Genomic DNA, 57,671 nt, shown 5'->3' on the forward strand with positions numbered 1-57,671 from the left:
GATTGTAACGGATCGGATGTCGGCCGAGGCTTTCAGGTATTGCCCGATGTCACCGGCCGTTGCTCGCCTATCCGGGACGTCTCTGAACTGCCGCGCGACCCCGCGGTCCACATGAACATCCGGCGCAGGAGTCGCGGGCACGCGATTCCGCCACACCCGTTGAGAGCGCTTTCGATGACCGAGCCGGCCCATTCCGACGACCCCGCTTACGACTCCGGCGCCTCGCCTGCGTCCGCCGACGAGCGGCCTCGCGCGCCCAGGCCGCGCCGGATTCCGCGCAGCCGCGCGCAACAGGCGCGGCTCGATGCGCGCGAACCGGCTTTCGAGCCGCTACCGTTCCCTTCGTATTCAGCCGACGAAGCGCGCCGCCCGTTCGCGGACAAACTCGATACATGGTTCGCCGCGCGCCGCTGGCAACCGTTCGAATTTCAGCGCGAGGTGTGGCGCAATATCGACAGCGGCGCGAGCGGGGTGCTGCACGCGAGCACCGGAGCCGGCAAAACCTGGGCCGTATGGTTCGGCGCGCTCGCCGCGTTCGCGAGCGCAGCGTCGATGCCGCGCAAGCATCCCGAACCGTTGACGGTACTTTGGATCACGCCGATGCGCGCGCTCGCGGCCGACACCGCGCGCGCATTGCAAAGCTCCGCGGCCGAACTCGCCGTACCTTGGAGCGTCGGTCTGCGCACCGGCGATACGTCGGCCGCCGAGCGCGAGCGGCAGAACCGGCGCATGCCGTCCGCGCTCGTCACGACGCCCGAGAGTCTGACGCTGATCCTGACACGCGCCGATGCGCGCGAAGTACTGGCTCAGGTACGGCTCGTGATCGTCGACGAATGGCACGAACTGCTCGGCAATAAGCGCGGCACGCAGACGCAGCTCGCGCTCGCCCGTCTCACGCATTGGCGGCCCCGCTTGCAGGTGTGGGGGTTGTCGGCGACGCTCGGCAATCTGTCGTTCGCGACCGAGGTACTGCTCGCGCCGGTCGCGACGCCGCACGTCACCGTACACGGCGCTCTGCCCAAAGCACTGATCGTCGATACGATCATTCCCGACACGATCGAGCGCTTTCCGTGGGGCGGTCATATGGGCATGCGCCAGGTCGATGCGGTCGCGCGCGCGATCGACGAAGCGCGCACGTCGCTCGTCTTCACGAACACGCGCTCGCAATGCGAGGTCTGGTATCAGGCACTACTCGACGCGCGGCCCGAATGGGCCGGAGCGATCGCCTTGCATCACGGCTCGCTCGATCAGCAGGTGCGCGAGTGGGTCGAACGCGGGTTGAAGAAAGGCTTGCTGAAAGTCGTCGTGTGTACGTCGAGCCTCGATCTCGGCGTCGATTTTCTGCCGGTGGAACGGGTGTTCCAGATCGGCTCGCCGAAAGGTGTCGCGCGTTTGATGCAGCGCGCGGGCCGCTCGGGACATGCGCCCGGTTTGCCGTCGCGGGCGACGATCGTGCCGACGCATGCGCTCGAATTGATCGAGGCGGCGGCCGCTCGCGAAGCCGTCGACAAGCGGCAGATCGAAAGCCGCGATACGCCGCAAAAGCCGTTCGACGTGCTGGTGCAGCACCTCGTCACCGTCGCGATCGGCGGCGGCTTCGACGCGGTCGAGTTGTACGATGAACTTCTGCACACCTATGCATATCGCGATCTGACGCAGCAGGAGTTCGACTGGGCGCTGGGTTTCGTCGAAGGCGGCGGCGCGACGCTGCGCGCGTATCCCGACTACCATCGCGTCGCGCGCGATAGCGACGGTCTGTACCGAGTCCCGCGCCACGATCTCGTGCGCCGGCATCGCAACAACATCGGCACGATCGTCGCAAACGGCACGCTCAACGTTGCGTATCTGTCGGGCGGACGCATTGGCGCAATCGAGGAGTCGTTCATTTCGCGGCTCAAGCCCGGCGATGTGTTTACGTTCGGCGGCCGTGCACTCGAACTGATCCGCGTGCAGGACATGACGGCGTGGGTGCGGCGCGCGACCTCGTCTCGCGGCGCGATGCCGCAATGGGCCGGCAGTCGGATGCCGCTGTCGTCCGAACTCGCCGACGCGACGCTGACGATGCTGGCGCGCGCCGCCGACGGCATTTACGACGAACCGGAGATGCGCGCGGTACGGCCGCTACTCGAATTGCAGCAGAAGTGGTCGGCATTGCCCGAGCCGGGCGAACTCGTCGTCGAACTGCTCAAATCGCGCGAGGGGCACCACTTCTTCTGCTATCCGTTCGCGGGGCGCACCGCGCATATCGGACTCGGCGCGTTGCTCGCGTGGCGAGTCGCGCGCGAGAAGCCCGGCACGTTTTCGATTTCGATGAACGACTACGGGTTCGAACTGCTGTGCGCGCAGGCATTCGATTGGGACGCGCAATTGCGCAATGGCCTGCTTTCACCTGAAGAACTCGATCACGACATTCTCGCGAGCCTCAATTCGTCCGAGCTCTCGTTGCGACGCTTTCGCGAGATTGCGCGAGTGTCGGGACTGGTATTCCAGGCGCATCCGGGACAGCAGAAAAGCGCGCGGCAATTGCAGGCATCGAGCGGACTTTTCTACGAGATCTTTCGCCAGCACGATCGCGGCAATCTGCTGCTCGGTCAGGCCGATACCGAAGTACTGCTGCAGGAACTCGACGTGCGGCGCATTCGTATTGCGCTCGAACGAATGAACGCGAGCCGCGTCGTGCTCACGCGGCCGAAGAAACCGACGCCGTTCGCGTTTCCGATGATCGTCGGACGCCTGCGCGAAAAAGTCAGCACGGAGAAGCTCGCCGATCGCGTCGAGCGGATGCTCGCCGAACTCGAAAGGGCCGCGCAACGATGAAGCCTACCTCGCTTGCGATCGACGTCGGCGGACGCCCTCTCGTACTGTCGAGCTTGCGCGCCAGTTTCGATCCTGTGCTGCGTGCGCTTTTTATCGCCGATGCGCATTTCGGCAAGGATGCGGTGTTTCGCGCGCGCGGCATTCCGGTGCCGACCGGTTCGACCGTCGACAATTTGCTGCGGATCGATCGTCTGATCGCCGAGTTCGAGCCGGCGACGCTGGTGTTTCTCGGCGATCTGCTGCATGCGCGCGAGTCGCTGTCGACGCTCACGCTCGATGCGTTGCATGCCTGGCGCGCACGGCATGCGTCGATGCGGGTGGTGCTCGTCGAGGGCAATCACGATCGGCAGGCAGGTACGTTGCCGCGTCGGATGGATGTCGAGTCTGTGCGCGAGCCGTGGCACATCGGGGCGTGGGCGCTGTGCCATCACCCGCATGCGGTCGATCACGCGTATGTGCTCGCAGGGCATGTGCATCCGGTCTATCGGATCACGACGCGGACCGATTCGGTGCGCGTGCCGTGCTTTCGCTTTGGGATCGATCGGGGGGTGCTGCCGGCGTTCGGGAGTTTTACTGGAGGCGCTCGTGAGACGGGGCGCGTTTTGGGAGAGAGAGTTTTTCTTGTCGTGCAGGAGAGGGTGATCGAGTTGCGGAGTTGAGCGGACGGTGGGAGCCGTCCACGTTGTTGTTTGGTTGGGTTTTTGTTTGCTGGATCGCTAAGGGGGACTTTCGCCGGCTTTTTGGCTGCAAGTTCCCCATGGCGCTCGCGCGCGGTCGGTGTGGAGGCCGGGTGGCGCCGGCCTCCATTCCCGGAGGGAGCCCCGCGAGGTTCGAGGGACTCCTGCCACGGGTTAGTGGTTGCCGCCGCCGTGGCCCCCGTTGCCGGAGCCACCGCCGCCGTAGCCGCCACCGTGGCCGCCGTTGCCGCCGTTGCCGCCATGGCCACCGTGGCCTCCGTTGCCGGAGCCGCCGTTGCCTTGACCACCGCCTTCACCGCCATGGCCGCCATGGCCGGAGCCACCGTTACCCTGGCCGCCACCGCCTTCACCACCATGGCCGCCGTTTCCGGAGCCACCGTTACCCTGGCCACCACCGCCGTCACCACCATGACCGCCGTGTCCGGAGCCGCCGTTGCCCTGGCCGCCACCGCCTTCACCACCATGGCCGCCGTTTCCGGAGCCGCCTTTGCCTTCGCCACCACTGTTGCCCGCGCTGCCGTTGCCGCCGTGGCCGCCGTCGCCATGACCGCTCTGGCCGTGACCACCATCGCCGTGGCCACCATCACCTTGGCCACCATCGCCATGACCGCTGGCACCATGACCACTATCGCCATGGCCGCCGTCACCGTGGCCACCATCGCCATGACCGCCGTCACCGTGGCCACCATCGCCGTGACCGCCGTCACCGTGGCCACCATCGCCATGACCGCCGTCACCGTGGCCACCATCGCCGTGACCGCCGTCACCATGACCGCTGGCGCCGTGACCGCCGTCACCATCTCCACCATGGCCATGACCGCCATTGCCATCGCCGTCACCGCTGTGACCATGACCGTGACCGCCATCGCCGTCACCATCACCACCATGACCATGACCGCCATCGCCGTCACCATCCCCGCCGTGGCCGTGACCATGACCGCCATCGCCGTCACCATCCCCACCGTGGCCATGACCATGACCGCCATCGCCGTCACCATCGCCACCGTGGCCATGACCGTGACCGCCGTCGCCGTCACCGTCACCACCGTGGCCGTGACCATGACCGTGCCCATGGCCATGCCCACCATCCCCGCCACCGTCTCCACCATCCCCGCCGCCGGTATCCCCGCCGCCGGTCCCGCCAGTTCCGCCAGTTCCGCCAGTTCCGCCAGTTCCGCCAGTTCCGCCATTCCCCGATCCATCCCCGCCACCACCGCTACCAGCGCCGCCGCTACCGTTGTTGCCGCCGGTATTTCCCGAGCCCACTCCGCCCGGGCCAGAATTCGCCGAACTATTTCCGCCGCTGCTGCCCGCGCTCGCGCCCGTCGACGACGTCCCGGTGCCCACCGACGAGCCGGTGGACGACGTCGAGCCGAGCCCCGCCGCCGCGACGCCGAAGGCGCCCGACCCGACTTGCCCGCCCCCCTGCGACGTGCAGCCCGGCCCACCGCCCGCCGGACATCCGCCGTGCAAGCTCGCCTCGGCGAGCACCATCAGTCCGGGATCCGTGGCCAGCGCGGCGGTGCTCGCGGAATTCGTCTGCGCACCCGCCATCGCGGCATAGAGGCTAACCGCGACTGCCAAAGCCGCCCGTCGCGTGCCCAATATCCACGCGTCCCCGTTTTGCTTTTTCATTTCACCCTCCTAATTATTTCCCCAGAACGACCGGCCCGATTAACGAGTGAATCTCCTCTCGTCAAGACAACGTAAATCCAAAGTCTCCGCGCAGCTTCGCTTTACGCGAATTAAAATGCGCCCGATCTAAACACTTCTCTCACGGAAAATCCCCGGTCCGATTTGGCGTGTTTCGAGAGAATCGGCTGGCCGTGCGCGCACGTGATAGTGAGAGCCGCACAGCGAGGCTTGATGGACGTTGAAGTTATTCGCAGCGCAATCGCGCGACCGTGCGCTAGACCACGCAATGCGATATTGCCGATACGGCCTGCCAGGCAGCGTCAAGCGACGATTCGCCCGACCCATCAACTAATCCAGATTCTTCAGACAGGAAATTAAAACTATTGCCTCCGACTAAATCGGATCGGCAAAAAGAAAATCAACCATGGGTTTTATCTGACGAATTAGGCTTTTTACACATCGGCCGTTTTATTCATGTGGCCGTCCACACATAAAAATGAAAAATGGAAAAGGCGAATGAGAGCAATCCAATAGACAACGCAATAAAAATCATCGCAAAGCGCACGCGAAACATTACGCGTCGTTGCGCAATGCGCGTGCGCCGAGAAAATCGGTGTCGCGATGTGCGCTACCTCGCACAGTCGTCGACCGTGCGCTTCAGCCGCACGCGATCACGACCCTCGTCATCTGCAAAGTGTCGTGGCACAACCACCAGCGCGTCAGATAACCAACACATCGGCGCGCACGTTATTTCCGAAGCATTCCCACCATCTTCGGCGCTTAGGCTGCGAAGCGTCGTCGTCGCGCCCGCAAAAGCCTGTCCCACGAGCGACCGCGGGGAATTGCGCACCGACGCGGGTAAACCTTTGTTTGACTTCGACGCGCCGCCCCGTTTACTGCACGCAGCCGAATCTCTCAATCCGCTTTCATTCACCGCCCGCGTTTAGTTTGGTCTGCTGAGCAGTGTTCTGCGAGCGCCTTTCCCTGTCCGACGAGGTACAACATGGTTACTATCTCCAGCAGCGCGGTCGACGAATTCAAATCCGGACTACGCGGCCAGCTTCTGCTGCCCGACACGCCGGGCTTCGACACGGCGCGCAGCATCTGGAACGCGATGATCGACCGTTCTCCCGCGATGATCCTGCGCTGCGCGGGCGTCGCCGACGTGCGCCGCGGCGTCGCCTTCGCGCGCGACAACGGCTTGCCGCTCGCAATTCGCGGCGGCGGCCACAACATCGGCGGCAGCGCTGTGTGCGACGACGGCCTCGTGCTCGATCTGTCCACGATGAAATCGGTGCGAATCGACCCGGACGCGCGGCGCGCGCATGTCGAACCTGGCGCGACGCTGCACGATCTCGACCACGAAGCGCAGGCATTCGGACTCGCGACGCCGCTCGGCATCAATTCGACGACCGGCGTGGCAGGTCTGACGCTCGGCGGCGGCTTCGGCTGGTTGAGCCGCCGCCTCGGCATGACGATCGACAACCTCGTCGCGGCCGACATCGTCACCGCGGACGGCGAACTGCGCCACCTGAACGCCTCCACGAATGAGGATCTGTTCTGGGCGATTCGCGGCGGCGGCGGCAATTTCGGCGTGGTGACGCGATTCGAGTTCGCGCTGCATGAGGTCGGCCCGCTGGTCTACGGTGGCCTCGTCGTGTTGCCGTTCGCCGAGGCGAAGGAAGCACTGATCAAATACCGCGATGCCGTGCCCGCGATGCCCGACGAACTGGCCGTATGGGCCGTCGCCCGGCTCGCGCCACCGCTGCCGTTCCTGTCGCCCGATGTGCACGGCAAGCCCGTGCTGGTGTTCGCGATGTGCTACAACGGGCCGGTCGAAAACGGCCCAGCCGCGGTGGAAGCCGCGCGCGGCTTTGGCAAGCCGCTCGGCGAACATCTTGGTCCCATGCCCTATGAAATGTGGCAACAGGCCTTCGATCCGCTGCTCACGCCGGGCGCGCGCAACTACTGGAAGTCGCACAACCTCGCCACCATCGACGATGGTCTGATCGACGCGCTGATCCGCGCGATCGACACGCTGCCGTCCGAGCAATGCGAAATTTTCTTCGGGCTGATCGGCGCGCAAACGCAGCGCGTGGCGGTCGACGCGACCGCCTACCCGGCCCGCGAAACGCAATACGCGATGAACGTGCACGGCCGCTGGGACGATGCGCGCGATGACGAGCGCTGCGTCGCGTGGGCGCGCGACTTTTTCGACGCGTCGCGTCCCTTTGCGCTAGGCAGCGTGTACGTGAACTTCATGACGCAGGAAGAAGGCGGCCGTATCGCGGATGCTTATGGGCCGAACTATGACCGGCTCGTTGCCGTGAAGAACCGCTACGACCCGCGCAATCTGTTCCGCCATAACCAGAACATTCGCCCGACGGAGTAGCGTCGACGCGCGACGCAGATCGACGAAAGCGCCCAACTCCAATGGCCGCACCGCCCTCGCACAGGGCGGCGCGGCCATTGGGCACACTACCTGCTACTCCACTGACGGACGCCCGCGATGCGCGGCGTCGCGGCATGCCTGCTGAACGACGATACCCGCGCGCACGGAACCTCTCGCGTGCAAATGAGAACAAAGCAAAGCAGGCGGCTCGCCGCACTCTTCCATAACGTACAAAACGCGTGAGAAACGCAAAGGAAAACAGTCATGCGCAGACGACAATTCATCATGACCGGCAGCGCTGCATTGGCCGTCGCAGGCCTGAGCCTCACCGGTTGCACGACGACTTCGCCGTCCTCGAACGCATCGCCTTCGGCCAACGCCGGCAAGCGCGACACGATCAACGCGGGCGTCGACGCGACGCTCGCGCGTCTTTACGAAAACGTCGACGGTTCGCGCGAGCTCGTCGGCAAAGCGCGCGGCGTGCTGGTGTTTCCGTCGGTGATCTCGGCCGGCTTCTGGGTCGGTGGACAGTATGGTGAAGGGGCGATGCGCATCGATGGCCGCACGGTCGGCTACTACAGCACGGTCGCGGGCTCGTTCGGCTTGCAGATCGGCGCGCAGTCGAAGGCGCTCGTGTTCCTGTTCATGACGCAGGAGGCACTCGACGAATTCATGCACAGCCAGGGCTGGGCCGTCGGCGCGAATGCGACCGTTGCCGTGCTGAAGGTCGGCGCGAACGGTGCGGTCGATTCGTCGACCGCGACGAGCCCGGTGCAGGCTTTCGTGCTGACCAACGGCGGCTTGATGGCCGGCGTGTCGCTCGAAGGCACGAAGGTGTCGCGGCTGATCATCTAAAGAAACCGGCGATTGTTGAGCCGCGCGGGGATCGGCTTCGCGCGTGCGGTGAACTCGCGCGCATCGACAACGCGGTCTCGCGCTTTAGCGCTGCTGCGGCAACCTGAACACCGCAATCGCTGCCGACAATTGCCCGGTCTGCGTCCTCAGCACATCGGCCGCGGCGCTCGCTTCCTCGACGAGCGCTGCATTCTGCTGCGTCGTCTGATCCATGCTCGCGACCGCGATGTTGACCTGCTCGATGCCCGAAGTCTGCTCGGCCGACGCCGCGCTGATCTCGCCCATGATGTCGTTGACACGACGCACCGCCTGCACGACTTCCTGCATGGTGTCGCCCGCGCGCCCGACATGCTCCGAGCCGCCCGCGATCTGCGCGGCCGATTCCTCGATCAGCGCCTTGATCTCCTTCGCGGCCGCCGCGCTGCGTTGCGCGAGCGTGCGCACTTCGCCCGCGACCACCGCGAAACCGCGGCCTTCCTCGCCCGCGCGCGCCGCCTCGACGGCCGCGTTCAGCGCGAGAATATTGGTCTGAAAAGCAATCCCTTCGATCACGCCGATGATGTCGCCGATCCGGTGCGACGACTGCGAAATCCCGCGCATCGTGTCGATCACCTGACCGACCACCGCGCCGCCGCGCGCCGCGGTCTCCGACGCATTGTGCGCGAGCTGGCTCGCCTGCTTCGCGTTGTCGGCGTTCTGGCGCACGGTCGCGGTGATCTGCTCCATGCTCGACGCGGTCTCGCCGAGCGCGGCCGCCTGCTGCTCGGTGCGGCGCGACAGATCCGAATTACCCGCTGCGATCTCGTTCGATACCGACGAAATCAGCGTCGCGCCGCCGCGAATCTGCTCGATCGCCTGCGCGAGACGCTGCTGCATGCGTTTCATCGCTGCGAGCAGGCTCGTCCTGTCACCGCTCTTCGCGTCGACGACCACGTCGAGATCGCCGTCCGCGATACGCGACGCGATCTGCACCGCGTACGCCGGTTCGCCGCCAAGCTGACGCAGAATGCTGCGCAGAATCACGCCGATCACCACCGACACGAGCGCGCAAAGCACCAGCGCCGCGATCACGTATTGCACGAGGGTGCGGTAGAACACGGCGTCGATGTCGTCCGTGAAGACACCGGTGACGATGGTCCAGTCCCACGGCTTGTAAAGCCGCATGTAGTTGGTCTTGGGCCCGAGCTTGTCGGTGCCGGGTTTCGGGAACATCAGGTGGACGAAGGCCTCGCCTTCGCGCTGGGTTTGCTCGGAACCTTCCTTGAATACATGGCGGCCGTCCGGATCGGTGACGTTGGTCATGTCCTTGCCGACGAGGTCGGCGCGCGTCGCATGCATCAGCACGCGCGCGTGGCTGTCTTCGAGCACGAGATAGCCGCCGGCACCGTCGTAGCGCATGGCGCGCAGGTCGTCCATCGCGGCGCGCTGCGCGTCGGCGAGCGGCATCGTGCCGGCCGCGACGAGCCCGTTGTAGCGATCGAGCACGCTGTACGCGATGCTGACCACGTTTTTCAGCTCGGCCTCACGATCGGCGATCATCGTGTCGCGCGTCTTGAACGCCCCCCACAGGCCGATCGCCAGAATGCCCATGCACATCACCGCGAGCGCGAGCCAGAGCCGCACTTTCAGGCGAAACCGTTCCATCTTCCGTATCCCTTGTCGTGGTCGGCGGCTGTCCGCGCGAGCGGACGCCGCAAACGTTTCATGTCGTTGTCGGGATTAACGGCGCGACGGGGGAAAACTTCAGTGCGGCTTCAAGGTTGCGGGTTTCACTCCGGCGGCAGCGTCAGCGCCGCCACCTCGCAGCGCGGCCATTGCCGCAGCACGTCGGGCGCGAGCAGCAGCTTGGCCGCACGCATGCCCGCGCCCATCACGACCTGCGCGCGCTCCATCACCGCGGCGTCGACCAGAACCCGCCAGTCGGCCGGCAGACCGAACGCGGTAATGCCGCCGAACTCCATCTGGCTATGCTCGACCGCCGCCTCGCGCTTCGCGAACGACAACCGCTGTGCGCCGAGCGCGGCCTTCACCGCGCCGTTGATGTCGAGCCGCCGCGAGCCGAGCGACACCAGCGCCGCAAAGTGTTCGCCACCGTCTTTCTTGTACCGGACCACGATCGTGTTCGCGCAGTCTTCGAGACCGAAGCCGTAGCGCGCGCTGAATGCGGCGGTGTCGGAGGCGTCGTCGGTGACGGCGAACACCGTGATCCCGTGCGCCGGCAATTGTTCGATGACGTGCGCGGGCAGATGCGCGCTCCACTGGTCGCGCTCGATGACGTCCAGTTGCTGTACGAGTTCGTGCGAATGCATGATGAACGGAAAGGTGACATTAACCCGCTGCATTCTAGCGGTACGCGCGGACGGCCGCGAAACAGTGCTCGAAAGCAGCCCATGAAACGCACCACCTAACTTGTATAGTGACGTGACGGGCACGAGGTTTGCGCAAGGCAACGGAGCAAACACCGTGAAAGCGCCGTCACGATTCAGACACGATCATGGACATCGACACCCTTTCTCGCGAGAACCTCCAGCAGGCCGCGCGTCATCAGGCCAACTGGGCGATCGGCGCACTGCGGCAGTTCACGGAGAACCGCTGTCCGGCGATGGCGGCGAGCATCGCGTTCTATGCGGCGTTCTCGCTCGCGCCGACGCTCGTGATGGTGCTCGCGGTGGCCGGCTGGTTCTTCGGCCCGGCGGCCGCGCGCGGCGAGCTGTTCGGTCACATCAACGGCCTGATCGGCGACCAGGCCGCGGCCGGCGTGCAGACGATCGTCGAGAACGCGCATCACGCGGGCGCCAAAGGCGGCATCGCGACGATCATTTCATTCTCGCTGCTGGCGATCGGCGCGTCGGCGACGTTCTCGTCGCTGAACAGTGCGCTCAATTTAGTGTGGCCGTACAGCGGGCCCCGCACGGCCAGCTGGCTCGCGCTGGTGCGGGTGCGGCTGATTTCGTTCGGGCTCGTGCTCGGCGTCGCATTCCTGCTGATCGTGTCGCTGGTGCTCGATACGGTCATCGTTTTCATCGGCAACTGGTTGTGGGGCGACTCGCCGTATGTCGTGATCGGCAATCTGCTGCAGCTCGGCGTCGGGCTGCTCGTGCTGATCTTCGCGTTCGCCGGACTGCTCAAGTTCCTGCCCGACGCACAAGTGCTGTGGCGCGATGCGCTGGTGGGCGGCATCGTCGCGGCCGTTCTGTTTACCGCCGGCAAGAAGCTGTTCGCGCTCTATCTCGCGCATGCGGGAATGGCCAGCTCGTTCGGCGCGGCCGGCTCGCTCGCGGTGCTGCTGATGTGGCTGTACTTCTCGGCCGCGGTGCTGCTGCTCGGCGCGGAGTTTTCGGCGGCACGCGGCAGGCTGCACGATCCGCGCGGCGGCTGGGGCATGCAGGGCGATGCGCCGCCGGGCAACCGCGCGAAGCTCGCGTCGGTGCTGGCGGCATCGACCGTCGCGGGGCACGCCACGCCATCTGCTCACGCAACTGTAGGCATGGCCGGCGACACGGATGCGCCGCTGCTGGCGGCGAACGCGGCGGCGCAAAAGCGCTCCGCGCATGAGACCGCGGTGGACGTCACGCGCAAAGTGCTCGACGCCGAAGCACAAGCCACCCGTTTCGCCGCGTCGGCGCTCGTCGAAGCGCGCCGCCAGGCGACGGTCGCCGACCGCTACGTGCGACGCAACCCGTGGACCTCGGTGCTGCTCGCGGCCGCCGCGGGGCTCACGGCCGCGGCCGTGGCGCGCCGTGGCGGCGCGCGGCGCTGAAACGGGCGCTTCGATTGCCCTTGGACACAACGCGCCCCTTCTGTCCAGCCTGTCTAGTCATTTCATCGGCAATTTCTTTTATGTTTTCGCTACAAAGTCGAGCAGACGTGTAGACGACTAGATTACGTTCCGCATGCGAATAGGTGCGGATAGTGCTTACACTCAGGCGGTCATTGTCAACAAATCAACAATAATGCGCATTTGGACGACAAATATCGCGCAAACAGAAATAATCGTTGATGGGCTTTAAATACAAGGGTTTGCATCGATTGTCAGTTTTTGGCGACACTCTTTTTTTTCCGTTTCTACCCTGCGGAGCCGGTGAGCTATTCTGCAATCCGCAACAACGAACAATCATCTGCGTGGAGAAATGGATGAAACGAATCGCACTGTCTACCCTCTCGCTGGCGCTCCTGGGCGTCGCTGGTGTCGCTCACGCACAAAGCAGCGTGACCCTCTATGGCGTGCTGGATGAGTCGATCCAGTACGTGAACAACTCCACCCCTCACGGTGGCGCACTGTTTCAAATGTTTGGCGGCAACCTGCAAGGTAACCGTTTCGGCCTGAAGGGCACGGAAGACCTCGGCGGCGGCCTGAAGGCAATTTTCCAGTTGGAAAACGGCTTTGACATCAACACCGGCAAGCTCGGTCAGGGCGGCCGGATGTTCGGTCGTCAGGCCTACGTTGGCCTGACCCATGACGCGTACGGCACGTTCACCGCCGGCCGTCAGTATGACCCGCTCGTCGACATGGTTCAGCCGCTGACCGGCGACAACTACTTCGGTAGCACGTTCGCAACGCCGGGCGACGTCGACAACAACGACAATAGCTCGCGCACCAACAACGCTCTCAAGTACGTTTCGCCGGTTTTCGCGGGCTTCCAGTTCGAAGGTTTGTACGCACTGGGCGGCACCGCAGGTTCAACGGGTTCGGGCCAATCGTGGGGTGCTGCGGCAACGTATGCCACGGGTCCGTTCAGCGTCGCTGGTGGCTACTTCTCGATGAGCAACAATCGCGCGACGGCCGTCGTCCGCACGACGGGCTGGACCAGCACGTCGGATGGGATGTTTGACTCCAACTTCCCGACCGCAGCAGGCATCAACGCCGCCTACGCTACTGCGTCGCGAATCGGCATCGCTTCGGTGGCTGTTCAGTACGTTACCGGTCCGTGGACGGGTAACCTGAGCTACAGCAACGCGCAGTACTACCATGACGGTAGCTCGACCTTCGGTCAAACCCAGAAGTACAATGTCGGCCGCGCCTACCTCGGGTACCAGGTCACGCCGGCAGCACTGGTGGGTATTGGTTACGCCTACACGAAGGGTCACGGCGACTCGTCCGCTACGTATAACCAGGTTTCGCTGGGCGGCGACTACAACCTGTCGAAGCGTACTGACTTCTACCTGGTCGGCGCATGGCAGCATGCAAGCGGCGAGCAGCGTGTACCGGGCGTGGGCGGTACCCTCGAGTCGGCTACGGCTTCGATCGGTTCGTATGGCAACCAGTCGAGCACCAGCAACCAGGTTATGGTCAGCCTCGGTATCCGTCACAAGTTCTAATCGGACTTCGAGTCGGACCTGCTACGCAGCTGACGAGCTGCGTAGCCCCAAAAAACCAGCCAGAGGCGATGCCGATGGCTGGTTTTTTTTCGTCCTGAGGTTTGGGTGTGGGTGGGTCCGGGCGAGCCCGCCGACTGCTCCGAACCCGATGATGCAGCTAGCGCCGCTGCGCCTTGCCCTTGTCGGCCTGCGCGAGGATCTGCGCGGGCGACACATCGAGTTCATGCTCGAGGCCATCGGCGCCGACCGGCGCGCGATACAGCACCAGCGCCCGCTCCGACTGCAGCGATGGCGCCTCCAGCGACTGCTGCCAGTCCGGATTGGGAATCTCGGCGAACACCTGGCGCAGACGCTCACCCCACGTGCGATGAATCATGTCGAAGTACGCGTTGTCGCGATCGATCGACACGAACCGCGTGACGCGCAGCGCATCCTTCTCGTACACGAGCAAGTCGAGCGGCAAGCCCACTGACAGGTTCGAGCGCAGCGTCGAGTCCATCGAGATCAGCGCGGACTTCGCGGCCTCGTCGAGCGGGGTGGCCGGCGTCAGCACCCGGTCGATGATCGGCTTGCCATACTTCGCCTCGCCGATCTGGAAGTACGGATTTACGGCCGACGACTCGATGAAATTGCCCGCCGCGTAGATCATGAAAAGCCGCATCCGGTTGCCGGCGATCTGGCCGCCGAGAATGAAGCTGCAATTGAAGTCGACACCGAACTTGTGCAGCGCCTCGGCCTCGCGCTCATGCACGCGCCGCACCGCGCTGCCGACCACGCGCGCGGCGTCGGCCATCGTCGGCACGCTCCACAGCGTGGGCTCGCCGGCATCGGCGGGCTCGGACAGCTCGTGCAGCACCGCCTGCGTGATCGACAGATTGCCGGCCCCGAGCAGCACCAGCATGCGTTCGCCGGGCTGTTCGAACACCGACATCTTGCGCGCGGTACTGATGTGATCGACGCCCGCATTGGTACGCGTGTCGGACAGAAATACGAGGCCGTCGTTGACGGCCATCGCTACGCAGTAAGTCATAAGGAATCCGCAGGAGGCAAAGGAACCGGGCTATTGTAATGCGGCGCACAGGCGCCTTTTATCCGTGTTTACGGCCTTTTTGACGGCCTTTTTTGCAGCCTTTTGCCGGCTGATTCTGAACAATTGTCAGGAATGTTGAATGCCGGCGCGCGCGGACGGTACAGACCTGCCGCGCGCGCGCCGCGGCCAGCTACTGCGTCATCTGCGTGCTGACCGCCACCGCCACGTGAAGCTCCTCTTCGAGCCCGCCGATGCGCCGGCCGCGCACCGGTGCCGCCGCTTCATAGTCGCGCGCGACCGCGAGGCGGCAGTAGATCTCGCTGGCAAACGCGGCATGCGTGACGTCGATCGAAATCCAGCCTTTGCCTTCGAGCCACACGTCGACCCACGCATGACTCGCGCCATGCGGCACGTCGCCGGGTTCGATATAGCCGCTGACGTAGCGCGCCGGCACACCGCGCGCGCGGCAGCACGCGAGCATCAGATGCGCATGGTCCTGGCACACGCCGTTGCCGAGCGCGAGCGCCTCGGCGGCCGTGCTCGTGACCTCGGTCACGCCGGACCGGTATTGCACGCGCTGCACGATCTGCTCGGACAGCGCGAGCAGGCTTGCCGGGCTCGTCAGATTCGCCACCGACCCGGCCAGCTCGCGGATCGCGCCGTCGGCATCGGTCAGGCGCGTCGCGCAGGTGAAATGCTCGAGCGGAATCGGGCCGGGCGGGTCGCGCAGCACGCCGTCGACGAGCGGCAGCGTGTCCACCTCGCCCGACACGCGCAGATGAATCTCGTCGTGCGGCTTGTTGATGACGAGCGTATGCAGCACGTTGCCGTAGGCGTCGAGCGTGGCGTCGAGCTTGCCCGGCGCGTCGATGCTCCAGCGCCGCACGGTCTGCCCGGCGCCGCTCGCGGGCGTCAGGCGCAGCTGCTGGATCGAATAATGAACGGTCGCTTCGTAGCGGTAAGAGGTGTCGTGGCGGATGGTCAGGTACATGAGAAAACTCCGTCAGGCCACTGGCAGCATCAGATAAGTACGCGCCACCAGATTACCCAGTTCGAACACGCGAGCGAGGAACTGCGTCAGATAGGCATGCAATCCGCTTTCGAAAATCTGCCGGATGTCGGCATACAGCAGCTCGGCGCGCAGCTTGCCGGCGAAACGCTCACACTGGTTCGAGCCCGAGGTGCGCAGCATCTCGAGATTGGTGCAGACACCGTCGAGCGAGGCGAGCAGCGAGCGCGGCATCTGCTGGTTGAGGATCATCAGCTCGACCACGCGCGCGGGCGTCACGACGTCGCGATACACCTTGCGATAGATCTCGAGCGCCGACACCGAACTCAGGATCGAGGTCCAGTAATAGAAGTCCTCGAGCTGGCGCGCGGCGTCGCGCGAATTCGGCTCGACGTTCGCGAAACGCACATCGAGAATCCGCGCGGTGTTGTCGGCGCGCTCCAGATAGGTGCCTAGCCGCGTGAAGAAGAACGCGTCGTCCTGCAGCGCGGTGCCGATCGACACGCCGCGCGACAGATGCGAGCGGAACTTGACCCACTCGAACAGCGCCCCCGGATTGCTCACGGCCCGGTCGCGCGAGAGCTGCTCGTTGAATTCGAGCCACGTGTCGTTGATGGTTTCCCACCACTCGGTCGTCAGCGTGCCGCGCACCGCGCGGGCGTTTTCGCGCGCGGCCTGCAGGCACGAATGAATGCTCGACGGATTGCTCGCGTCGGCGACCATGAAGTCGAGCACGTGTTCGCGCGTCGGCTCGTCGTAGCGCTGCGCGAAGGCGCTTTCGAGCTCGGAGATGCGCAGCACCGAGCGCTGCGCGCGGGCCTCCTGCTCGGGCGTCTGTGGCAGCAGTTGCGCCTTCAGGTTGATGTCGAGCATGCGGGCGGTGTTCTCCGCGCGCTCCATATAGCGGGCCATCCAGAAGAGGTGATCGGCGGTTCGGCTAAGCATGACGGCGTTCCATGTCTGTGATCTGAACGCGCGAGGCCTTCGTCGGAAACGAAAGTCCGCGCTGGTTATCCGTTAAGCGCCAGCGGCGCATTACCTGCCGGCTGGGCGCATCAGGTTGCGAGCGTCGCGCCCCCGCTGGCTCATTGCGAGCGAAGCGAGAGACGCGCCAGCAACCGCGTCAGTCGACCATCCAGGTATCCTTGGTCCCGCCTCCCTGCGATGAATTGACGACCAGCGAGCCCTCCTGCAGGGCGACGCGCGTGAGGCCGCCCGCCACCATCGTGGTGGTCTTGCCCGACAGCACGAACGGCCGCAGGTCGATATGGCGCGGCGCGACGCCCGATTCGACGAAGGTCGGACAGGCGGACAGCGCCAGCGTGGGTTGCGCGATATAACCGGCCGGACGCGCGATCAGCCGTTCGCGGAAAGCTTCGACTTCGGCCTTCGTCGAGGCCGGGCCGACCAGCATCCCGTAGCCGCCCGCGCCGTGCACTTCCTTGACCACCAGCTCCGGCAGATGCGCGAGCGTATAGGCGAGATCCTCGGGCTTGCGGCACTGATAGGTCGGCACGTTGTTCAGAATCGGCTTTTCGCCGAGATAGAACTCGATCATGTCGGGCACGTACGGGTAGATCGATTTGTCGTCGGCGATGCCGGTGCCCATCGCGTTCGCGAGCGCGACGCGGCCGGCGCGATACGCGGTGAGCAGACCCGGTACGCCGAGCGCGGAGTCGGGACGAAACGCGAGCGGATCGAGAAAGTCGTCGTCGACGCGGCGGTAGATCACGTCGACGCGCTTCGGTCCCTGCGTGGTGCGCATGAACACGTAGTTGTCGTCGACGAACAGATCCTTGCCTTCGACGAGCTCGACACCCATCTGCTGCGCGAGGAACGTATGCTCGAAATACGCGGAGTTGTACATGCCCGGCGTCAGCACGACGACGACCGGATCGTCGACGCCCTCGGGCGCGACCGAGCGCAGCGTATCGAGCAGCAGATCGGGATAATGCGCGACCGGCGCGATCCGGTTCTGCACGAACAGCTCGGGGAAAAGCCGCATCATCATCTTGCGGTTTTCGAGCATGTACGACACGCCCGACGGCACGCGCAGATTGTCTTCGAGCACGTAGAACTCGCCTTCGTCGCCGGCGCGCACCACGTCGACACCCGCGATATGCGCGTAAACACCGAGCGGCACGTTGACGCCCTGCATCTCCGGACGATACTGCGCGTTGGTGTAGACCTGCTCGGCCGGCACGATGCCCGCGCGCACGATGTTGCGCTCGTGATAGACGTCGTGGATAAACAGATTGAGAGCCTGCACGCGCTGTCGCAAACCCGCTTCGAGCGTCTGCCATTCGCCGCGCGGGATGATGCGCGGAATCAGATCGAAGGGAATCAGCCGCTCGGTGCCGGACAGGTCGCCGTTCACCGCGAACGTGATGCCGACGCGGCGGAACAGCAGATCCGCTTCCGCGCGCTTGCGTGCGATCGCTTCATTACCCTGGCTGTCCAGCCATCGCTCAAAGCGCGCGTAATGCGGCCGTACGCCATCGTCGGGATGGCGCATCTCGTCATAGCATCGCATGTCAGCCCCAGTCTTGTTGTCAAATAGAAGGCGAATGCGCTGCGCATTCGGTACTCGACCTTCGATCAAGCAAGCGTTATGCCATTGAATATGCCGTGATAGAGCGCATTGACGTGCACGCTAACGGCGCATCCCCAGGGACTCGGAATACCTTGATCGTACTGTCGTGGATCATGATGCGCCAGTCAGGTGCGCGCGCGCCATCAGGGAGCACACTATGAGAGGCACGCTTGCCGTTTCGCCAATGGATTCGGCGAGCACTACGAAGCGTGCGCATAAAAAAAGTCCCCGTGGATTTTTCATCCACGGGGACTTCGATCACCTGCTTGCAGGTGCCATTTGAAGCACTCAAACGTCAGGCACGGTTAAACCCGACAGCGCCATGCCGACGCCTGAATCGTGCAAGCAACGTGCTTAAGCAGCCGCTGCGTCCTTCAGCTTCTTCAGCGCGCGTGCCTTGATGCGCACGCTAGCCGGCTTGGCCGGGAACCAGCGCTCTTCACCCGTGAACGGGTCTTTGCCGAAGCGCTTCTTCTTCGCCGGAACAGCCTGCACGACGATCTTCAGCAGACCCGACAGCGTGAATTCGCCAGCGCCCTTCTTGTGCACCGTGCCGAGGATCGTGTCTTCGAGCGCGGCCAGCACAGCCTTGGCGGTCTTCGGTTCCACTGCAGCACGCTCAGCGATGTGAGCTGCCAACGAGGCCTTCGTGAAGGTGTCCTTGATCGGCGCCGGTGCGCCAGACGCCTTCACGGCGACCTTCTTGGCTGCGACGGCTTTCTTCGCAGGAACTTTCTTTGCAGCAACCTTCTTGGTCGGTACCGGGGCAGCAGCCTTCTTGGCCACCTTTTTTGCGGAAGTCGGCATGTTTCTCCTACCTGTTGTGGTCAGTGAATTGCTCGAAGCGCACACCGTATGTGCACGCTTCAACGCCGGATTCTACAAGCGCTAAAGCGATTTGCGCGACTCTTTTATGTATTGCGACGAAGTTTTTTGCGCGGCTCCAACAGCGCAACACGTTTTAGTACCTGTTTTAGCGGCTAAAACGCGCGCGGCGAGATCTTTAACATGCAGGAGTAACGCACGTTACAGTTCGTTTCGGCTGCGGTTTCGAGGCGGTTGCGGCGGGGCGACCTGGCGTTTTCGCCCCTTGAATCAAGGCATATTCTTCGTTTGACGCGTCAAGCAACGCATGCCCTCGACGCTTGACGATGCCTACGCCTCGCTTGCGGCGAGCTTCATTTCAGCGTGCGATGCGCGGCAGGATGCCGGCGAGCGTCGTCAGCGCGGTGTCGATATGTTCGGCCGCGATACTGCCATAGCCGAACATCAGCCCCGGCTGCGGTGTCACACGATGGTGAAATGGCGCGAGTCCATAGAGACCGATCGACGCTTCACGCGCGGCGGCGACGAGCGCCTCTTCGCCGAGCGACGCCAACGACCCCTTCAGCCGCGCCGCCAGATGGATGCCGGCGGTCGGCACGATCGGTTCGAACCAGCGCGCAAGGCCGCCTTGCAGATGGTCGAGCAGTATCGCGCGACGCGCCGCGTACGCCTTGTGCATGCGCCGCAGATGGCGCGCGAAGTCGCCATTGAGCATGAACGACGCGAGCGCCGTTTGCGTCAGCGTGCAGCCGTGACAATCGGCGATCTGCCGCGCCTTCAGCAACGGGCCGTGCAACGATGCCGGCGGCACCAGATAGCCGATGCGCAGCTCGGGAAAGATCGTCTTCGAAAACGTGCCGACGTAGGCGACGAGACCGGCGCGATCGAGGCTCTTCAGCGGCTCCATCGGGCGGCCTTCGAAACGGTACTCGCAGTCGTAGTCGTCCTCGATGATGACCGCGCCGCGCTTTTGCGCCCATTCAAGCAGTTCGACGCGACGCTCGAGGCTCATCGGCATACCGAGTGGAAACTGATGCGAAGGCGTCACGTAGACGAGCCGCGCCTTGTCCGGCAGTTTGCTGACGATCAGGCCTTCGCGATCGACAGGGACCGGCGCCACGCGCGCGCCCGTCACCGTGAAGCATGCATGCGCGGGCGGGTAGCCGGGGTCTTCAATGGCCGCGATTTCGCCGGGCCGCAGCGTGATGCGCGCGATCAGATCGAGCGCGTGCTGCGCGCCCTGCGTGACGATCACGTCTTCCCAGTTGCTCGACACCGCGCGGTTGAATGCCAGATAGCGCGAGATCGCGAGCCGCAACTGCTGGTCGCCGGCGGCCTCGCGATAGGTGCCGGGGCTGCGCGCCTGGCTGCGCAGCGCTTGATTCACGCAGCGGCGCCAGACGTCGAACGGAAACAGCGTCTTGTCGGTCGCGCCGCCGATGAAGTCGAGCGGCGACGACACCGATGGCCGCGGCAACGGCAGGCTGTCGGGCATCCGCTCCCACAGCGGCTGCGCGCGCGCGGCGGCCTTCGCTTGCGCAGCCGCCCGCTCATGCGAACGAGCCGCCGCGCGCGCCTGTGCGGAGCGCTCGGCGGGCAGCCGTTCGAGCCCGTCGGCGACGAAGGTGCCCGAACCGGCGCGGGCGCTCAGATAGCCTTCGGACAGCAGCCGCTCGAATACGTCGAGCGTGGTTTTGCGCGACACGCCGAGCTGGGTCGCGAGGTCGCGCGTGGACGGCAAACGCGTGCCGCCGGCAAGGCGTCCTTCGACAATGCCCGCGCGCAACTGCCGATAAATCTGTCCGGACAGATCGTGATGGCCTTCGACCGCGATATGAATGTCCATTCGGGTGGTTACCTCAAATAACGGCGAAATGGTTACTTCGAACGACCAGTGGCGAACGTAAGCTTACCTCCGCGGACGCCCATTTGGGCTTCCCCGACACTCACCGCATCGCAGCTGAACGGCTGCGCGTTCTGCCTCGACATGCACGTAACCGACGTGCGCCAGCATGGCAAAACCGAGTGGCGTCTCGCGACGCTGGCCACGTCGCGCAAACGCGCGTGCCGGATAGGGGGTGGGAAGCGGTGAAGCCGCATTTCAGCGAGCAGGAAATCAGCGACCTGACGCTGCTGATCGTTGCGACCGACGGCTGGAACCGGATTGCGGTGTCGTTCAGGAAGATGCCGGAGTAAGCGGCGCGCGCTTTCGCAGCGGTGTCAGAAGATCACGGACGTCGCCACCGCGAGCCAGATCGCGCTCACGCCCGCGAGAAACAGATGCCGCGCGATGCGGATGCGTGTGTCGCTGCTCTCCGGCTCGACGGGACTCGTGGCCATCCACGGCACGAGGCCGAGGCACGCAAAGCCGGCCAGCGCCAGCACGACGACCACGACATGCGCCTTGAGCCAGACGGTCGGCTCGAACAACCCCCAGTAGCCGAGAAACAGGATGCCGATCGAGAACACGGTCGCGGAAGCGGCGCTGAGCGCAGGCACCGATCCAGTTGGAGTCGGCATGCTGGACCTCCGATCGTCAGGTTGCGGCGGCGCTCGCGCGCGGCCGCGGCGAGCGGTCAGGAAGTACGGGTTTGACGCGCTTCGTACGTCTTCAGATGACTATAGGCGATGCGCAGCAGCGACAAGCCGTGCTCGCCCTTTTGCGCGTCGCCGCCGCGCGCGATCAGGTCGCCGAGAATATGATCCGCCTCGGTGTGCGAGCGGTTTTCGACGTCGCGCAGCATCGACGCGGTCAACTGCGACGGTGTCAGCAGCACCTGGGTGGCGCGCGCGTCGAAATCCGCGGCCATCGTGAAGCCGTTGTGCTCGGCCACCGCGCGGCATTCGCCGAGCAGATTCTCGATTGCGCGCTTGCCGTCAGGCGCAGCCAGAATATCGCCGACCGAACCACGCATCAAGCAGGTACTCCCCGCCAATGTGGCCAGGAACACCCATTTCTCCCACATGCGCAGCAGGATATTGTCGCTGACCGCGACGTCGAAGCTCGCGCCGGACATCGCATCGGCGATCGCCTGGGTCCGCTCCGAGGTGCCGCCCACCAGTTCGCCGAACGTGATCGCGTGCATGTCGTTCAGATGCATGATGTGCTGCTCGGCATTGAGCGTCGCGGCGATCACGCACTGGCCGCCGAGCACGCGCTCCTTGCCGAAACGCGCGGTCAGCACGTCGATATGGCGCATGCCGTTGAGCATCGGCAGGATCAGCGTGTCTTCGCCGACGAATGGCGTGAACGAATCGATCGCGTCGTCGAGACTGTAGGCTTTGCAGCTCAGCAGCACGAGGTCGAACGGCTCGGCGGCGACCCCGGCCAGGATCGTCTTCACGTCGCGCAGCTGGAGATTGCCGCGCGGGCTGTTGATGACGAGGCCGTCGCGCCGCAGGTTTTCCGCGCGAGCGGCGCGCACGAGGAAGGTCACGTCCTGCCCCGCCGCCGCCAGCCGTCCGCCGAAATATCCGCCTACCGCGCCCGCCCCTACTACCAGAATTCGCATCTTGAGCCTCTTGAAAGATTTCGATTTGCCGATCATGCGCGTCGCTGGCCGCGCATCCCGATGGTGCCGCGTGTGGGGTTCTTGTGCAGGAATGTAGCAAAGATTGGGGATCGGTTCCGGGAAGGCGTTACTGCGGCGCGGGCGCTTGACGAAAGCGGGCGTTTTCGAAGTCCCGCGCATCCTGGCTGCAACTGCGGTATGGCGTGCGTTACTGCCGGGCCGCCACCGTTTCCCCCTGCTCCCACCCGCCGCCCAGCGACCGATACAGCGCGATCGCCGCAAGCGCATGCTCGCGCCGGGCCTGATTGAGCGACTCCGAGTCGCGCAGATAAGCTTGCTGCGCGTCGAGCACATCGAGGAAGCTCGATGCACCGCCCTTGTACAACTCGGTCGACAGACGCAGCGCCTGATTCGACGCATCGAGCGCACCGCCCAGGCGCTGCACCTGCACCGCGCCGCTGACGAGATCGCTGCGGTTGTCCTCGACTTCCTTCAGCGCCTGCAGCATGGTCTGCTGCAAGCCGAGCTGCGATTCGCGCATGCGGCTCTCGCTCGCGTCGATGTTCGCGGTGATGCGTCCGGCGTTGAAGATCGGGCTCGTCGCGTTCAACGCGGCACTGAACAGGTTGTCGGTGAGGGTCGGCAAGCCAAGGTACGACGATGCGAGCAGCCCATTCGTCAGATTGATCTTGAACTTCGGATAGCGCTCCGCCTTCGATACCCCCACTTCCGCCGCGCGCTGCTCGACGAGCGCGTAAGCGGTGCGCACGTCCGGCCGATGCAGCAACGCGTCCGACGACAATACCTCGGGCGCGCTTTGCGCAGGCACCGGAATCTCGCGCGCGTCGGTAAGCAGCGTATCGACGCTTTCCGGCGTACGCCCCGAATACACGGCGATCAGACTCAATTGATGCTGCACCGTCGATTGCATGCGCGGAATCTGCGCCTGCAGATCCTCCAGCTGATTCTGCGCGCGGGCGACATCGAGCTGCGTCGACAGTCCGTAATGCAGACGCGCCTGCGTGAGCTTCAGCGCACGGCTGCGAATCTGCTCGTTGTCGTCGAGGATCTGCAACTGCGCCTGCGCCCAGCGCAGATCGATATACGCAGCCGCCGTGTTCGCGGCGAGCGCGAGCCGCAACTGGCTCAGCGCCGCAACGCTGCCCGACACTTGCGCCTGCGACGCGAGCACCGCGAGACGTTCGCCGCCGAACACGTCCGGCGTCCAGCTCGCGGCCAGCCCGACGCCGGCCTGTCGCACATAGCCGAGCGGCGGCGGCGTGTTCTGCCGTTCGGTCGACGCGCCAGCGTTCGCATTCAGCTCCGGCAGCAACGCCGCGCGATTCTGCGTCACCAGGTCCTGCGCCTGTTTCACGCGCTCGGCCGCGGCCTGCACGTCGAGATTGCCGGTCAACACCGATTCGATCAGCTGATGCATGACCGGGTCGCCGAATTGCGCCCACCACGCATCGGTGTTCACGCTAGCTTGCGGTGCATCGACGCTCCAGGCGGTCGGCGCCAGCGTCTGCACCGCATGCGGCAAATCCGCGTGCGTGGCGGGTTGCACCGCGCAGGCCGCGAGCGTCAAAAATGCCGCGCTCGCCACTAACTTCATCGCCATCCGTTTCATGTTGAACTCCTAGTGGGCATCGGGCGGGGGCGCGGTGTTGCCGAACGGGCGCGAGAACAGCACGCTCAGCAAAGCGACCACGAAGCACAGCGAAACCGCCAGAAAGGCGTCGGAGAACGCGAGCACCAGCGCTTCGCGCGTCAATGCCGCGTGCAATTCGGCCAGCCCCGCAGTCGCGGCGTTCAACGCGTCGCCGCCGACTGCCGACAGATACTCGGCCTGCTTCTGCAAGATCGATTCGACGACCGGACGGCCCGCGTTCAGATGCTCGTCGAGCCGTTCGTAGTGAAGGTTCAGACGGTCGTTCAACATCGTGCTGCTGACCGCGATGCCGATCGCCCCGCCGAGATTACGCATCAGATTGAACAGCCCGCTCGCGGAGCGCAGCCGCGACGGCGGCAACGCGCCGAGCGCCATCGTCACGATCGGCGGAATACAGAACTGCTGGCCAATGCCGCGCAGCGCTTGCGGAATCAGCAACTGCTGCCAGCCCCATTGGTTCGTCAACGGCACGTACAGATAGCAGCCGAGGCCGAACAGCGCGAGTCCGATCACCATCAGCAGGCGCATATCGACGAAGCGCGCGAGCGTCGAGTACGCGGCAAGCGCGAGCAACTGAAAACAGCCGACGGACAGCAGCGCGAGGCCAATCTGCAACGAATCGAAGCCCCGCACGCGGGCGAGAAACACCGGCGTCAGAAACACGGTGCAGAAGATCCCGATCCCGGTGATGAACGACAGCAGACTGCCGATACCGAAGTTGCGCAGCGCAAGCGCGCGCAGATCGACGATCGGCTCTTTCGCGGTGAACGCATGCACGAGGAACAGAAACCCGCAGATTGCCGCGACCCACGCGCACAGCACGATCACGTCGTCGCCGAACCAGTTCTTGCGCGGCCCTTCTTCGAGCACGTATTCGAGGCAGCCGAGAAAACCCGACATCAGCACGATGCCGAAGTAGTCGCCTTTTTTCAGCAGCGACAGATCGACCTTGTCGATATGCACGTACTTCGGCACCAGCAGCGTGACGGCGACACCCGGCACGAGGTTCAGATAGAACAGCCAGTGCCACGACCATTGCGACGTGATCCAGCCGCCGATCACCGGGCCGATCGTCGGTGCAAGCGACGCGAGCGCGCCGATCGTCGTCGAGGCGATCAAACGCTGCTTGCCGGGAAACAGCACGAAGGCGGTCGTGAATACGGTCGGAATCATCGCGGCGCCGAGCGCGCCTTGCAGACCGCGAAACAGGATCATCGAGTTGATGTCCCATGCGAGCCCGCACAGCATGCTGGTGACCGTGAAACCGAACGCCGAGAACGTGAACAGCCACCGTGTCGAGAACACGCGCGTGAGCCACCCTGACATCGGAATCACGATGATCTCCGCGATCAGATACGAGGTCTGCACCCACGACAGTTCATCCTGACTCGCGGACAGCCCGCCGCCGATATCGCGCAGCGACGACGCGACGATCTGGATATCGAGCGTCGCCATGAAAAAGCCGACGCACATCAGCGCGAAGGCGAAGACCTTGGTGCGGGTCGGCTGATCGGCGGGGTTGTCGAAAACGTCGGTCATGATCGGTTCATCCTTGCGCGGCCGGATGGCCCGCATCGACGTGCACTTTCACCGTCGCGGAGAGGCCCGGACGCAACACGCCCTGCATGTCCTTCGGCACGTCCAGACGCACGCGCACCGGCACGCGCTGCACGATCTTCGTGAAGTTGCCGGTCGCGTTTTCCGCGGGCAACACGCTGAAGGTCGCGCCGGTCGCGGGCGCAAGGCTTTCGACCACGCCGTGCAGCGCCGTGCTCGACGCGTCGAGCTGGACCTCGACGCTGTCGCCCGCGCGCATCTTGCGCAGCTGGTCTTCCTTGAAGTTCGCGTCGACCCACAGGCCGCTCGCAGGCACGACGGTCAGCAGCGATACACCGGTGTTCGCGAGCAGCCCGACGCGCGCGGTGCGATTGCCGACGTAGCCGTCGATCGGCGCGCGGATCGTCGTGTACTCCACGTTCAACGCGGCGACGCGCTGCGCGGCCTGCGCGGTCGCGATGCGCGCTTTCGCGTCGCCGATCTGCGCGTCGAGCACCGCGATCTGGCGTTGCGCCGCGAGCAGCGCGGCGTTGCTGCGGTCGACCGCGGCGCGTGCTTTGGTCAGATCCGCATCCGCTTTCTCGACGACCTGGTTCGATACGGCGTCGTCCTTCACGAGCTCGCGATAGCGCGTCTGGTCGGCCGCGCTGCGCGTGAGCTCGGCACCCGACGCACGGACCTCGGCAGCCTGCTCATTGATCGCCGCGAGTTGCAGCGATTTCTTCGCTTCCAGCTCGGTGACGGCGGCCTGCGCGCTCTCCACTTCTGCATTGGCTTGAGCGAGACGCGCGTCGTAGTCGCGGGCATCGAGACGCACCAGCACCTGGTTGGCATGCACGAACTCGTTGTCGTGCACCAGCACATCGGTGACGAAGCCGTTGACCTTCGGCGCCATCACCGTGACGTCGCCGCCGACGTAGGCATCATCGGTGGTCTCGAGGAGGCGGCCGACGAAGAACCAGTACGACGTGGCCAGCGCCAACGCGACGACAACGGAGATGATCGCGAGCAGCATCCACGGGATACGTCGCGCCGCTCTGACGGGTTGCACCGCGCTCGGGGGCGCGATGGTCGAAGGAGTTGTGGACATGATGTCGATATGTGCGTATGCACTCTTCAGGTTGAAAAAAACGGCGCAATGCGCCGGCCTCCGCTACCTCTAGCGTTTATTTCAAAGCGGATCTCTGGTGATCGCGAATAGCTCGGTGCGCAGCGCGGCCGCGCGCTCCTCGCCGAAGCGGTGTTCGAACTCGGCCTGCGCGACATACCAGTGCGCGCGGCCCGCGTCCAGCCGCTCTTCGCCCGCGGCGGTCAACGAAATCAGCAACGTGCGCGCATCCGCGCCCAGCGCCTCGCTCGACACGAGCCCGTCGCGTCGCAGCGGCTGGATCGTGCGGACCAGCGTGGTGCGCTGCATCCGCATGGCTTCGGCGACCTGCTTCATTGTCATCGGACCGGTGCGCTTCAGACGCCCTAGCAGCGAAAACTGCGTGATGGTCAGCCCGACATTCGACAGATGCCGGTCGTAGATCTGCGATACGTGACGCGCAGCCTGGCGGATCGCAAAGCAGTCGTCGTCCAAGAGCGCTTCCATTCGCCGCACTTCCTTTGCTCGTTAGTGCATATGCACATCAAAAGGCGTTATAAAACCCGCCGAAGCGGGTTCATTACGCCGATCTAGCCGGTGATGCTGAACAGCTCCGCGCGCAGCGTTTTCGCGCGGGCGCGACCAAACTTCATTTCGAATTCTTCCTGCGCGGCGCGCCACGCGACCGATGCCTGATCGAACGTGGTCTCGCCTTTTTCCGTCAGGCTGAACAGCAGCGTGCGGTTGTCGTGGTCCGCCGCTTCGGCCAGCACGAGGCCGTCGCGCTGCAACGGCTTCATTGCGCGGACCAGCGTGGTGCGCTCCATGACCATCGCGTCCGCGAGTTCTGCGATGGGCAGGTTCGGGGTGCGCGCAAGCTTCGCGAGGATCGTGAACTGCGCAGCCGTCAGCCCGACGCTGCCGAGATGGCGCTCGTAGATCTGCGTGACGTGCCGCGCCGCCTGGCGCAGCGCGAAGCAGTTGCATTCGTCGTAGGAGAGAGGACGGTTCATGAAGCGAAGTCTATGTGTGCATATGCACGGCGTCAAGTTTTTTGTAGCTCGACAGGCGAATCGCCCGCGCGGCAAGCTTCGGCGGCAGCGATCGACCGTTTCCGGCTTGCCGGCCGGCTCGACACGCTGCGCCACTGGCGCTTCCCGCGCCGCGCGATGGCCGGCCCGTCGAAAGCACGCGGGAGATCCGCGTGCATTTCGACGTGGGTTGAGAGCAGCGCTTACTGGCTTGCGCAGGTGAAGTTCGCCGCGACGTTCACGTCGCCCGAGCCGTTATAGCGCGGGAACGTCGGGTACTGGCACAGCGGCCGCGTGCGTCCGGGCACGCCCGCCGTATCGGCGACGATCTGCGCGGGGGGCGCCACGCCGTTCTCGACCCAGTTTTCGAGCGTCGTCAGCGAATCCCACGACGCGTTGAATACGCTGCTGACCGCATGACCATAGCCGGGAATCTCGTAGAAGCGCACGAAATTCGCCACCGTGGATGCGCCCATCGTCGCTTGCAGACGCTGATAGTACTGCTCGGTCGAGCGAGTGCTGACGAGCGCGTCGGCCATGCCGTGCGCCATCAGGACCTTGCCGCCCTTCGCGTTGAATGCCGACAGATCCGTCTTGTTGACGTCTTGCAGCCCCGTCAGTTGACTGATGCGCGCCTGCAGACTGCCCGGATTCTGAGGATCGACACCGAGCGAGTTGTAGCTCGGGTCGCGCGTGACGAAGTAGCGGATCCACTGATCCCAGAACACGCTCAGATACGGCGCGGTCTTCGGCATCGGCGAGGCCGGTTGCGACGTGCCGAGCGCGAGCGTGGTCACCGTCGGCTGCAAGGCGGACGGATTCGCGATGCCGAGATCGGCGCCGTACACGTTGAAGCCCGGATACTGCGTCTCGCCGCTCGCGAGCGTATAGCCGAACGTGATCGGCGTGTTGTACACGTTGAGCGCCGCGATCTGCGGATCGGACAGGCAGGTGTCGCCGGTATCCGCGCCGCCCGCGCACCGCAGCGGCGTGCCGTTCAGCGTCGCCGTGGTGGGATTGAAGGTCGCGTTGCACGCGGCGACGTTGCTGATCAGACCGTCGGCGACGCCGTCGAGCGCGTCGCAACTCGCGAGCACCGTGTCGAGCAGCACCTTGCGCTTCGCCTGGTCGAGATAGGCGTCCGGCGCCGCGAGCGCGCGCGTGATGCGCCCGAATTGCAGGTCGAGGCTTGCGGCCGCCCATGCCGGATACAGCACGATCGAGCCGTCCCAATCTTGCGGCCAGCGCTGCACCACCGCCAGCGCTTCGCGTCCGCCCGACGAGCCGCCCGCGAAATACGCGCGCTTCGGCGCCTTCACCGCGTAGCGCTGGTCGATCAGATAAACCGCCGCGTCGCGGGTTTTCTTCAGCGCGTCGCCGTCGAAGTTCCGCATCGCTTCGTCGTTCACGCCGAACGACGCGTCTTCGCTGCCGAGCGCATTGGCCTGGTGTCCCGAGTCGCTCGCGAACACCGCGTAGCCACGGCCGAGCGGCGTCGGCTGCGCGGTCGGGCCGGCCGGCACGTTGCCGGTCGGCGCGGGAATCGTGCCGTCGTAGCCGCCGCCGCCGAACATCATGATCTTGCTGTTCCAGTTGGTCGGCATCGCGATCTGGAATTTGATCTGCGGCGCCGCGGGATCGACGGGACCGATCGCGCCGCTCACGAGGCAGTATTCGCCGGTCGCCTGCGCGCCCGAGCCGGCCGCGGGCATCACGGCCGCCGCGGTCACCGTTGCGCCCGTGGTCGGCAAGCCGATCGCCGACGCCGGCACGGTCTTGCCGGCAAGCTGCGCGCAGCTAAGCGGCGCGGCGGCGGTCGACTGAATGTTGTCATCGCCGCTGCCACAGCCGCTCAACGATAGAGCCGCGAGCAACGGTGCGACGGAAACGACAGGAACAAAAGAGGACAACGACGGAACGGCGCGCTGCATGGGCATGACTGTCTCCATCTTGGTTTGGAGACGCGGTCGCACGAGCCGGCTTGATCTCGCACGCCGTGTCTGCGCTGAGGGATGTAAGGCGCGGAGGGTTACGGCAATGCGCTGCATAGCAAGCGGCATGCCGCGGACAGCCGCCGGGCTATCGCTTGCGTTGCGTCTTCGTGTGGAAGGATCTGAGCCGATGGCGACATGCGCATCGCATCGCATCGCATCGCATCGCAGGGGACTACTGAAAGCCCAGACCGTCTGGGCAAAAAGTATCTGGCGAGTCAGGAAGAAAGGTCGACTTTGCAATCGGCCCGGCTTCGGTGCGGCCGGGCCGGACGCCGTAAAGGACGACAGCGTCCACGCGGCTTCCCGCGCTCGCCGCCGCCCGTTCGATCGCAGCCCGGTAATCAGAACCGCTGCTGCAAGCCGACCATCACGCCGGCCTGATTCTCGCCGGTGCCGATCGTGCCGCCCGCCGCGACGGTATTCGCCGCTTTCGAGCTGTTGAACATATAACCGAACGACGTATAGACGGTGGTGCGCTTCGACAGCAGATAGTTCGCGCGCGCGACCAGCAGCGTCGAGCTCGCATTGTTCAGATCGCCCGACGTGCGCTGCAGATAGCGCGAACCCTGGCCGTCGAGAGAAAACGCCGGGGTCACGAAATAGGTCGCGCCGCCGAAGAAGATATCGGTCTGCAGATGCGTGGCGGCCGACTGGTTGCGGCGGATCCAGCCCGCGCCGACTTTCACCGGTCCGAAGATCACATAGCCGTCGACGATATTGCGCGCGTCGGTGTAGGCGCTATTGTTCAGCGGCGCGGATGCACCGGCGCCACCTCGCAGCAGGTCGTACGAGGTCGCGACGCCGAAGCTCGCCGAATCATACGCAAGCAGCGCCGTATATTGTTTGCACGCGAGGTAGTTGCCCGGCACCTGGCCGCCGCAATTGGTCGCCGACGGTCCCGCCGGACCCGCGGCATCGCGGCCGAAGCTGTAGGTGCCGCCCACCGTGACGCCGTGGAACTTGCCCATATAGCCGATCGCATTGTCGCTGCGCGCGTTCGGCAGATACGAGTCGAGGTTGCTCAGCGAGTGAATCGACGGCCCGATGATGTCCGCGTTCGCGAGCGCATACATCGTCATGTTCATCTGCCGGCCGAGCGTCAGCGAGCCATAGTCGCTGCTGATGCCGACGTTGGCCTGGCGGCCGAAGAGACGCCCGCCATAATTCAGCGCGCCCGTACCTGGCTGAAAGCCGCTCTCCAGCACGAAGAACGTCTTGAAGCCACCGCCAAGGTCCTCGGTGCCCTTCAAACCCCAGCGCGACGGCACCTCGCCGGTCAGGAACGGCATCCCGACCGTCGTGCCGCCGTGACTCGTCGCGTTGTTGTAGTACGACACCCCTGTATCGACGATTCCGTACAGCGTGACGCTGCTTTGACCGTAAGCGAGCCCCGTCGCGGCGGCGAGAAGCGTCGCGGTCCACTTCATTTTCATTTGTGACCCCTATGTATTGCGAGTGTGTGTGTTCGAGTAATCCGCAATCGACGCGCGACACCGGCCCTCTCGCTGGCCAGTTGCCGTGCGAGCGATGAATCTTGCGTAGGAGACCGAAGCTGGCAGCGGCTAGCCGCGTGCTACCTGCTGCGTGGCTTCGGCTACGGAGGGCTCGGTGTGATGCGACGCGGAGCGGCGATGATCGATCAGCGCGACCGAGGCGGCCGCGATCAGCGCTGGCAAGCCGATCGCCATGAAGTTCTGCTGCAGCGGCAAGCCCATGCCGACCAGAATGCCGATCAGAATCGGCGCCAGGATCGCGCCGCTGCGCCCGACGCCGAGCGCCCAGCCGATACCGGTCGAACGCACCGCCATCGGATAGAACTGCCCCGCATACGCGCTATTGACGATCTGCGTGCCGATCGTCGAAGCACCGGCCAGGCCCACGAGCACGAACAGGACAGCGGTCGGCATCTTGTAGCCGAGCAACGCGATCGATACCGCGGCGAGCAGATACATCGACATCAGCACGTACTTGATATGCAGCTTGTCCGCGAGCCAGCCGCCGCCGATCGCGCCGATCATCGCGCCGAAATTCAGCACCAGCACGAACGTCAACGCGGAGCCGAGGCTGTAGCCGGCCGTCGCCATCAGCTTGGTCAGCCACGAACTGAGCGCGTAGACCATGAACAGACAGACGAAGGTGCCGATCCAGAACATCACGGTGCTGAAGCCGCGGCCGTCGGCGAACAACTGGCCGATCGACGCCTTGCTCGTCTGCTCGAGGCGGCTCAGGACGAAGCGGTCGTTGGCGCGCGGCTGATAGCGCGGATCGACGCGGCGAGCCACCTGCGCGAGCTTGTCGACGTTGCCCTGACGGACCAGAAACGGCAGCGACTCGGGCATCCATCTGAGCAGCAGCGGCACGAGCAGCACCGGCATGCCCGCGGCCACGAACACCGACGACCAGCCGAAGCGCTCGATCATGCCCTTGCCTAGCACCGCCGCCAGCATGCCGCCGACCGAGTAGCCGCTGAACATCAGCGTGACCATCGTGCTGCGCAAACGGCGCGGCGCGTACTCGGTCATTTGCGCAATGACGTTCGGCATCACGCCGCCGATGCCGATACCGGCGATGAAGCGCGCCGCGCCGAATTCGAGCGGCGTCGACGCGAAACCGGCCAACGCCGTGAACACGCTGAACATCGCGAGGCAGATCGCAATCGCCCAGCGGCGGCCGATCCGGTCCGCGACCGTGCCGAACACGATGTTGCCGAACATCATGCCGAACAGCGCCGAGCTGACCATGAAGCCCGCCTTGGCGGGATTGACGCCCATCTCCTTCATGATCGACGGCAACGCGATACCGGCGACCGCGAGGTCGTAGCCATCGAACACGATGATGAGCGCGCACCAGACCAGCACGATGTAGTGCAAGCTGTTCAGCTTCGCCTCCTCGGCGAGCGCGTGCAAGTCGATTTCCCGCATGAGTGCCTCCTCCTTTTCCAAACCTGTGCGCTCGCGAGTTCAGGCGGCGATTCGCCTGACGAAGAACGCGTGAGCATCGAGCATCGGTGTGCTTTCTATGTATGAGTCGGCGCAGTGTAGGAAGCCAGAATGGTTTGCACTATCCAGAAATTGCAGATCAACTATCCAGTTCAGTCCGCTTTTTTCACGGCCGCTATAAACTCGGGCCGATCGGGTGTTGCGATATCGGTAGCTTTCCGAATTCAGCACAGGCAAGGACGCCGTTATGCTCGATCAACTACATCCGCACAGGACATCACGCCTGATAAAGAGGCCTGAGGGGGAAGCATTCCGATGCTTCGGAATGCGACTGAAAACGTAAGGCCACACTGGAGACGGCATGCCCTTGTCACCGAAGTCAGAAGCGCTGTCGCCGCTCTACCGCAATTGCCTGTTCCGGTCCGACAACGCTGTCGAGACGCACGATCACGTCGCCCGGGAGTTAAGCGATCACGTACTACGTTGGAAAAGAGGCACGCCGGACACCGCATTGTTCAAGGCGGAACTGAAGCATCTGCGTGTCTATGCGCTTCAATACGGCGCCGAGGTGGAAGTCACGCCGCAGCCGTTCGATGGCTTCACGCTGGTGCATACGTCGCTGCGGGGCGGCGCCGAAATCGAATGCGACGGCACCGTGATGAATGTCAGCGAAGGCCGCACGGCCGTGTTGTCGCCGCAACAGAACGTGCGGCTGCGCTGGCTGCCCGGTACGCAGCAGTTCATCGTCAAGGTACCGAACGCGCTGATGCTGGAGGTCTCCGGACGTTCGCCGGAAGAGGCGCTCGGACTGATACCGGGCCAGCTTCTGCCGCGGGCGCTCGGCTCACAGTGGGATCTGATCACGCAATCGCTGCTCAATATCCTGTCGCCTTCCGGCGACCGCGATATCCGCGCCGAGTGGCGCGATCATCTCGAGCGCAACCTGGCGCTGTTTCTGCTCGTCCATCAACTCCCGCAAGCGACGACGACATCTGCCGCGTTGGCCGTCGAAGCCGCCGGCGACGCGGCCGATTCGCGTCTGCAAAGCGGCAGCCCGAAGCAGATGGAAGCGTTGCTCGAATACATCGAGTCACGCCTGTGCGCGCCGATCTCGCTCGAAGATCTCGCGCGCGTCGCGGGTGTCAGCTTTCGCACGCTGAATGTGATGTGCCATCGCCATCACGGCATGACGCCGATGGAACTGCTGCGCAATATCCGTCTCGAGGCCGCGCGTACCCGGCTGTTGACGGTGCCGTCGTGCAGCATCACCGATACCGCGCTCGCTTTCGGCTTCGGGCATCTCGGCCGCTTCTCTGCGTATTACTTCGCGCGCTTTAACGAATTGCCCCGTGATACGCAGAAGCGCCGCCAGGGGTGTCCATAACGGGCCCGTTCGCTACGTTCGGCCAGCTTCCCCCATCCGTGTCCTCCAGCTGCGACGTCTAACCGTGCCTGGCGTTCAACGCAGATCCGCACGCAAATCCCGCACACCTTTGCCGAGCCGTTGACGCAACAGCGTCCGTAGCGTGGCGCCGTCGACATAACCGACCTCGGCCGCGATCGCGTCGATGCCGAGGCCGCTGCCATGCAGCAGAGACTGCGCGTACTCGACACGCAGGTCCTGAAAGTAAGCCAACGGCGATTTGCCGAGCACGTCCTGGCAACGACGCTGCAGCGTACGCGCGCTCGTCGCCAGCGCGGCCGCCGCGTGCTGCAGCGAGAAGCCCTCCTTCAGATGCTCGCGCGCCCATCGCTCGAAACGCTGAATCAGCGGATCGGCCTGAGCGAGGTGGTTGGGGATGATGTACGGCGCCTGCGACGAGCGCAGGTCGGCGAGCAGGTAGCGCGACACGAGCGCAGCCAGTTCGGGGCTCGCGCGGCGGATCAGCCACAGCGCGAGATCGAGATGCCCCATCGCCGCGCCCGCCGTCACGCCGACGTCCGTCGGTACCAGCATGCGCGACTCGTCCAGCAACACCCCCGGATAGCGCTGCCGGAACAATGGACTCAGCCACCAGGTCGTGGTCGCCTCGCGATGATCGAGGAGCCCGGTTTCCGCGACGAGGAAGGTGCCGATGCACGACGCGGCGAGCAACGTGCCCTGCGCGTGCCACGCCAGCATTTGCGCCTTGGCGTCGCGCACGTCCGGCCGTTCGAGCGCCGGCACCAGTTGCTCCGGTGTGCCGGTACCGAGCGCGGGAATGATCACCCAGTCCGGCTTCAGGTCGGCGGTGATCGTTTGCACGGGGATGGCGAACCCCTGCCCTGAGCGGACCTTCTTGCGCACGCCGACGATCGACAGTTCGAAGTGCGGCCGCCCGCCCATTTTCGCGGCGGCAAAGCGGTTGGCGAGCGAGAACGCGTCGAGCATGACGGTGAGGCCGGTGTCGAACAGCCCCTCCAACGCGAGGATGGCGATGCGCATGGCGTAAATGACCCTAAAGTTGTCATTTGCGACGATACAGCTTTTTCCGGGGCAGAGCTACAGTGAGCCCAGTTGCACATCGCAACGAACGTCGACCAAGGAGTCACTGATGAAAGTTTTCGCTATTGCATCCGCGCAACCGACCCTCACCCCCGACAAGCTCCAGCAGCACATGCCCCACGAGGTGCCGTCCACCCTGCAGCTTTATCTCGACGGCAAGGTCGAGCAGTTCTGGTTTCGCGACAAGGCCGGGCCGATCTTCCTGATGAACGTCGAATCGGTCGACGAGGCCAAGGCGATCCTTAACGCGTTGCCGCTCGTGGCCGACGGGTTGATGAAATACGAGTATCTGCCGGTGGGACCGCTCGCGCCGCTGGGCCGGCTGATCCAGAAGGGATGATGTTGCCGGCGGGATGAACCGTGCCCCCGGCGTGGCCGGCGGCACGGTTAAACAGCATCACTGCCCGACCTTCTCCGATTCGACGACGAGGTCCAGCACATACGCGACCGACGGCCCATCGGCAGGCGGGTTCTTGATCGTAAAACGCTTCACGCGCACCACGTTACGGATGCCCGGCGTGTGCGTATAGCCTTCGATAGTCTGATTCAACGGTTGCCACGGCCCGGGCGCGCCGGCGGCGAGGCCCTGTTCGTCGAAGAAGCGTTCTCGCACGAGCAGACATTGCGCATTCGGCATCAACGGATGGTTGCACGGCACCGACTGCGGCGCCACTTCGAAGAAAGCAATCTGACCGGGGCCGCCGTAGCGCGTCTCGGCCGTGGGCACGCCGGTGAAGCTCAGCGTATCGCCGTTATCGGTGACGAGTTGCAGGCTCGGACCGTTGTCGCGCGCAAGCAGGTTCACGTTGACGCTGCCGCGCACACGCTGCGAGATCGCATCGTCGAGTGCGGCAAGCGCGGCGTCGTTGCAGGCCATCATCGTGCTGACCATCGGGCCGATCTGCAGATGCCCCTTCCTCACCGTGTAACCCGCACCCATGTTGTTGCAGCTATTGACGACCGTGATCCGGTACGGACTGAAGTCCAGTTGCACCGGCTTGTCCGCGCGGGCGAACAATGCATCGATGCGATTGCCATTGCTGTCGATCGCGTTGTTCAGTTGCCAGTGGTAGCGGGTCAGCAGATCGGTCCCGGTCGGCGCCGCCGGGTTCGCGGCGGCCGTGGTCGCCGCGGGAGCCGGGACCGTCACTTCGGGTGTCTGGGCGCAGGCGGCGAGCACGAGCGGCAGCAAGAGCATGCGGTATTTCACGTCGGCACCTCGGTAGTTCAATGGTTGTTCCGGGCGTTCGCTCGGGTCCAGTCGAAGGGACGCGAGAATCAGGTCGGATGCGCGAAAGCCGCAAGAGCCATTGAAAGGCACCACCCGGCCGCACTGCGCCGGGTTTGCGCACCTGCTTCTTTCAGGCCGCGAGCATCGACTCGACGACCGACAGGATAACGCAGGTGGATGGCGGAAATATGCTGTTCGATGTTTGCCCAAATCCTTCGTTAGGTGGCCGAACCGCGGATTGTCAACGCTACACGTTGGAAATGTCACGGCTCAGCGCAGGCATCGGGTGAAGCCGCTTGAACCTGGGGCGCAGCAGCAGATAGAAAGCGGCAATGTGGGTGATCGCCAGCGTCGGCACATAAATCACCGGGATCGCGTACATGGCCCCCAGTTCTCCCGCGTGCGCAGGCAGATCGATCGCTACGGCATGGTAGTAATCGACGATCAGATCGACTGCGCCGACGACATTGAAAGCCACGACGAACGACCAGAACAGCGGACGGATCCGGGTCGTCAGCAACGCCAGCATCGCCAGCACGCCCGTCGCGAAATCCCCATAAGCGGCGAACGCGGTGAAGCTCGCGGACAGTTGCGGGCTGACTACCCCAGGCAGCAGGAAGGCGAGCCCGAAGAAGCGGAAGCTGTGCAAGGTGGCGATCGCGCGTTGCGCGTCGAATGGGGTCATCGACTTGAGCTTCGGCCAGATGTAGGCGCTGAAGCACAACAACCAGGCGACATAGCCCAGAACGAGATGCAACTGGAAAAGAAGCCGCGGCGACATGGTGCCTCCTGACAAATATTGGCGGATGCGCAGCCGCAAACGACGCGGATCGGCGGGCTTGCCGACCCTGCGCATGGGCGATCCGGTGGCCCGGTCACCACATGGTTTCGCGCTGCTGATGCGCAGGTGTTAGGTGTACCATCGTCTCGCGCGTGCGACTATTCCTCACAATGTTGACAGGCTATGAAGCAGAACTTCACAGTCAGGCAGGGTGCGCTAGACGGCGTCGAGGTCTTCCTCAGCGTGGCCGAGCATCGCAGCTTTCGCGGCGCCGCCGCGCAACTCGGCGTGACGCCGTCGGCCGTCAGTCAGGCGGTGCGCGTGCTCGAAACGCGCATCGGCGCGACGCTCTTCATCCGCACCACGCGCAGCGTCGGCCTGACCGAAGCCGGCGAGCGCTTTCTGGCTCGCGCCAAACCCGCTTTCGAGGAACTCGTCGCCGCCAGCGAGGTAGCGCGCGGACTCGGCGAGCGGCCGTCCGGCCTGTTGCGTCTTTCGGTGCCGCGCGCGGTCGTGCCGATCCTGCTGGAGCCGCTGGTCGCGTCGTTCTGCGAGGCCAATCCCGAAGTCGAGGTGGAGGTCGCGGCCAGCAAGGAGTTGATCGATCTCGCGGCGGAGGGTTTCGACGCCGGGATCCGGCTAGGTCAGTTCGTTGCCGCCGACATGGTCGCGGTGCCATTGACGGCGCCATTCCGCTTTGTCGTCGTGGGAAGTCCTGGCTATTTCGCGGCGCGTGGCCGCCCTGAGCACGTCGACGATCTGCGTACGCATGCCTGCATCCGCTGGCGACGCTCGAGCGGCGCGCTCGCATTGTGGTCGTTCAACGACAACGGCCAGCCGATCGAGATCGCCGTCTCCGGTCCTTTCATCGCCAGCGATTTTCTGGGCATGCTGGGCGCGGCGAACGCGGGCATCGGCCTTGCCCAGCTACCCGAACCGATGGCCGCCGAGGGGTTGCGAACCGGCAAGCTCGTGCGCGTTCTGGATGCGTATGCGCCGATGATCCCGGGCGTGTTTCTCTACTATCCGAGCCGCCGGCAGATCATGCCGAAGCTGCGTGCGTTCATCGATCATGTGAAGAGTCGCGCGGCGCGTGCGTTGCCTGACGATAGTTGATGAAGTTGTTGAGGGAGGTCAAAGGTCGCCTATCAACGACATCGCTTTTTTAACCCGAAGCATTGCCAGATAGCGCCAATACTTTTCGATTATTCGGTGTACTGGGCGTTTTCCGATCGATCTGGACAATAGCCGATCCGCGCAAGGAGCATAAGACACCTCCATCCGGAGAAGGTGTCTATCGGCTAGCTATTGGCCTGTAACACTTTGCGCTCTCATCTGCCGAACATCGGCGAGACCCGCCTTCGACCGTTCGTGCAAGTGTTCATAGGCCATATCGGGGTACTGATCGAGCATTCCACGATAGATGGATTCTGCTTCATCCAGACAATGTTTGGCCTTTGCCGTGTCGCCAAGATCGAACGCGGCCACATAATGCTTCATCCTGAGATTGGTCGCGCCTGGATCAAATGGCGCCGTAGCCCCCGCAACCTCGTCGCTCAAATCGCTGAGGGCGGCGGTGGCGGCCAAGTACGACGGCCCCCGGCAGCCGGGCTCGTTCTTGTAGCCGTCGATCGCCAACTCGGCCTTCACATAGGGGCTTTGGGATCCGGCGGAGCCCATCGGCCCGGTGGTGGTGATGTGGCTGCAGGCGGCCAGGGCGGCCGCCAAGGCGACAGCCGCCATAAGTTTCATCGACATGCTGATCTCCTTCCTTGTCAAATTTCGCGGTGCGCGATGTCCGACAGCGCCATGTCGGGCACGCTGCGGCTTCCGGTGACGCGGAAACCATTCACCTTGTTCAGCACGAATGCCGGACCACCGCGGCCCTTCGACAAGGTCAGGCGGGAAAAATCAGAGTCGTTCACGTCCTCCAGCCAAAGTGCCGGCCGCGCATCGGCCGCGACATTGGCAATTTCCACGTTGCTGAATTCAGCGTTGGTTACGTGGCGCATGAAAAATCCATACGCCGGTAGCGGTCCAAAGCGGAAGGGCTCGGGATAATCCGCTTCCCGTTCAGGCGGAATCCATTGATTGAGTTCGGTCGTCCCACCGCCCTTTTGCTGGACAAAGAAGTCGCTGATCTTGATGTCCTCGATCGAGGCCCCGGGAATGCCGCTGATGATCGACGGCATGGTATTGGCCGGGCCGCTGCAGGTCACGTTGCTGACCAGAACGCGGCGGAAGGTGCTGCGTGGCATGCCCTTCGGACCGCGCATTCGCCCCCCGAGACGAAAGAACAGCGGCGAATTGCGCACATCACGCATGGTGATGCCGGTAATGGTGATGTCCTCCAGAACCGCGCCGTCCACGGTCTCCAACGCGAGCCCGCGACAGCTTTCGAAGATGCAGTTCGAAATCGTGATGTTCTTGAACCCGCCATTCGACTCGGTTCCGCATTTGATGCGGCCGGTACGGTTCCAGGGATTCATATCAAATTCCGGCCCGAAGCGCTTGAAGCTGCCGTCTACGACAGACCCCATCTCATAGCCGCCGGTGACGTAGCAATTGGTGATCGTCACGTTTTCCGTGGCACGTGGATAGCCGAGGGCATAGGAGCTCTTCGGACAGATCGCATCGTCCCAGGGCGAATTGACGGTGCAGTTCGACACGCGGACATTGCGACAGCAATCGATGTCCATACCGTCGCGGTTGGTATCGATAATCAGATTGTCGATGGTGAAGTTGTCGACACCGGTCGCCAGGATGCCGAAATGTCCGCCCGCCAGTATCGAGAAATCGCGCAGGACGACATTGCAGCAGTTTTTCAAGGCGATCGCCTTATTGCCGACACCCGGCCGTTCGGCAATGGGCAGATCCGGATCTTCCCCGTGCCCGCGACTGAGCCCTTTGCCCCAAATGAGACCCGGCCCGAGAACGGCAATGTCGTGCAGTCCTTCGCCCCAGATCAGGCTGTTGTGCCAATGGTTGTGACCAAAATCCTGATAGGCCTCCCAAGGCGCGTTGGACTCCGCCGCGTCGTAGCCGCCGCTCGTTGTTCCCTCTCGTGGGGTGCTCGCTGCGAGGATCGTCGATCCTTCGTCGAGGTAAAGGGCGACCGAGCTTTTCAGGTGGATCGAGTAGCAAGCATAAGTACCTGCCGGAAAGCGAACCGTCCCTCCTCCGGCGGCCGCAGCCGCTTCGATGGCCCGGTTCACGGCCGGGGTATCGATGGTCTTGCCATCGCCCAGCGCACCATAAGCGCGCACATCGAAGACATTGCCTGGACCTGCATTGGTGAGCGGTGCAGTCGGCCGCGCCCCTGCAACCGAGGGCAGCAGCAGCGAGGTAGCCGCAAGCGCCCCTCCAAGACCAATGAAACCACGACGCGAAATACGCAAGGAGTCGCCCATTGCGGGCGCCACTTTATAAAGATCACTCTGATGCTTCGACACTAAGTTTTCCCTGACGAAATGGTTTCGATGCACTAGCAGCTGTCCGCCAACGCCACATTCTTGTAAGACAACAGCGGAAGTGTAAATACGAGCGCAGGAGCAGTCACGCGGGGGTATACCCCTTATCGAAGGGAAGTTAGATGCACGACAGCATTCCGTTTGCCTAATGTTGTCATACCGAATATTCCGTTATATGGAAAAGCGGCTGCCCTTCTTCGGCGACCACACCAAGTTGCATATGTTGCGCAATATGCAATGCCGTCGAGACAACGATGAAAACCGCGTCGATTCGTGACTTATGTTTTGTGTGCACGCACGCTGCGCTCGCCGCTCGAGGTTGCGCCGTTGAGGCAGGCTACGCGACTAGACAGAGCAGTGAAGGAGAGGGTCGAACATGCTTCCAGATGAAAGGGAATCACCTGGCGACAGGCACCCACGGAGTCGACTTTCTCATCACCCGAGGGACCCTTTGATGGTTTCCAGACTAGCGATAGTTCACAAAGTTGATAACGTCGTTGAGAAACCAAGGCAGGATAAGTTGCGTATCCGAATAGCTGGTGCCGACGGTAAGTCTCGGCGGTCTTGAAGCGGCGTCGGCGGATGCCACACCGCCCGGACCGTGCAGCATATAGGCGTTCGCATCGTACGCCGCCTGAGGATTAGCCGGCGGCGAACTCGACGTGCAGCCGGCAGTGAAAACGACGACAACTGCTGCGAAGCAAAGGGACTTCATGAGCGGGTGAACTCCGGCGACGTTTTTTCCATTATGTCCGAACTCAGTCGAATGCCGGGAACGAAGCGCGCCCACAATCACAACTCCAGCACCGTCACCCCCACTTCCATCCGATGCGCGCCGCCGCCGAGAATCGTCCCGCGCAGCAACGAGACATCGCTGTAGTCGCGCCCGATCGCGAGCGTCACATGATCGAGATCGGCGAGCACGTCGTTGGTCGGATCGAGATCGATCCAGCCGCTGGCCGGACAATGCACCGACACCCACGCATGCGAAGCATCCGCACCGATCAGACGCGGGTGTCCCGGCGGAGGATCGTTGCGCAAATAGCCGCTCACGTATCGCGCGGGCAAACCGAGCGAGCGCAAACAGCCGATCATCACCTGCGCGAAATCCTGGCAAACGCCGCTCTTCAGCTCGAACGCGCGTTCGGCCGGTGTATCGAACAACGTCGCCGACGGCTTGTAGGCGAAGTCCTCGTGAATGCGATGCATCAGATCGATCGCACCCGCGACGAGCGGGCGGCCGGGCGTGAAGCTGGGCAGCGCATACGCGCGCAGCGACGCCCGCAATGCGATATTCGGCGACGCGAAGCAATACTCCGCCTCCGGACGGAACTCGCCACCCACGCGAAACCGCAGCGCTTCGGCCACGGTCTCCCAGGTCGGGGTGGCCTCGGCATCGAGGTCGGTCCAGCGCGGCGTCAGCGCGACCGTGGTTTCACTGACGAGTTGCAAACGCTCGTGCGGCGTATCGAGCGCGAAGTACAGCACGTCATTGCCGAACGCATCGATGCGGCTATGCCGATACGACGGCTCCGGCTCGATCCGCTCGCTGCGCGAGATCACACGCTGCCAAGGACACGCGAGCGGCCGGATGGTCGCCAGATGCTGCGCGGTTTCGACATACGTCGAGTAATGGTAGGTAGTGCGATGCGAAACGGACAGCACCGTCGATGGGTTCTTCATACCCACACCTGCGAGGCGACCGTGGTCGCGTGACTGAAATAACGCGCGCTGATCTCATGCGCGGCCGCGTTGGCAAAGCCGCCGATCTGATCGCACAGCACAATCAGCTTGCCATACGAGCCGTGTTCGTCGACCTCGCACAGCGCTTCGAGCGACGGCAGCAACTCGACGCTCGGCAGCAGCTCCGCGAACGGCCGATGCCGCACACTGCCCGCCGCGATGGCGATCTCGTCGAGTTTGTTGCGCAGACGCTCGTACACGCCATAAATGCCGCGCGGATTGTGCGGTTCGATCACGAGCAGATCGAGCAGCGCGGGCACTTCGAAACGCCCGGGGTACAGCGAGCGATACGTGAGCGTGCTGTCGAACATCTGCAGCAGCAGATCGAAGCCGGCCGGCGTCGCGAGTTGGCCGGTCGCGGCGACGTCGCGCATGAAAGCGGCCATCGTCGCGACACGTTCGATATGCCGCCCGACGAACAGCAGCCGCCACGCTTCATCGCGCGTCATGCGGTCGCCCTGCGCACCGCTGATCGCCGACAGTTGCACCGACAGATGTTCGAGCGCATTCGCGAGCGTCACGCGATCGTAGCGATCGAACGCACTCCCGCTGCTCGCGGCACCGGCGCCGCCGTTGCCCGCGCCCACGGCTGGCAGTAGCACCCGCAACGCGTCCTGAAAGTCGTTGCGCGCCGCGAGGATCATGCGCCAATGGTCATTCGACAAACGCCCGCGCACCTCGCCGTTCGCGCGCGCCTGATAATTGAGATTCTGGCTGATGCTGAGACTGCCCGCGCTCTCGCCGAGATTCGCGACGAGCGCGCGCTCGAACGTCTGCGGCGAAGGGGGCCCGTGCGGCGACGCCAGGTCGCCCGACTGCACGAGACCGCACCATGTCGCGAGTTCGACCAGCGTCGCGAACATCGCGTCGGCGTCGTTGCCTTCGAGCGAGCCGAGAATCAGCCGCAGCAGACGCACGTTGTTTTCCGCGCGCTCGCCGTAGCGGCCCGCCCAGAACAGGTTCTCCGCGGCGCGGCTCGATACCGTGCGATGCTTGCGCGTGAGGTCGGCGGGCTGCAGCGGCGAAGGCAGCAGCGAGAACGTCGAACTCGGCTGGCTCGACAGCACCCAGGTATCGACGCTGCTGCCGCCGTGCTGCATCGATACCGTGGTCTGACGCTCGGCGGCCATGCGCGTGAAGCCGCCCGGCATCACGTGCCAGCCGCCGTTCACATCCGCGATCGCATAGACGCGCAGCACCGACGGCCGCCCGCCGATCGTGCCCTCCTCGTAGCGCGGCGTGCAGGAAAAGCGCTCCTCCTGCTGGATCGTGAACGCGTCGGGACAGGCGTCGATGCGCTCGCGCCATGCCGCGAGCGCCTGTCTGCCTCCCTCGATGCCTGGCGGCGCGTCGCGTCCCGCGAGCGGCCAGGTCGGCACGATGAACGCATCGTCGAGATGCGCGAACGCATGCTCGCGCGCGGCCTGTTCGCCGCACCACCAGGTCGGCACGCCGGGCAGCAGCAACTCTTCGCCGAGCAACGCCTCGGCGATACCCGGCATGAAACCATGCAACGCCGGCGACTCGGCGAAACCCGACCCCGGCACGTTCGACACGATCACATTGCCCGCGCGCATGACCTGCAACAGCCCCGGCACGCCGATCGTCGAATCGGCGCGCAACTCGACCGGGTCGCAGAACGCGTCGTCGAGACGGCGCAGCACGACGTGCACGCGTTCGAGGCCGGCCAGGGTCTTCAGATAAAGCCGGTCGCCGCGCACGGTCAGATCCTTGCCTTCGACCAGCGTGACGCCGAGATAGCGCGCCAGAAACACATGCTCGAAATAGGTTTCGCTGTACGGCCCCGGCGTGAGCAGCGCGATATGCGGTGAAGCGTCGGCGCGTTCGTCGTTGCGCATCGTCGCTTGCGCGGCCTGCACGAGCGTCGCGATCAGTTGCGAATAGAGCGGCGCGAGCCGGCTCACGCGCAGCGAGCGGAACGGCTCGGCGAGCAGCGTCGACACGATCAGGCGGTTTTCCAGCGCGTAACCGAGACCGGACGGCGCCTCGGTGCGATGCGCGATCACGCTCCACTCGCCGCCCGGCGTGCGCGCGAGATCGAGCGCGACGACCTGCAGATACTGGCCACCGGCCGGCGCGAAGCCCTTCACCGAGCGCAGATAGCCCGGATGGCCGAACACCAGCGCGGGCGGCAGTTGCCCAAATTCGAGCAGCGTCTGCGCTCCGTAGATGTCGGCAACGATCGCATTGAGCAGATGCGCGCGCTGCGCGACGCCGCGCTCGAGGTGCGCCCACTCGGCCTCGCTGATCAGGAACGGCAGCAGGTCGAGCGCCCACGGCCGCGACTTGCCGTTGTCCGCATAGACGTTGTAGCTGATGTCGTTGTCGCGGATCTGCTGCGCGATCGACGCATGATGGTCCGCGAGACGCGCGACGCCGTCCTCGCCGAGTTGCGCGAAGAACTGCCGCCACGGCTCGCGCAGCACGCCTGCAGCGTCGCGCAGTTCGTCCCAATGTCCGTCATGACCCGGCAGCAACCGCAACAGGGACGAAGCGTCCGCCGGCATGGCGGACGCTTCGAATGGCAAAGTCGATTGAAAGGCCAAGGTCGTGTGGTGTCAGTGATGCATGTTTTTCAACTGTGGCGCAGATCGAGCGTGAACGGAAACTCGAGGCTACGCTGCGGTCTGCCCACGGCGAGCGGCCCCGGCGTATGACCCGACGCGAAGAAACGCGCGCGCCGCCGGCTTTCCGCCTCGTAGGCGTTGACCGGGAAGGTCTGATAGTTGCGCCCGCCCGGATGAGCGACATGATACTGGCATCCGCCGAGCGAGCGGCCGCTCCATGTGTCGACGAGGTCGAACGTGAGCGGCGCGTGTACGCCGATCGTCGGATGCAGCGCCGACGACTGCGACCATGCGCGAAAACGCACGCCGGCCACGTACTCGCTGACTCGGCCGGTCGGCTGCAACGGCACCGGCACGCCGTTGACGCTCAGCACGTGACGATTGCCGTTCAAGCCCAGCGCGCGCACCTCGAGCCGCTCGACCGACGAATCGACATAACGCACCGTGCCGCCGGCGCTGCCCTCCTCGCCCATCACGTGCCACGGTTCGAGCGCGTTGCGGATCGTCAGGTCGATGCCGCTCAGCGTCATCTCGCCGACCAGCGGGAAGCGGAATTCGAAGTGCGGTGCGAACCACGCGTTATCGAAGGCGAACCCCGCTTCACCAAGTTCGGCGAGCACGTCTTCGAAATCCATCTTCACGAAGGTGCCGAGCAGGAAGCGGTCGTGCAGCTCGGTGCCCCAGCGGGTGAGCCGCTGCGTGTACGGCACGCGCCAGAATCGCGCGACCAGCGCGCGCAGCAGCAGTTGCTGCACCAGACTCATGCGCGCGTGGGGCGGCATTTCGAAGCCGCGCAGTTCGAGCAGCCCGAGGCGCCCGGTCGGACCGTCGGGCGAATACAGCTTGTCGATGCAGAACTCGGCGCGGTGAGTGTTGCCGGTCACGTCGATCAGGATGTTGCGCAGCGCGCGGTCGATCATCCACGGCGGCAGGTGGGCGCTGTCGCGCCCGCCGAGCAGATCGACCTGGCGTTGCAGCTCGGCGAACGCGAGTTCAAGTTCGTAGACCTGATCGTTGCGCGCTTCGTCGACACGCGGTGCCTGGCTCGTCGGTCCGATGAACAACCCCGAGAACAGATACGACAGCGACGGATGGTTGTGCCAGTACGCGATCAGGCTCGCGAGCAGATCGGGCCGGCGCAGGAACGGACTGTCGGCCGGCGTCGCGCCGCCGAGCACGAAGTGGTTGCCGCCGCCGGTGCCGGTATGGCGCCCGTCGAGCATGAACTTCTCGCTGCTCAGATAGCTGTGCGCGGCCGACTGGTACAGGTACTCGGTGTGATCGACGAGCTCGTCCCAGTTCGCGGCCGGATGAATGTTGACTTCGATCACGCCGGGGTCGGGCGTCACCTGCAGTACTTTCAGACGCGGATCGCGCGGCGGCGGATAGCCTTCGAGCACGACCTGCATCTGCAACTCCGAGGCCGTCGCTTCGACCGCGGCGAGCAGGTCGAGGTAGTCGTCGAGATCGGGCAGCGGCGGCATGAAGACATGCAGCAGCGTGCGACCGCTGCCGAACGAATCGGCTTCGGCTTTCGGGCCGGCCGCGCGTTTCGGGTCGCGCACCTCGACGCACACCGCGGTGCGCAGCGTGTCCTTCGACGATTCGCCTCGCGCCGGCGGGGATTCGTCACGGCGCGGCGGCGCATACGCGAGCACGCCGCCGTGCGGCATGCCGCTCAGCAGATCGGCCGCCGATAGCGACAGCGCGGCCGCCTGCCGTGCGCTGCTCCCTTCTTCGGCGAACTGCCGGCTCTCGCGCCCGCCTTCATACTGCACGCGCAACTGCGCGGCCGTGCGCAGCGGCTGCGGCGGCGCGAACGGATCGTGCGCGTGCTGATACGGATAGTCGGTCTTCGACACCCACGGCAGCGAATCGAGCGGTAGCCGGTAGCCCATCGGCGAATCGCCGGGAATCAGGTACATGCGTTCGTCGCGGAAGAACCAGCGGCCCGTGATCCACGTCGGCGCGATGCCGGGCGCACCGGGCTCGCGGCCGATCGGCAGCACGTAGCCGGCCGGGCTCGCGAGCCCGGCGTCGAACACGCGCCGCAGACGCACGCGTTCGAGTTCGTCGTCGAGGCGCGCGTCGAACGGATCGACGTTGACCGGCAGGCGGCGCTCGCGCCACAGGTAGTACCAGGTGTCCTCGTAGCCGGGCTGGATGCAGTCCGCGTCGAGCGACAGCTTCGCCGCCAGATGCGCGATGAAGCGTTGCGCGTCGCCGGCCGTGTAGCGGCCGGGCTCGCGTTCGTCGGCGAACAGAGCCGGATTGTGCCAGCATGGCTCGCCGTCGGCGCGCCAGTACAGCGACATCGCCCAGCGCGGCAACTGCTCGCCCGGATACCACTTGCCTTGGCCGATATGCAGGAAGCCGTTCGCGCCGTAGCGTTCGCGCAGCCGGTCCATCAGCGCGACCGCGTAGCCGCGCTTGGTGGGGCCGAGCGCGTCGGTGTTCCACTCGGCGGCGTCGCGATCGCGCACCGACACGAAGGTCGGCTCGCCGCCCATCGTCAGTCGCACGTCCATGTCGGCGAGTTCGTAGTCGACCCGCTCGCCCATCTTCAGCACGTCGTGCCACGCGGCTTCGCTGTACGGCTTCGTGACGCGCGGCGACTCCAGCACGCGTTCGATCGACATCGCATGTCCGAACTCGACCTCGCATTCGTCGACCGCGCCCGAGATCGGCGCCGCGCTGCCCGGCTCCGGCGTGCAGGCAACCGGTATGTGCCCTTCTCCCGCGAGCAGCCCCGAGGTCGGGTCGAGCCCGATCCAGCCGGCGCCGGGCAGATAGACCTCGCACCACGCGTGCAGGTCGGTGAAGTCGACCTCGGTGCCGCTCGGGCCGTCGATCGACCTGACGTCGGGCGCGAGCTGCAGCAGATAGCCCGACACGAAGCGCGCCGCGAAGCCCAGTTGCCGCAGCGTCTCGACGAGCAGCCAGCCCGAATCGCGGCACGAGCCCGACGCGTTGGTCAGCGTTTCCTCGGGCGATTGAACCCCCGGCTCCATCCGGATCAGGTAGCGGATCTCGTGCTGCAGCCGCTGGTTCAGCGCCACCAGGAAGTTCGCGGTGCCGGCCGGCGTGCGGTCGATGCTCGCGACGAACTCGGCGAAGCGCGGCGTCATCGGCCGCTTCACGCAGTAGGGCGCGAGTTCGGCCGCGAGCTCAGGCGCGTAGTCGAACGGAAACTGCTCGGCCGACGGTTCGAGAAAGAAGTCGAACGGGTTGTAGACGGCCATTTCGGCGACCAGATCGACGGTCACCTTGAATTCGCGCGTCTGCTCGGGAAACACGAGCCGCGCCTGGTAGTTCGCGAACGCGTCCTGCTGCCAGTTGATGAAGTGCCTCGCGGGCTCGACACGCATCGAGTACGACAGGATCGGCGTACGACAATGCGGCGCGGGCCGCAGCCGCACGACCTGGGGCGACAGCGTAACCAGCCTGTCGTAGCGGTAGTGAGTAACGTGATGCAACGCGACGCGTATGGACACTCCGGACTCCTCGATGAAAGGGGCAGCCCGCCAAAAAAGCAAGCTCTATGCCGTTGCTGGACTAACTCGCGTGAACCGCCTGGTGTTGCCTGAATTGCGTGTGCGTTTTGCGTATCTCTTCCGTTGCCGCCGGCTTGCCGCCTGGTCGCGTCGGACCGTGCACCAAAGCGGCGCAGCACCGATGCACGATGATGACCGTACTGTGCGTTAAAGCGGTGACGTCTGGCAATCGCGGCATGAAGATTGCGACCGGCTTTCGTCCTCTATCGCACCGATGATCCCGCTCACAATGGCTGATCACCGCGCACGACATCGCATCGTTCACGAGGCCCGTCCGATGAAAACCTTCCACTGCAATCGCTGCGCGCAACTCGTGTTCTACGAGAACGTCCGCTGCGAGCGCTGCGAGTCGCTGCTCGGCTATCTGCCGGAGCAGCGGGAGATCAGCGCGTTCGAAGACGCCGGCGACGGCCGCTGGCGCAGTCTGCATCCCGAGGCGAACGGCGCGCTGTTCCGGCAATGCCACAACTACGCGGTCGAAAACGTCTGCAACTGGATGATCCCGGCCGATTCGCCTGACACGCTGTGCCACGCCTGCCAGTTGACCCGCACGATTCCGAACCTGAGCGAACCGGAAAACCGGCTCTACTGGTATCGGCTCGAAGTCGCGAAGCGGCGCCTGCTGTACACGCTGGGCGAGCTTGGCGTCGATGTGCAATCGCGCGACGCGGACCCCGAGCGCGGCCTCGCGTTCGAATTTCTCGCCGACGGCGGCGACGGCGAGCCCGTGATGACCGGTCACGACAACGGACTGATCACGCTGAACATCGCCGAGGCCGACGACGCGCATCGCGAGAAAGTGCGCACCTCGATGGGCGAACCGTACCGCACGCTGCTAGGCCACTTCCGCCACGAGACCGGCCACTATTTCTACAGCCAGCTGATCGAACACGAGCCGCGCTGGCTCGAACCGTTTCGCCAGCTGTTCGGCGACGAGCAGGCCGACTACGGCGAAGCGCTGAACGCCTACTATCGCGACGGCGCGCCGGCCGACTGGCAGACGTCGTACATCAGCGCGTACGCGACGATGCATCCGTGGGAAGACTGGGCGGAGACGTGGGCGCACTATCTGCTGATCGTCGATGTGCTCGATACGTCGACGTCGTACGGACTCGCGCTGCTGCCCGACGATCCGAGCGAGCCGACGCTGACTGACCGCACGCCGGTCGAGGATGCGAGCTTCGGCAATCTGATGAAGCGCTGGTTTCCGCTCACCTATGCGCTGAACAGTCTGAACCGCAGTCTCGGCATGCCCGACGGCTATCCGTTCACGTTGGCCGCGCCCGTGGTCGACAAGCTGCGCTTCGTGCATCGCGTGATCGCGGCGGCGGCCGGCAAGCGCGACAAACCTGGTGACCGCGAACCCATCAGCGCGTAAAAACGCCCGCCGCCGGACCGACGGCAGCGGGCGTTGTGGACGCTCGTCATCGCGCAGCGAGCAATCGGCTACGTCACCTCAGTAGGCCACATAAGGCCCCGTCCCACCCGGCGTCGACTGCTGCTCGATCGCCGCATACACGTTGCGGCCATAGAAGAACGGCAGGCCCCAGTCGAACACCGTCGACGTGACGAATGCCGGTCCCGCGAGCAGCGGCAATGCCGAGTCGCCGTTATAGGTCTGTGCAATCGACAGCGCGTTGCCGACGTTGAACGTCACCGCGCTCGTCGTGCCGTTCACGCCTTCGATCATCGCGCTCAACTGCTGCGTCGAGCCTGGGCAGTAATACGCGCTGTTCGGGCTCGGGCAGGGCGACATCGAGCCGGTCTGGAAGAAGAGTCCGGTCGAGCCGCTGTCCATGATGCTGCGCGTGTATGTCGTGCCGTTCTGCACCGTCGTGAACGTGCCGTTCGACGGACTCACGCCGATCACCTGCGCCCCGCCGAGCCCATTGTTGCTTTGCGTGCCGATGCCGAACACCAGCTCGCCCGACACCGATGGCGCGCCGCCCGACACGGTCGGCAGACTCAGCATCGAGCCGTTGTTGTCGGTCGCGAAGTACGGCACCGGATTGGCCACCTGGTATGTTTCCGCGAGCGGTATCGACGAGCAACTGGTGCCGCTGCATCCGTAGTAGGTCGCGGGGATCGCCTGCTGCACGCAGTTCGCGCCGCAGTCGTGCTTGAACACGCCGATGCCGAGAATGCCGTTCGCCTGCAACGCGGCCGGCGTGTTGCGCGCCGCGCCGACGGCCGCGCAATCGCCCGGCAGCGACGCGTAGCCCGGATCGATCACCTGGATCGGCAGCGACGCGGCTTTCTCGCCGGCGATCTGCACGTCGGCGAGCTTCACCGCGCCCCACGTGTAGCCGTCGAAGAACTGCATGCATTCGGCGACGAGGTTGCCCGAACCGTCCTTTTGCTGCGGCAGGCTCATCGACGCGGGCAATTGCGACGCGAACACGCGCACGCCCCACGAGCCGGTATCGACGAGCACGTGATCGATCGTCTGGCAGGTGCTGGTGCCGGGCGCGCAGATCGTGATGCTGACGAACGGCATATTCGGCACGCTGCTGATGCCCGAGTCGACAGTCACGCGCACCGCGTTGGCGGCCAGCACCTGCGGCGACGGCGACGTGTTGGTCACAGTCGAACCCGACGAACTGGTCGAGCTGCCCGAACCGTTCGAGCTGCTGGAGGTGCCCGAATTGGCCGTGGTGCTCGCGCTGCCACCCCCGCCGCCCCCGCCGCACGCGCTCAACAGCAGCGCCAAAACCACGACGGGCGCCGCGCCCAGCAGGTTCATCCACGAAGACCTGGATCGCATGATTCGCTCCGTTATTGAACGACGCTGACGTCGACGCCCGCGGGCACCGCCCGCGGCAGATACGCGTAGCCGGTGAACGCGCGCAGATGGCCGCTCGAGAACACCACGAGGTCGCTGCTCGACACCGCCAGCGGCACGCCGCGCCGCGTTGCGCTGGCGGCGACGTAGGCGTCGAAGGACGCGCCGAGCATCGCCTTCAGGTCGGGCAGCGTCGGACCATCCCACGCGACGCCGAACACGATGCCGTTGGCCGCCACGTACTCGCGCACCTCGGTGCCGGAGGGCAGCGTCAGCGTATGCACCGAATACGCGCCTTGTGCGCTGGCCGCGTGCGCGACCGCGTGCAGGCGCGTCTGATCGCCGTCGACGGTGCTGGCGCCATGGCCGAGCGTCGCGTGCGCGGCGAACGGCAACGCGCAGCATGCCCCGAGCATTGCGCAGGCAATGCGGGTAAGAAGCATCGGTTTCAAGAGATTTCCCTTCGAGGTGAAACGCCGCGACCGGCCTGAAGCCGATCGCAAACGCGAAACTAGGGGCGCACACCTGGCCGGCTGAGCCGGGTTGCTTTCACGCCGGTTGGGTTGCGTGAATGCGTCTACGGAAGGGCGAGGCGAAACTTTAGTCAGGGGAATGGGGGGCGGCAATCGTTTGCTACGCGATTTAAACCTTTCGCGGGCCCCGAATGGTTCGGCTACTTTTGATCAGGGTGGACAAAGCCGTTTAGCGACAATGCTTTGACGCTTATTCCGTTTCCGTCTGACATTTAAAACTCACAGACTGCGGAAACTGCGGGCGCCACGCGTAAAAGCTGCGAATGTGAGTAACGTTTCTTATCGATGTAAGCGTCTTCTGAATAACGGGCAAGTCATGTGCGCATTCCTCTGACTACATGCGACTTGCGACACGAATCGCGACGGGCAAAAAAAAATCGCTAAGGGCCTGTGCAGGCCCTTAGCGACGTAGATCGTTCGGAACTCGCGGCGCGTGCTACTTCTTCTGCTGCTGAAGAAGCGACTTCAGCTCCTGCACGTTCTCCTCTACGCGTTTCGCGATCACCGCATACGACTCCGCCTGCGTCTGATACGCGGCTTGCGCGAGCTGTTGCATGTCGGCGAGGGATTTGTGCAGGCTCTGCTGGATCAGCTCCGCGGTTTTACTCGACGGCGCGGCGCCTGCCGCCGTGAGCTGGGTCGTCAACGCCTGTAGCTCGCCCAGCGTGGTGCGCAGCATGTCGGCCTGTTTCTGCGCGAGCGACTGCATGCCCTGGAATGCTGTCTGATTCGCCTGAACCAGCGCTTCCATGTCCTTGCGGCGCGCTTCCATGATGGCGGGCACGTCGAAACCGGGGAGCTTGAACTGTTCAAGCATTTTGGTCAGATCGCCAAACGGGTTGGCTGCATCGGGTCGGTCCATGCGAAATCCTCCTTGCGGTTGAAGATTCATCGCCTCTGCGCCGCCCACACCAGGCGCGACGCCGATGCCGGCGGCTGCTGTGCCGCGCTCGCCGCCACGCGGACGTGCTTTTGGGGTCGCACGGCACATCGCAGCAATCATGCGCTATCCGGCTGCGTTGCGCCAGCGGACTCACCCTGACGCATATCGGTCCGCGGCGACGCGCGTCGCTTCGAGAACCGCGCTGCGCGCCGCTAAGCGGCGCGCAGCGAAAGGCTCGGAAAGTTACTGAATGGCTTTCGTAACCCGACCGATCAAGGGGTCGACTATCGTTGCGGGGAGCCGGTCCATCGTGGCACCGGAGCTGTTTTCGATGGGAGCGACATCATGAGAAAAGTATTCTTCAGCGCGGCCGTGGCCGCGATTCTTGGCATCAGCGCGACGGCCGCGCTCGCCGACGACGCCATGTCGCCGGCCCCGCCCTCCGCCATGCACGACGGCGGCCCGCGCGGCGACGGGCCGCCGCGGCATGGTCCGATGATGGGTCACCCGAGCCCGACCTTCGCGGTGATCAACGATCTCGAACAGTTGCGCCGTCTGTATGCGCTGAACGGCCACGAAGGGGAGATCGTCGCGGTCTACCACGACGTGCTCAACAAGACCCAGGACCCGATGCTGCGTCACTACGTGTACGACTCGCTGGCGCGCGAGCAGTTGAAGCCCGCCAATCCCGAGCAGGCGATCGCGACGCTGCGCACGAGTCTCGCCGAAGATCTCGCGGCGGCGAACAAGGCGCCGCATGGCACGCCGCCGGCGCCGCCAACGGCGCAACCGCAATAATTTTTTATCGCGAATCGCGAATGGAGCGCCGCGCCAAGTAGCGCTCTTTTTTGCCCCGGCCTATGCGAGCGCGTTCGGATGACCGGGCGATCTCCGCCTCTTGCGGACCGTTGGAAGCGCTCCCGCAGCCCCGCCCCGAGCGGCTCCCGGGGACTACGTTGGCTGGCCCACATTGGCGCATCACTGGCACTTCTCATCTTCCGTCAGGTGATTACGATAGGGGCTTTGCAACGTCAGGACAGGGTGAAGGAATGCGCTATCCGCTGGACATCGCCATTGCCGCCGCCCTGCTCGTATTCGTGCTGTGCTGCATCGTCAAGCTCGCTTTGAACTGATCGGCGACTCGACGTCCACGCCCTCTTCTTCGTCTCGCTCCCCCGCCGTTTCGCGTCGCGCTTCGCCGTGCAAGGTGCCGCGCACGGCCGCGCTTCGCGCCTCGTTTCGCCGTGACATCGCTCGAAATAATTGTTGAATGGAGTTCGACGGGCCCCTCACCCATACTTCGTTCGCTGCCGGTGCGTGACGAAACACAGACGCATGAGATCGATAGTCCTTACGTGCGAATCCCTTCGCCGATGATCGACGATCCCTCGGTTGCCCGATCATCGGCGATGGACTCGAACAGACTGGCACCGCGTGCCGACGACAGGATCATCATGTTGACTTCAGTGAACTTCATCAAAAAGAACGCCGTCCGTTTCACCTGCATGGCACTCGTGTGCAGCGGCGCGCTGCTGAGCGGCTGCGCCGGCGCCAGCGTCACGAATCTGAGCACGACGGGCATGTCCGCGACGGCCGACGCCGGCACGCAGTCGACCATGCATCCGGACACGATCTACGTGTACGCGTTCGATGCCGATCCGCAGCAGGTCAAGCTCGATAACCACGGCATGCTGCAGAAACTGAAGACGCAGTTGTCGGGCTCCTCGGACGCGCAGAAGCAGGTTGCCGACGCCGCGCAGGTGCGCGAGCAGGTCGCCGACGAGATCGTGCACCAACTGCAGGCGAAGGGTCTGCACGCGGTGCGCGCCGACGCGCCGGTGCCCGCCGGCCAGAACGTGCTGCTCGTGCAAGGCAGCTTCGAGACCATCGACGCCGGCAATCGCCGCCGCCGTACGCTGATCGGCTTGGGCGCGGGCAAGAGCGAGGTGAGCAGCGAGGTGCGGATCGTTTACCAACCCGCTGTCGGCGCGCCGCGCGTGGTGCAAAGCTTCACGGCCAACGCGGACAGCGGCAAGATGCCGGGCATGGTCGAAACCGCCGGGGTCGGTGCGGCGGCCGGCACCGTCGCGACCGCGGCAGCGGCCGGCGCGGGCCTGCACGGCGTGACCGAAACGAAGCGCGCGGGTGTGTCGGACGATGCAAAGCGCCTGGGCGATGCGGTCGCGAAACAGATTGCTCAGTTCGGCGTCGAAGCCGGCTGGATGCAGGCCGCGCAGAAGAGCTGAGCGGTTGAGCCTGGCGGGCTGTGCGGCGGACTGCGCACCCGACCAAAGAGCACGGTTTGAAAGACGCGGCGGTGTGGAGCGAAGTCCACACCGCCGCGTTTTTTTATCTACGCGCACCCGTCGCTATCCGCGCCACAACCGTCGCAACAGGGCGAGCAGCGTGGCCGGCGCGGTGCCCTTCTGGCAATAGCCGTCGAAGTTGTGACGCTCGCGGCCGGTTTCCCTCACGTGGTCTTCGTCAAGCGACGTGAACGCGACGATGCCAAGGCTGTGCGTCGGTAGATAGCGGCGCAGCGCGCTCGCCGTTTCGTAGCCGTCGCGCTCCGGCATCATGATGTCGAGCACGACGACATCGGGCACCCAGTTGCGCACGCAGTGCAGCGCCGCCGTGCAGCCTGTCGCGGCGCGCGCCTCGACGCCCTCGTAGGAAAGCCAGGTGGCAAGCGCTTCGGCGGCGTTCTCGTTGTCGTCGACGACGAGCACGCGGGGCACGTCATGCAATAGCTGGACCTCTCGGGCGCTCCACCTCTGGCAGGTAGTCGGATTTCGTGACATGTATGGCGGCCTGCGACTGAACCTTTCGATGGGCAGCAAGCGCCGTACCTCGGCTGCGGAGCCGTCAGATCCGCGCGTCGTGGCGGTCCAACGCCATCAGAAACACCCACTTTTGCCATCTGTTCTGTCAATCGTTGCGGGTCGACGTGTTCAAGGGCGCAAACGCGTTCCTGAACGGCGCATCGCCGACGGGCTCGGCGATCGGCGGCGGCATCAACGTGCAGCTCAAAAGGGCCGAAGACACCCCGACGACCAACGTGACGCTCGAAACCAGCGGCTCCGGCGAGTTCGGCGCGCATGTCGACGTCGGCCGACGCTTCGGCAGCGAAGGCCAGTTCGGGATTCGCGTGAACCAGGCGAATCACGACGGCGAGACGAGCATCGACGGCGAGCACCGTCGCGACAACACCACCGCGATCGCGCTCGACTGGCGCGGCGACAAGCTGCGTCTGTCCGGCGACTTCCTGTATCAGCGCGAGCACGTCAGCGACGGCCGGCCGGTCGTCTACTTCACCGACGCGATTCCCGCCGTGCCGCCGGCGACGTACAACTACGGGCAGAACTGGTCGTACACGAACCTCGAAGACACCGTCGGCATCCTGAAGGCCGAGTACGATTTCCTGCCCGGCTGGACTGCTTATGCGACCGGCGGCGTGCGTCGCACGGTCGAAAACGGCGAATACTACAACCCGACCTATTCGTCGGCCGGCGTTACTGGCGCCCGTCTCGGCGTGCCGTACAACCAGAATTCGACCTCCGCTCAAGTCGGCGTGCGCGGCCGTTTCGACACCGGCCCGGTATCGCACAGGGTCGCGGTGGGCGGCGCCATCACGAGCGAGGACACCAACTCCGCGTGGACCTACGCGTTCATGGGTCCGGTCTCGCTGTACAACACGGCGCAGACGCCCTACCCGCCCACGACGATGTCGGGCGGCAACCTGGCCGATCCGGGCATGACCGCCACCACGGTGATCCGCAGCGTGTCCGCGTCCGACACGCTCGGCTTCCTGCATGACCGCGTGCTGTTCACGGTCGGCGCGCGTCGCCAGCAAATCTCGACGGCCAACTACGACAACACGGGCATCGGCAGCGGCAACTACAGCGACGGCATCACCACGCCGCTGTTCGGCCTCGTGCTGCGGCCGACGCAGAGCATTTCGATCTTCGCGAACCGCAGCGAAGCGCTGGCCGCGGGCAGCATCGCGCCGGCGGGCACGGTCAACTACGGTCAACAACTGGCGCCGGTCCGCACCAGGCAGTGGGAAGTCGGCGTCAAGTACGACACCGAAAGGCTCGGCGCGTCGTTTGCGGCGTTCCAGATCGAACAGCCGTCGGCATTCACCGACCCGGTCACGCACATCTATGGGCTGAATGGCAACGAACGCCATCGCGGACTCGAAGCCGAAGTGCACGGCGAGCCACTCAAGGGCCTGCGGCTGCTGGCCGGCGCTTCGCTGATGAACGCGACGCTCGAGAATACGCAAGGCGGACTCTACGACGGCAATCGTCCGGTCGGCGTCCCAACCTTCCTGTTCAATCTGAGCGCCGATTACGACATTCCGACGGTGCCGGGGCTCGCCGTCAACGCGCGCTGGATCCATACCGGTGCGCAGGAAGCGAACGCGGCCAACACGCTGTCGATCCCGTCGTGGAATCGCTTCGACCTGGGCGCGCGCTACGAGACGTCCATCTACGGCAAGAGGACGACGTTCCGCGCCACCGTGGAAAACGTGACGAACAAGGCCTACTGGTCTGCCGTGTCGGCCTACGGTGCGACGACTTAGCTGACGCAGGGTGCGCCGCGGACGTTCCTGTTGTCGGTCAGCACCGACTTCTGATTGTCTGACCTGATCTC

The 57,671-nt window shown here is 64.6% G+C and carries 46 protein-coding genes and 1 pseudogene; 15 read left to right on the plus strand and 32 right to left on the minus strand.

Going from position 1 to position 57,671, the window contains the following annotated elements:
* Positions 1 to 174: 174 nt before the first annotated feature.
* The 5 genes from EVC45_RS06255 to EVC45_RS06285 all read left to right on the plus strand — a co-directional run bounded on the left by EVC45_RS06255 (position 175) and on the right by EVC45_RS06285 (position 8,397).
* Complete coding sequence (locus EVC45_RS06255) at positions 175 to 2,817, plus strand: ligase-associated DNA damage response DEXH box helicase (RefSeq protein WP_129957157.1); 2,643 nt, start codon at positions 175 to 177, stop codon at positions 2,815 to 2,817.
* Complete coding sequence (pdeM, locus tag EVC45_RS06260; RefSeq protein WP_129957158.1) at positions 2,814 to 3,476, plus strand: ligase-associated DNA damage response endonuclease PdeM; 663 nt, start codon at positions 2,814 to 2,816, stop codon at positions 3,474 to 3,476. The genes EVC45_RS06255 and pdeM overlap by 4 nt, the downstream gene beginning before the upstream one ends.
* 318 nt (positions 3,477 to 3,794) lie before the next feature.
* Entirely contained in the window at positions 3,795 to 5,225 is a 1,431-nt protein-coding gene (locus tag EVC45_RS47580) for a hypothetical protein (RefSeq protein ID WP_168991418.1), read from the plus strand.
* Between the two features lie 928 nt (positions 5,226 to 6,153).
* Positions 6,154 to 7,542: an FAD-binding oxidoreductase gene (locus EVC45_RS06280; RefSeq protein WP_129957159.1), complete on the plus strand. Its 1,389-nt coding sequence runs from the start codon at positions 6,154 to 6,156 to the stop codon at positions 7,540 to 7,542.
* Positions 7,543 to 7,806: 264 nt separating this feature from the next.
* Positions 7,807 to 8,397, plus strand: a complete 591-nt coding sequence (locus EVC45_RS06285) for a YSC84-related protein (RefSeq protein WP_129957160.1) — start codon at positions 7,807 to 7,809, stop codon at positions 8,395 to 8,397.
* 84 nt (positions 8,398 to 8,481) lie between these two features.
* On the opposite strand, the gene EVC45_RS06290 is transcribed toward EVC45_RS06285, so the two are convergent.
* Entirely contained in the window at positions 8,482 to 10,041 is a 1,560-nt protein-coding gene (locus EVC45_RS06290; protein WP_129957161.1) for a methyl-accepting chemotaxis protein, read from the minus strand.
* A gap of 125 nt (positions 10,042 to 10,166) precedes the next feature.
* A complete protein-coding gene (locus EVC45_RS06295) occupies positions 10,167 to 10,706 on the minus strand; it encodes a YbaK/EbsC family protein (RefSeq protein WP_168991422.1) in 540 nt (179 codons plus the stop codon).
* Between the two features lie 185 nt (positions 10,707 to 10,891).
* Between EVC45_RS06295 and EVC45_RS06300 the strand changes: the two genes are divergently transcribed.
* Together EVC45_RS06300 and EVC45_RS06305 are read left to right on the plus strand one after the other, a co-directional pair.
* A complete protein-coding gene (locus tag EVC45_RS06300; protein WP_129957163.1) occupies positions 10,892 to 12,157 on the plus strand; it encodes a YihY/virulence factor BrkB family protein in 1,266 nt (421 codons plus the stop codon).
* Positions 12,158 to 12,531: 374 nt separating this feature from the next.
* Complete coding sequence (locus EVC45_RS06305; protein ID WP_129957164.1) at positions 12,532 to 13,716, plus strand: porin; 1,185 nt, start codon at positions 12,532 to 12,534, stop codon at positions 13,714 to 13,716.
* A 157-nt stretch (positions 13,717 to 13,873) separates the two neighbouring features.
* Here EVC45_RS06305 and EVC45_RS06310 read toward each other — a convergent pair whose 3' ends face one another.
* The 6 genes from EVC45_RS06310 to EVC45_RS06335 all read right to left on the minus strand — a co-directional run bounded on the left by EVC45_RS06310 (position 13,874) and on the right by EVC45_RS06335 (position 21,019).
* Positions 13,874 to 14,746, minus strand: a complete 873-nt coding sequence (locus EVC45_RS06310; protein WP_129957165.1) for a proteasome-type protease — start codon at positions 14,744 to 14,746, stop codon at positions 13,874 to 13,876.
* 190 nt (positions 14,747 to 14,936) lie between these two features.
* On the minus strand, positions 14,937 to 15,737 hold the full coding sequence (locus EVC45_RS06315) for a transglutaminase family protein (RefSeq protein WP_129957166.1): 801 nt from the start codon (positions 15,735 to 15,737) through the stop codon (positions 14,937 to 14,939).
* A gap of 12 nt (positions 15,738 to 15,749) precedes the next feature.
* Entirely contained in the window at positions 15,750 to 16,700 is a 951-nt protein-coding gene (locus EVC45_RS06320) for an alpha-E domain-containing protein (RefSeq protein ID WP_129957167.1), read from the minus strand.
* Positions 16,701 to 16,878: 178 nt separating this feature from the next.
* Positions 16,879 to 18,288: a circularly permuted type 2 ATP-grasp protein gene (locus EVC45_RS06325; RefSeq protein WP_129957168.1), complete on the minus strand. Its 1,410-nt coding sequence runs from the start codon at positions 18,286 to 18,288 to the stop codon at positions 16,879 to 16,881.
* Positions 18,289 to 18,702: 414 nt separating this feature from the next.
* Positions 18,703 to 19,155, minus strand: coding sequence for an HU family DNA-binding protein (locus EVC45_RS06330; RefSeq protein ID WP_129957169.1), 453 nt, complete (start codon positions 19,153 to 19,155; stop codon positions 18,703 to 18,705).
* Positions 19,156 to 19,531: 376 nt separating this feature from the next.
* The gene (locus EVC45_RS06335) at positions 19,532 to 21,019 is read right to left on the minus strand and encodes a PLP-dependent aminotransferase family protein (protein ID WP_129957170.1); all 1,488 of its coding nucleotides are present in this window, start codon (positions 21,017 to 21,019) and stop codon (positions 19,532 to 19,534) included.
* A 99-nt stretch (positions 21,020 to 21,118) separates the two neighbouring features.
* On the opposite strand from EVC45_RS06335, the pseudogene EVC45_RS06340 reads away from it, so the two are divergent.
* A pseudogene (locus tag EVC45_RS06340) lies at positions 21,119 to 21,369 on the plus strand (carboxymuconolactone decarboxylase family protein); the annotation flags it as partial.
* A 24-nt stretch (positions 21,370 to 21,393) separates the two neighbouring features.
* On the opposite strand, the gene EVC45_RS06345 reads toward EVC45_RS06340, so the two are convergent.
* From EVC45_RS06345 to EVC45_RS06395, 10 genes are all read right to left on the minus strand, one after another.
* Positions 21,394 to 21,693, minus strand: coding sequence for a hypothetical protein (locus EVC45_RS06345; protein WP_129957171.1), 300 nt, complete (start codon positions 21,691 to 21,693; stop codon positions 21,394 to 21,396).
* Positions 21,694 to 21,749: 56 nt separating this feature from the next.
* The gene (gene panE / locus EVC45_RS06350) at positions 21,750 to 22,685 is read right to left on the minus strand and encodes a 2-dehydropantoate 2-reductase (protein WP_129957172.1); all 936 of its coding nucleotides are present in this window, start codon (positions 22,683 to 22,685) and stop codon (positions 21,750 to 21,752) included.
* A gap of 208 nt (positions 22,686 to 22,893) precedes the next feature.
* Positions 22,894 to 24,315, minus strand: a complete 1,422-nt coding sequence (locus tag EVC45_RS06355) for an efflux transporter outer membrane subunit (protein ID WP_129957173.1) — start codon at positions 24,313 to 24,315, stop codon at positions 22,894 to 22,896.
* 9 nt (positions 24,316 to 24,324) lie between these two features.
* Complete coding sequence (locus EVC45_RS06360; RefSeq protein WP_129957174.1) at positions 24,325 to 25,896, minus strand: DHA2 family efflux MFS transporter permease subunit; 1,572 nt, start codon at positions 25,894 to 25,896, stop codon at positions 24,325 to 24,327.
* A gap of 7 nt (positions 25,897 to 25,903) precedes the next feature.
* Positions 25,904 to 27,004 (minus strand): HlyD family secretion protein, encoded by a 1,101-nt coding sequence (locus EVC45_RS06365; protein ID WP_211193376.1) that lies wholly within the window; start codon positions 27,002 to 27,004, stop codon positions 25,904 to 25,906.
* An 81-nt stretch (positions 27,005 to 27,085) separates the two neighbouring features.
* Positions 27,086 to 27,508: a MarR family winged helix-turn-helix transcriptional regulator gene (locus tag EVC45_RS06370; RefSeq protein WP_129957175.1), complete on the minus strand. Its 423-nt coding sequence runs from the start codon at positions 27,506 to 27,508 to the stop codon at positions 27,086 to 27,088.
* A gap of 83 nt (positions 27,509 to 27,591) precedes the next feature.
* Positions 27,592 to 28,014: a MarR family winged helix-turn-helix transcriptional regulator gene (locus EVC45_RS06375; RefSeq protein WP_129957176.1), complete on the minus strand. Its 423-nt coding sequence runs from the start codon at positions 28,012 to 28,014 to the stop codon at positions 27,592 to 27,594.
* Between the two features lie 221 nt (positions 28,015 to 28,235).
* Complete coding sequence (locus EVC45_RS06385) at positions 28,236 to 29,969, minus strand: tannase/feruloyl esterase family alpha/beta hydrolase (RefSeq protein ID WP_373682994.1); 1,734 nt, start codon at positions 29,967 to 29,969, stop codon at positions 28,236 to 28,238.
* 398 nt (positions 29,970 to 30,367) lie between these two features.
* Positions 30,368 to 31,459, minus strand: coding sequence for a porin (locus EVC45_RS06390; RefSeq protein WP_129957177.1), 1,092 nt, complete (start codon positions 31,457 to 31,459; stop codon positions 30,368 to 30,370).
* A gap of 129 nt (positions 31,460 to 31,588) precedes the next feature.
* Complete coding sequence (locus tag EVC45_RS06395; protein ID WP_129957178.1) at positions 31,589 to 32,947, minus strand: MFS transporter; 1,359 nt, start codon at positions 32,945 to 32,947, stop codon at positions 31,589 to 31,591.
* A gap of 379 nt (positions 32,948 to 33,326) precedes the next feature.
* Here EVC45_RS06395 and EVC45_RS06400 point away from each other — a divergent pair, with 379 nt between their 5' ends.
* Complete coding sequence (locus EVC45_RS06400; RefSeq protein WP_129957179.1) at positions 33,327 to 34,349, plus strand: AraC family transcriptional regulator; 1,023 nt, start codon at positions 33,327 to 33,329, stop codon at positions 34,347 to 34,349.
* 75 nt (positions 34,350 to 34,424) lie between these two features.
* On the opposite strand, the gene EVC45_RS06405 is transcribed toward EVC45_RS06400, so the two are convergent.
* Positions 34,425 to 35,390: a GlxA family transcriptional regulator gene (locus tag EVC45_RS06405; RefSeq protein WP_129957180.1), complete on the minus strand. Its 966-nt coding sequence runs from the start codon at positions 35,388 to 35,390 to the stop codon at positions 34,425 to 34,427.
* 109 nt (positions 35,391 to 35,499) lie between these two features.
* Between EVC45_RS06405 and EVC45_RS06410 the strand changes: the two genes are divergently transcribed.
* Positions 35,500 to 35,790 (plus strand): hypothetical protein, encoded by a 291-nt coding sequence (locus EVC45_RS06410; protein ID WP_129957181.1) that lies wholly within the window; start codon positions 35,500 to 35,502, stop codon positions 35,788 to 35,790.
* A gap of 57 nt (positions 35,791 to 35,847) precedes the next feature.
* Here the strand turns inward: EVC45_RS06410 and EVC45_RS06415 are convergent, their stop codons facing one another.
* Positions 35,848 to 36,681 (minus strand): DUF4377 domain-containing protein, encoded by an 834-nt coding sequence (locus EVC45_RS06415; protein WP_248295042.1) that lies wholly within the window; start codon positions 36,679 to 36,681, stop codon positions 35,848 to 35,850.
* A gap of 247 nt (positions 36,682 to 36,928) precedes the next feature.
* Complete coding sequence (locus EVC45_RS06420) at positions 36,929 to 37,462, minus strand: hypothetical protein (protein ID WP_129957293.1); 534 nt, start codon at positions 37,460 to 37,462, stop codon at positions 36,929 to 36,931.
* A 183-nt stretch (positions 37,463 to 37,645) separates the two neighbouring features.
* On the opposite strand from EVC45_RS06420, the gene EVC45_RS06425 reads away from it, so the two are divergent.
* Positions 37,646 to 38,578 carry a LysR family transcriptional regulator gene (locus EVC45_RS06425; RefSeq protein ID WP_129957182.1) on the plus strand — a complete coding sequence of 311 codons (933 nt, stop codon included), beginning with the start codon at positions 37,646 to 37,648 and terminating at the stop codon, positions 38,576 to 38,578.
* A 189-nt stretch (positions 38,579 to 38,767) separates the two neighbouring features.
* On the opposite strand, the gene EVC45_RS06430 is transcribed toward EVC45_RS06425, so the two are convergent.
* From EVC45_RS06430 to EVC45_RS06455, 6 genes are all read right to left on the minus strand, one after another.
* The gene (locus EVC45_RS06430; protein WP_129957183.1) at positions 38,768 to 39,220 is read right to left on the minus strand and encodes a hypothetical protein; all 453 of its coding nucleotides are present in this window, start codon (positions 39,218 to 39,220) and stop codon (positions 38,768 to 38,770) included.
* Positions 39,221 to 39,237: 17 nt separating this feature from the next.
* Positions 39,238 to 40,914, minus strand: coding sequence for a glycoside hydrolase family 28 protein (locus EVC45_RS06435; protein WP_211193377.1), 1,677 nt, complete (start codon positions 40,912 to 40,914; stop codon positions 39,238 to 39,240).
* 484 nt (positions 40,915 to 41,398) lie between these two features.
* Positions 41,399 to 41,647 carry a hypothetical protein gene (locus EVC45_RS06440; protein ID WP_129957184.1) on the minus strand — a complete coding sequence of 83 codons (249 nt, stop codon included), beginning with the start codon at positions 41,645 to 41,647 and terminating at the stop codon, positions 41,399 to 41,401.
* A 77-nt stretch (positions 41,648 to 41,724) separates the two neighbouring features.
* Positions 41,725 to 42,615 carry a transglutaminase family protein gene (locus EVC45_RS06445; RefSeq protein WP_129957185.1) on the minus strand — a complete coding sequence of 297 codons (891 nt, stop codon included), beginning with the start codon at positions 42,613 to 42,615 and terminating at the stop codon, positions 41,725 to 41,727.
* Positions 42,612 to 45,203, minus strand: coding sequence for a circularly permuted type 2 ATP-grasp protein (locus EVC45_RS06450; RefSeq protein ID WP_129957186.1), 2,592 nt, complete (start codon positions 45,201 to 45,203; stop codon positions 42,612 to 42,614). Before EVC45_RS06450 ends, EVC45_RS06445 begins: the two co-directional genes overlap by 4 nt.
* A gap of 68 nt (positions 45,204 to 45,271) precedes the next feature.
* On the minus strand, positions 45,272 to 48,757 hold the full coding sequence (locus EVC45_RS06455) for a DUF2126 domain-containing protein (RefSeq protein WP_129957187.1): 3,486 nt from the start codon (positions 48,755 to 48,757) through the stop codon (positions 45,272 to 45,274).
* Between the two features lie 337 nt (positions 48,758 to 49,094).
* Between EVC45_RS06455 and EVC45_RS06460 the strand changes: the two genes are divergently transcribed.
* Positions 49,095 to 50,195, plus strand: a complete 1,101-nt coding sequence (locus tag EVC45_RS06460) for a putative zinc-binding metallopeptidase (RefSeq protein WP_129957188.1) — start codon at positions 49,095 to 49,097, stop codon at positions 50,193 to 50,195.
* Positions 50,196 to 50,273: 78 nt separating this feature from the next.
* On the opposite strand, the gene EVC45_RS06465 is transcribed toward EVC45_RS06460, so the two are convergent.
* The 3 genes from EVC45_RS06465 to phaP form a co-directional block, all read right to left on the minus strand.
* Positions 50,274 to 51,581, minus strand: coding sequence for a DUF3443 domain-containing protein (locus tag EVC45_RS06465; RefSeq protein ID WP_168991419.1), 1,308 nt, complete (start codon positions 51,579 to 51,581; stop codon positions 50,274 to 50,276).
* Between the two features lie 11 nt (positions 51,582 to 51,592).
* Positions 51,593 to 52,042: a DUF2844 domain-containing protein gene (locus tag EVC45_RS06470; RefSeq protein ID WP_211193384.1), complete on the minus strand. Its 450-nt coding sequence runs from the start codon at positions 52,040 to 52,042 to the stop codon at positions 51,593 to 51,595.
* Between the two features lie 526 nt (positions 52,043 to 52,568).
* Positions 52,569 to 52,994, minus strand: a complete 426-nt coding sequence (phaP, locus tag EVC45_RS06475; RefSeq protein ID WP_129957190.1) for a phasin family protein — start codon at positions 52,992 to 52,994, stop codon at positions 52,569 to 52,571.
* 366 nt (positions 52,995 to 53,360) lie between these two features.
* Between phaP and EVC45_RS06480 the strand changes: the two genes are divergently transcribed.
* A complete protein-coding gene (locus tag EVC45_RS06480; RefSeq protein WP_129957191.1) occupies positions 53,361 to 53,813 on the plus strand; it encodes a hypothetical protein in 453 nt (150 codons plus the stop codon).
* Positions 53,814 to 54,366: 553 nt separating this feature from the next.
* Here the strand turns inward: EVC45_RS06480 and EVC45_RS46600 are convergent.
* Positions 54,367 to 54,597: a hypothetical protein gene (locus tag EVC45_RS46600; protein WP_248295054.1), complete on the minus strand. Its 231-nt coding sequence runs from the start codon at positions 54,595 to 54,597 to the stop codon at positions 54,367 to 54,369.
* Here EVC45_RS46600 and EVC45_RS06485 point away from each other — a divergent pair.
* A complete protein-coding gene (locus tag EVC45_RS06485; RefSeq protein WP_248295053.1) occupies positions 54,521 to 55,261 on the plus strand; it encodes a DUF4410 domain-containing protein in 741 nt (246 codons plus the stop codon). The two genes, EVC45_RS46600 and EVC45_RS06485, sit on opposite strands and share 77 nt — an antisense overlap.
* A 123-nt stretch (positions 55,262 to 55,384) precedes the next feature.
* Here the strand turns inward: EVC45_RS06485 and EVC45_RS06490 are convergent, their stop codons facing one another.
* On the minus strand, positions 55,385 to 55,816 hold the full coding sequence (locus EVC45_RS06490) for a response regulator (RefSeq protein ID WP_129957193.1): 432 nt from the start codon (positions 55,814 to 55,816) through the stop codon (positions 55,385 to 55,387).
* Between the two features lie 146 nt (positions 55,817 to 55,962).
* On the opposite strand from EVC45_RS06490, the gene EVC45_RS06495 reads away from it, so the two are divergent.
* Positions 55,963 to 57,600, plus strand: a complete 1,638-nt coding sequence (locus tag EVC45_RS06495) for a TonB-dependent siderophore receptor (RefSeq protein WP_248295043.1) — start codon at positions 55,963 to 55,965, stop codon at positions 57,598 to 57,600.
* The last annotated feature ends 71 nt before the right edge of the window (positions 57,601 to 57,671 follow it).

Origin of the sequence: Paraburkholderia sp. UYCP14C (genome assembly GCF_004197395.1) — a bacterium.
Taxonomy (GTDB): Bacteria; Pseudomonadota; Gammaproteobacteria; order Burkholderiales; family Burkholderiaceae; genus Paraburkholderia.

Coding starts and splice junctions, on each gene's coding strand:
- EVC45_RS06255 (WP_129957157.1), top strand. CDS start 175: ATGACCGAGCCGGCCCATTCCGACGACCCCGCTTACGACTCCGGCGCC.
- pdeM (WP_129957158.1), top strand. CDS start 2,814: ATGAAGCCTACCTCGCTTGCGATCGACGTCGGCGGACGCCCTCTCGTA.
- EVC45_RS06280 (WP_129957159.1), top strand. CDS start 6,154: ATGGTTACTATCTCCAGCAGCGCGGTCGACGAATTCAAATCCGGACTA.
- EVC45_RS06285 (WP_129957160.1), top strand. CDS start 7,807: ATGCGCAGACGACAATTCATCATGACCGGCAGCGCTGCATTGGCCGTC.
- EVC45_RS06290 (WP_129957161.1), bottom strand. CDS start 10,041: ATGGAACGGTTTCGCCTGAAAGTGCGGCTCTGGCTCGCGCTCGCGGTG.
- EVC45_RS06295 (WP_168991422.1), bottom strand. CDS start 10,706: ATGCATTCGCACGAACTCGTACAGCAACTGGACGTCATCGAGCGCGAC.
- EVC45_RS06300 (WP_129957163.1), top strand. CDS start 10,892: ATGGACATCGACACCCTTTCTCGCGAGAACCTCCAGCAGGCCGCGCGT.
- EVC45_RS06305 (WP_129957164.1), top strand. CDS start 12,532: ATGAAACGAATCGCACTGTCTACCCTCTCGCTGGCGCTCCTGGGCGTC.
- EVC45_RS06310 (WP_129957165.1), bottom strand. CDS start 14,746: ATGACTTACTGCGTAGCGATGGCCGTCAACGACGGCCTCGTATTTCTG.
- EVC45_RS06315 (WP_129957166.1), bottom strand. CDS start 15,737: ATGTACCTGACCATCCGCCACGACACCTCTTACCGCTACGAAGCGACC.
- EVC45_RS06320 (WP_129957167.1), bottom strand. CDS start 16,700: ATGCTTAGCCGAACCGCCGATCACCTCTTCTGGATGGCCCGCTATATG.
- EVC45_RS06325 (WP_129957168.1), bottom strand. CDS start 18,288: ATGCGATGCTATGACGAGATGCGCCATCCCGACGATGGCGTACGGCCG.
- EVC45_RS06330 (WP_129957169.1), bottom strand. CDS start 19,155: ATGCCGACTTCCGCAAAAAAGGTGGCCAAGAAGGCTGCTGCCCCGGTA.
- EVC45_RS06335 (WP_129957170.1), bottom strand. CDS start 21,019: ATGGACATTCATATCGCGGTCGAAGGCCATCACGATCTGTCCGGACAG.
- EVC45_RS06345 (WP_129957171.1), bottom strand. CDS start 21,693: ATGCCGACTCCAACTGGATCGGTGCCTGCGCTCAGCGCCGCTTCCGCG.
- panE (WP_129957172.1), bottom strand. CDS start 22,685: ATGCGAATTCTGGTAGTAGGGGCGGGCGCGGTAGGCGGATATTTCGGC.
- EVC45_RS06355 (WP_129957173.1), bottom strand. CDS start 24,315: ATGAAACGGATGGCGATGAAGTTAGTGGCGAGCGCGGCATTTTTGACG.
- EVC45_RS06360 (WP_129957174.1), bottom strand. CDS start 25,896: ATGACCGACGTTTTCGACAACCCCGCCGATCAGCCGACCCGCACCAAG.
- EVC45_RS06365 (WP_211193376.1), bottom strand. CDS start 27,004: ATGTCCACAACTCCTTCGACCATCGCGCCCCCGAGCGCGGTGCAACCC.
- EVC45_RS06370 (WP_129957175.1), bottom strand. CDS start 27,508: ATGGAAGCGCTCTTGGACGACGACTGCTTTGCGATCCGCCAGGCTGCG.
- EVC45_RS06375 (WP_129957176.1), bottom strand. CDS start 28,014: ATGAACCGTCCTCTCTCCTACGACGAATGCAACTGCTTCGCGCTGCGC.
- EVC45_RS06385 (WP_373682994.1), bottom strand. CDS start 29,969: ATGCCCATGCAGCGCGCCGTTCCGTCGTTGTCCTCTTTTGTTCCTGTC.
- EVC45_RS06390 (WP_129957177.1), bottom strand. CDS start 31,459: ATGAAAATGAAGTGGACCGCGACGCTTCTCGCCGCCGCGACGGGGCTC.
- EVC45_RS06395 (WP_129957178.1), bottom strand. CDS start 32,947: ATGCGGGAAATCGACTTGCACGCGCTCGCCGAGGAGGCGAAGCTGAAC.
- EVC45_RS06400 (WP_129957179.1), top strand. CDS start 33,327: ATGCCCTTGTCACCGAAGTCAGAAGCGCTGTCGCCGCTCTACCGCAAT.
- EVC45_RS06405 (WP_129957180.1), bottom strand. CDS start 35,390: ATGCGCATCGCCATCCTCGCGTTGGAGGGGCTGTTCGACACCGGCCTC.
- EVC45_RS06410 (WP_129957181.1), top strand. CDS start 35,500: ATGAAAGTTTTCGCTATTGCATCCGCGCAACCGACCCTCACCCCCGAC.
- EVC45_RS06420 (WP_129957293.1), bottom strand. CDS start 37,462: ATGTCGCCGCGGCTTCTTTTCCAGTTGCATCTCGTTCTGGGCTATGTC.
- EVC45_RS06425 (WP_129957182.1), top strand. CDS start 37,646: ATGAAGCAGAACTTCACAGTCAGGCAGGGTGCGCTAGACGGCGTCGAG.
- EVC45_RS06430 (WP_129957183.1), bottom strand. CDS start 39,220: ATGTCGATGAAACTTATGGCGGCTGTCGCCTTGGCGGCCGCCCTGGCC.
- EVC45_RS06440 (WP_129957184.1), bottom strand. CDS start 41,647: ATGAAGTCCCTTTGCTTCGCAGCAGTTGTCGTCGTTTTCACTGCCGGC.
- EVC45_RS06445 (WP_129957185.1), bottom strand. CDS start 42,615: ATGAAGAACCCATCGACGGTGCTGTCCGTTTCGCATCGCACTACCTAC.
- EVC45_RS06450 (WP_129957186.1), bottom strand. CDS start 45,203: ATGCCGGCGGACGCTTCGTCCCTGTTGCGGTTGCTGCCGGGTCATGAC.
- EVC45_RS06460 (WP_129957188.1), top strand. CDS start 49,095: ATGAAAACCTTCCACTGCAATCGCTGCGCGCAACTCGTGTTCTACGAG.
- EVC45_RS06465 (WP_168991419.1), bottom strand. CDS start 51,581: ATGCGATCCAGGTCTTCGTGGATGAACCTGCTGGGCGCGGCGCCCGTC.
- EVC45_RS06470 (WP_211193384.1), bottom strand. CDS start 52,042: ATGCTTCTTACCCGCATTGCCTGCGCAATGCTCGGGGCATGCTGCGCG.
- phaP (WP_129957190.1), bottom strand. CDS start 52,994: ATGGACCGACCCGATGCAGCCAACCCGTTTGGCGATCTGACCAAAATG.
- EVC45_RS06480 (WP_129957191.1), top strand. CDS start 53,361: ATGAGAAAAGTATTCTTCAGCGCGGCCGTGGCCGCGATTCTTGGCATC.
- EVC45_RS06485 (WP_248295053.1), top strand. CDS start 54,521: ATGGCACTCGTGTGCAGCGGCGCGCTGCTGAGCGGCTGCGCCGGCGCC.
- EVC45_RS46600 (WP_248295054.1), bottom strand. CDS start 54,597: ATGCCCGTCGTGCTCAGATTCGTGACGCTGGCGCCGGCGCAGCCGCTC.
- EVC45_RS06490 (WP_129957193.1), bottom strand. CDS start 55,816: ATGTCACGAAATCCGACTACCTGCCAGAGGTGGAGCGCCCGAGAGGTC.